A 56,596-nucleotide genomic window follows, 5' to 3' on the forward strand; every position below is an offset into this window, starting at 1 on the left:
TTGAAACCTCCCAGCATCCGCGTAGCCGCGAGGAAGAGGCAGCCAAAGCCCGCGCCAGGGCGGCAATTCGCTTTGCATGACCAGCAGTTATGTCGATCCGTGTAGTCACCACGCACGGAAGCTTTCATGAGCTTTTCCCCACGCGGTCTGGACGTGATGGTCCCCACCGTAATTTCCCCAAAAGAGGCGGCGGCCCGCTTAACAAATCTTGCCGAGGAAGATGCGCTCTGACCTGGATTCCCAGTGGCTGCCGGCATGAGCTATCAGAGAGTGCCCATAAGGTGGTCCGTCGAACAGGCGGCGCAGATTCTAGTGGATCCGCAATGGTCGAGCCACGGTCCTCGGCATAGACTGTTCGCGGGTTCCGCACCTGCCGCATGAAGAAGCCAACGGCAAGGTTCGCTTTGGGCCATGAGCGCCGATTGGCCTCACGCGAGTGACTAGACCTCGGGGATGTTCTCGCGGAATATCACCTGAAGGCGGGGCAGGTGCTGCTCTCCCGGAAGGCCTCTTATACTGTTGCTTAAAATGTTCAGCGCCTCGCGGGCTTCTACACGCGGGTTCTGGTCGATTACCGCGTCCAGCGTGCCATTGAGCAACAGGGCCTTGTTTTGTTCCGTCAGTTCGTGCCCCACAAAGACGACGCTCCCTTGGAGAGATCGGTCTTTCAGTGCTCGTGCAATTCCCTGGTTTCCGGCGCCTATGTTGTAGATCCCGGCAAGGTCGGCGTGCCGCTCGAGCAGATTGGCCGCCTCAAGGAAGGCCTTTTCTCGGTCGTCCTTCATCTCCCGTAGCTCGACCACCTCAAGATTTGGAAATTCCTCCGCCAAGATGTGGCGGAAGCCCATCTCGCGTTCCTCATGGCCGCGATAGGACAAAGAGCCAGCAAATAGCGCGACTTTCCGCCCACCGGACGCGCCGAGGAAGCGGCCAAGCAGATACCCCGCCAGGCGACCCGCCGCGCGGTTGTCGATACCGATATAGGTTACACGCGGGACGTGTAGAATGTCGGAAGCCAGAGTTACCACTTTGATGCCGGCACCGGAGAGGCCTCGTATGGCCTCGCGTACGGTCGGGTGGTCGAGCGCAATGACCCCGACGCCTTCCGCCCGCCCGTGCAGATCGTTTAGTGCACGAGCTAGGCTGTCTGGATTGAAGCCCTCGATCGTCTCAACGTGCACGTCAAGGTCCGGCCGGGTCGCCCCCTGCGCCTCGATCTGATGGTGGAGGTTTTTGATATAGGTATTAGTGCCGGCGGGCAGGACAAAGGCGAGCCTGACCTGGGCGCCCGCCGGAAACGTCACTGCGGAATCGGCAATGTAGCCAAGACGCCGCGCCGTCTCCAAGACGATCTCCTTGGTGCGGTTTCTCACGCCCGCCCGGTTGTTGAGGACGCGATCGACCGTGGCGCTGGAGACGCCTGCCTCTCGGGCTATGTCCTGCAGCGTTGAACGCATGTTCTGCAATTCCTTTCTACGCTCCGCTGCCGATGGTGAGCCTCCGATTCGGGGCGGCAGGAAGCTTTGATGTTAAATGAGGCAATCTGGTCCGCGCGTTCAAGGGCAACGTCGGAATCTTCACGCCTATCGTCGAATTCGATCGGCAGATCGCCTCAAATTCTTGCATGAACTAGATGCCTCCGCTGCAAAGTGGCCCGCTTTATCACCACATGACGATAAATGATATTTTATGAGTTAAAATGATGTTGACTCTGATGATATTTGCCGTCAATATCGATCATGCCAAAGTCGCAGATGAGGTGTGGCTTTGCAGGGGAGGAGTTTCCAATGGCAGAACATATCCGCATGTCGCGGCGGCGCCTCTTGGCGTCTGCGGGCCAGGCGGCGGCGGTGGTCGCCGCGGGAGGAATTGCGCCGCACTTCATTCGTCCGGGTCGTGCCCTGGCAGCCGACGCATTGGCGCCGGGCATGATCGGCGGACCCACGGGCTTCGAGGGTGCCGAGCGCTATCAATATGGGCCCGACACGCCGGAGGGCAGGGCCATCGAGGCCGTCAAGGAGATGAAGGGTGCGGGCAGCGCGCCTGCCAGGATCGTTCTCGGCCTGTCTGACGGTTCGATCGGCCAGCTTACCCAGCCCTTCCCCGAAGGCGCGCCCTCGATCAAGGAGTTATGGGAGAGGGAGACCGGCATTCCGCTTGAAGTCGTCGGCGTGCCCAACGGCCAGGAATTCACCAAGACGATGCAGGACATCTCCACCAACGGCGGGGCCTTCGACATCTATGCGGTGGAGTGGAACCGTCTGGGCGACCTGGCCGAGACAGGTGGCATCGTCAATCTCGACGACTTCGTTGAGAAGCACGGGCCGGAATGGGACGACCCCGAGCGCGGCTATGTCAATGGCAAGAAGGGTGTGTCGCTGCTCAACCAGTATCGCGGCTCGACTTACGGCGTGTCCCTCGACGGCGATTTCCAGACCTGGGTCTACCGTACCGATCTTTTCGAAGACGATACCGAGAAGAAGGCTTTTGCTGACAGGCACGGCCGTGAGCTGACCCTGCCGACGACGTGGCAGGAGTTCGACGAGGTGGCCGCCTTCTTTCATCGCCCAGATCAGGGCCTGTTCGGCTCCACGGATCTGCGCAACCAGGGCTGGGGCTATACCAACTGGTATCAGCGCTTCGTCTCCATGGGGGCGCCCAACCAGTACCTTTTCGACGATGCCGGTGCCGCCCTTATCAATTCCGAGGCCGGCATGAAGGCAACGGAAGAGTATGTCGCTTCGCTGACCCACCATTCGCCGGACGCGATCTCCTGGGGTTGGCCGGAGCAGTACGGCAATTTCGCCTCCGGCGGTGCCGCCATGACATGCGCCTTCTCCAACCTGCCCAAGTTCCTCGACAATCCCAGCAATCAGGGCTCCGAGGTCACGGGCAAGGTCGGTTCGATGCTGCCGCCGGGACGCGCGATCGACGGGAACCTCGTGCGTCGTTCGGTGCTCTGGCTCAATCTTTCCGCCTCCGTCTCTTCCCAGAGCGCGCATCCGGAGGCCTGCTATCTGTTCCTGCAGTGGCTTGGTTCAAGCCGGATCTACGCATGGATGACGGCCAATCCCGGCGGCTATTTCGATCCGTTCCGGCTGTCGGATTTCTCCGACCCGCTGGTGCGCCAGACATACCACGCCTACCACATGGACGTGGTGCGCCAGACGGTGCAGCGCACGGTTCCCACGATTAACTATCCGGGCGCTACCGCCTTCCACAACGCGCTCGACGAGAATCTCATGGCCGCGCTGACGAAGTCGAAGACGCCGGAACAGGCCATGGCCGACACCGAGCGGCAATGGCAGCGGATCGCCCGCCGCGTGGGCGAGGAGAAGCTGCTCGAGGCGATCAAGACCAACAAGGAAGCCTGGCCGACCGTGCTCGATCCCGTCGGCACGTGAGTTTCCCAAGGCTCAACGGGCCCGCCTTGCGGGAGGGGCGTCATGCTCCTCCCGCCTCTCAACAAGAGTTGCATTAGCGTTTGACGATGACACGTTCGCCCGCCTTTGAAATCTTTCGCTACACTGTAATCCTGCTGGCGCTGTCCGTCACGCTCATCCCCACGCTGTGGATGACGTCCATGGCCTTCAAGCCGATCCCTGAATGGTCGGCCTCCGGTGCGGATCTGACGTGGTGGCCCAACGAGCCGACGCTCGACAATTTCCGCTTCATTTTTGGTGAATCCAGCAGCGAGCTCATCGTGGCGCTCGACCGCACTGCGGGCAAGCCAATCCTGGCCTCACTGCTTTCCGCCGTCTTCGGGACGCTCATCGCAATGATCAGCGGCACGTCGGCTGCCTACGGCCTGTCGCGCTTCGGCGCCGGTCAGAGCCTGCCGCTGGCGCTGACGCAGCTTCGTCTTTTCCCGCCGCTGGCGGTCATGATCCCGGTCATGATCATGTGGGCCTTCCTGGGTCTGACGGACACCTGGTGGGGGCTGGCGCTGGTCTATGGAATCGTCACGCTGCCCTTCGCCTTCTGGCTCATGAAGACGTTCTTCGACGACATGCCCTACGAAATCGAGGAGGCCGCACTGGTCGAAGGCTGTTCGCGCTTTCGCGTCTTCATGCGGGTCACGCTGCCGATGATGCGGGCGCCGCTGGCAAGCTCCGCGCTCTTCGTGTTCATTCTCAACTGGTCCGACTATCTGATCGCCCTTCTGTTGACGACGCGCGAGTGGGTGACGATCCCGGTCTACATGGCTTCGCTCTCCTCCTCCATGACGGGCCAGCTCTACGGCGCCAAGGCCGCCCTCGGGCTAATCGCGGCCGTGCCACCGGTAATCCTCGGGATCGCCATCCAGCGCCATCTTGTGCGCGGGCTTACCTTCGGGGCTCTGAAGCAATGAGCCTATCCGTCAGCACGAAGGAGGAGGCCGAGATGGTTGTCGTCGATGCCGCAGGCGGGGGAGGCCGGCAGGATGAGGAAAGCCGCCGCCTCGGTTTCGCGCTTACCGTTCCGGCTCAGATGCTGGTGCTCTTCATCGCCGCCTTTCCGCTTCTCATGCAGGCTTATATCAGCCTCACCGATTGGTCACCGCTCGACGGCATCGGCTGGTGGCGCGCCTGGGAGCTGTGGAACGGCTTTGCCAACTATTCCGATCTTGCAACCGACAACCGCTTCTGGGGGGCGTTGGGGCGCACGATCATCGTCATGGCGATCTGCGTACCCGCCGAGTTCTTGCTCGGCTTCGGCCTGGCGATCCTCTTCACCGGCAACTTCGTCGGCCGCCGTTTCTTCTACTCCGTACTCTTGATGCCCATGATGGTGGTGCCCGCCGTCGCCGGCTACATGTTCTTCATGCTCTTCCAATCGGGCGGGCCGGTAAACGACATCCTTTCCGCGATTATCGGTTCCCCGGTCCAGATCGCCTGGCTGTCGGACCCGGACCTGGCGCTCTTCGCGGTCATCGCTTCCGACATCTGGCAGTGGACGCCGCTGATGTTCTTGATCCTTCTGGCGGGCCTGCTGGGCGTGCCCGAAGACCAGCTCAAGGCCGCCACGCTGCTTGGCGCATCCTGGTGGCAGCGCTTCGTGACCATCGTCCTGCCGCGCATGAAGACCATCATCGTCATCGCACTTGCCATCCGCGTGATCGAGAATTTCAAGGTCTTCGACACCTTCTACATCATGACGGGCGGCGGCCCGGGCGTGGCGACCGAAACCATCTCGATCTTCATCTACAAGGTGACGACGCAGGAACTGGTGTGGGGTTATGTCGCCGCGATCGGCCTGACGATCCTCATCGTTCTCTCCGTCGTGGCAGGCGTCGCCATCAAGTATATGTCCGCGCAGCGGCGGGAGGCATGAGGCGATGACGGCGATCCACCTCGAAGGCCTGGTCAAGAGATTTGGCGATTTCACCGCGCTGAGGGCTATGGACCTGGAAATCAGGGACGGCGAGTTCATGGCGCTGCTGGGACCGTCCGGCTGCGGCAAGTCGACGACTATGAACATGATTGCCGGCATGGAAGCGCCGACGCAGGGGCGCATCCTGTTCGACGACCGCGACATGGCCAGCGTACCGATGGGACAGCGCGGCGTCGGCTTCGTATTCCAGAACTACGCCATCTTCACGCACATGACCGTGCGGCAGAACCTCGCCTACGGGCTCAAGATGCGCGGCATGCCGCGGGCGGAGATCGACAAGCGCGTCGGCGCCGTCGCCGAACTCCTACAACTCACGTCGCTTCTCGACAGGCCGTCGGCGAAGCTTTCGGTCAACATTCTCCAGCGTCTTGCGATCGGCCGTTCGGCCATCATCGAACCGGCGATATTCCTGCTCGATGAACCGCTGTCGAATGTCGATGCGGCCTTCCGCGCCGTCATGCGCACCGAATTGAGGCACCTTCAGCACGCCTTCCGCCAGACGATGGTCTATGTCACGCACGACCAGCTCGAGGCGATGACCATGGCCGACCGCATCGCGGTGATGGACCACGGCGTGCTGCAGCAGGTGGGCACTCCGCTCGAGGTCTACAACAATCCTGCCAACGTCTTCGTTGCCCGGTTCATCGGCTCGCCCGGCATGAACCTGCTCAAAGGCCGCCTGGCCGACAGCGACCGCGGGCCAGTGGTCGACCTAGGGCAGCTTGGTGCGACACCGCCGCTGCCCGACGCGCTGGCAGCTGCCGCGCGAACGGCTGGTGCGGAGGAAGTTTTTTATTGCTTCCGCCCGGAGGAGATATCCATTGCGCGAGAGGGAAGGGGGCTGGCGATGCCGGTCACTTTCGTGGAGCGCATCGGCGCGCGCACCATCGTGCACCTGGGCGAGGGCGAAGAAACGGCAAAGGCGGTTTTCGACAATGATGTCGGCCTTTCGGCCGGCGAGACCGCAGTGATCAGCGCCAACGAAGAAACCGTCCGGCTCTTCGACGCTGCGAGCGGCCAGGCAATCGGGAGCGCTTGAGCCATGGCCGATATCACCTTTCGCAACGTCACCAAGCGCTACGGCGAGACGATTGCAGTCAGGAACACTTCCTTCACCATCGAGAACAACGAGTTCTTCTGCTTCTTCGGGCCGCCGCTCTCCGGAAAATCGACGATCCTACGTCTCATCCTTGGTCTGGAGACGCCGGATGAAGGCGAGATCCTCATTGGCGGGCAGCCGGTGAACGGCGTTTCACCGGCCGCCCGAAACGTGGCGATGGTGTTCCAGAAGCTGGCGCTGTTTCCGCACATGACGGCGCGCGACAACGTGCGTTTCCCGCTCGTGGAGCGCAAGCAACCGGAAGCACAGATCGTGGCTCGCGTGGCGGAGGTGGCAGAGAAGCTTCATATCGGACACATCCTGCACAAGCCGCCGGCACAGCTTTCCGGCGGTGAGCGTCAGCGCGTGGCCATCGCGCGCGCCCTGGTGCGCGATCCCGCCGCCTATTTGATGGACGATCCTATCTCCGCACTCGACGCGCGGCTGCGTGAAGAGACGCGCGTCGAGCTCAAGCGCATCCAGCGCGAGCTCGGCAAGACGCTGATCTATGTAACGCACGACCAGGAGGAGGCGATGTCGATCGCCGACAGGATGGCGATCCTGGAGGAGGGCGCGGTCAGCCAGGTGGGCACCCCGGTCGAAATCTACGACGGCCCGGCCAACGAATATGTCGCCCGGCTCCTGGGCTCGCCGATGATGAACATCGTGCCGGCGCTTCTCGATGCAAGCCGCAATTCGTTTGAGGCGGCGGGCGGCGCCATCCGCCTGCCCGCCGGGGTTGTCCCGGAGGAGACGTCCAATCTGGGCATCCGGCCAGAGAACCTGAAGGTCGCGCCGTGGACCGACCGGGGAGAGGGCCAGCCAGTGACGGTCTTCGAGGTCGAGCCGCTCGGCGGCCATACGGTCGTGACGCTGGAAGCAGGCGGGCAGATGCTGAAGGCGCTGATGCGGGGCCAACCGCAGATTGCGGCGGATTCGCTTGTCGCGCTGACCTGCAGCCCCGAGCAGATGCACTTTTTTGGAACGTCGGGCGAGACGCTTGCCCGCTGAAGACGGAATCGGAGGAGGACATGGCACAAGCCCAAAGTTTCAAGCCGGATGTAGAGGTGCGCTGCCGCGATTTCACCATCGGCTGCATCGGCGCCGGCATGATCATGGCCGAATGCCATCTGGCAGCCTATCAGGAAGCGGACTTCAAGGTGGGGGCGATCGCATCGCGCACCAGGGCGAATGCACAGAAGGTGGCGGAGCGCTACGGCATTCCATCGGTACACGACACACCGGAGGCGCTGATCGAAGATCCGTCCGTCGAGATCATCGATCTCGCTTTTCCGCCGGACCAGCAGCCCGCCCTCATCCGCCACGCGCTCACGCAGCCGCACATCAAGGCGATCCTGGCGCAAAAGCCACTGGCGTTGTCGCTGGATGAGGCGATCAAGCTTCGCGACGAGGCGAAGGCGGCGGGCAAGATCCTCTCTGTCAACCAGAACATGCGCTACGACCAGTCGATACGCGTGCTCAAGCAGATTCTCGACAACCGCGAACTCGGCGAGCTCATCTTTGCGCAGATCGACATGCACGCGATTCCGCACTGGCAGACCTTCCTTGAGGACTACGACCGGCTGACGCTCTCCAACATGAGCGTTCATCACCTGGACGCGCTGCGTTTCCTGTTCGGCGACCCCGATGAGATCACCACTCTCACCCGCAAGGATCCGCGCACCAAGTTCGATCACTCCGACGGGATCACGGTCTCCACGCTGAAGTTCCCCTCCGGCGTGATGGCGCTTTCGCTGGAGGACGTCTGGTCGGGGCCGCGCGAGGAAGGCTACGAGGACGACCAGCATATTCGCTGGCGCGTGGAAGGCACGGCCGGCGTGGCGCGCGGCACCATCGGCTGGCCGACAGGCGCGCCGTCGACCCTTGGCTATGCGTCGACCAGGACGACGGGCGGCAGTTGGGTTGAGCCGAAATGGGAGACGATGTGGTTTCCCCACGCCTTCGTCGGCGTGATGGAACAGCTCCAATACGCAGTCAAATCCGGCGAGCCGCCGGCGCTTTCGGTGGCCGACAACGTCAAGACGATGGCGCTTGTCGAGGCCGGCTACAAATCAATCGCCGAGGGCCGCGCAGTCAGGCTTTCGGAAATTCCCACCAACTAGCTTCCAAGGGAGGACACGCACCATGATGCAGGTAGGCATTTTCACGGGATACTTTCCCTACACGCTGGAGGAGACGGCTAAGAAGATCCGCGCCCTCGACTTCAACACGGTCCAGCTCGACATGCATTTCAAGGATATGGACCTGTCGGCCGGGCAGATCACCAAGGACAAGTGCATCAAGATCCGCGAGACCTTCCGTGATCACAACCTGCCGATCTCCTGTATTTCGGGCTACACGAACATCATCCACCCCGACAAGGCGGAGCGCGAGCGGCGCGTCGGCTACCTGAAAGAGATCATCCGCCACGCACAGTATCTCGGCAGCCCCTACGTCATATCCGAGACGGGCACCTTCAACACCGAGAGCGATTGGGTGCACCATCCCAAGAACAAGACGGAAGAAGGCTTCGAGGAATGCCGCAAGGTCATCGCTGACCTCGCCCAGCACGCCTATGACCATGGCGCGATGTTCCTGCTCGAGACCTACGTCAATAATGTCGTCGGCTCGGTGGAGGAGACGGTCAGGATGTTCGCCCAGGTGGATCATCCCGGCCTCGGCCTTCTCATGGACCCGACCAACTATTTCGAGACGCACAACATCGACCAGATGGACGCAATCCTCACTCAGGTCTTCGACACGCTGTCGGACAAGATCAGGATCGGCCATGCGAAGGATGTGAAGCGCTCGGGCGACGACAAGTCCGAAAAGCATGCCGACATCGGCGACGAGGAGGCGCTGGAGAGCCATACTTTCCGCGGCGTAGGCGAGATCGAACTGCCGGCGCCGGGTCTGGGCGAACTCAACTACGACCTATATTTCCAGCGGCTTGCCAGGAAGCACCCGAACATTCCGATGATTATCGAGCATCTGGACGAGGCGGATGTGCCGCGCGCCAAGAAGTTCATCGACGGAAAGTTGAGGGCGAACGGGTTCTGATCCGGCGGCGTGGCGGTGTTGGCGCCGCCGCGCCGCTCGCAGGGCGAGGGATAAAGCAGACGAAAGGGTCGGCCGCTACCGGGCAGACAAGAGGAAGATCGACTATGGTCCAACTATACGGGGAGGCGAGGTCGCGCCGCGACATCGCAGCCAGGGCGGGTTCTTTGTCTCAATTCGCCGGCGTCCGGCTGATGACGCTGGGCGACGGGCTGGAGCGCGGCATCCGCATGCTGGAATTCCGCACAGGCACGGGCCTGCGGTTCACGGTGCTCGTCGACCGCGCGCTCGACATCGCCGACTGCGAATATCGCGGTATGGCGATCGGGTGGCATTCGCCCGCAGGCTTCCGCCATCCCGGCCTGCACGAATATGAGGGCGAGGGGGGACTGGCCTGGCTGCGCTCCTTCTCCGGCCTCATGGTCACCTGCGGCCTCGACCACATCCTTTTCATGTATGACGAGCCGGCCGACCACTACGTCTACGGTCCCCGCAAGACAGTCAGCCATTCCATCCACGGCCGGGTCGGTACGATCCCGGCCCGATTGACGGGCTATGGCGAGCGCTGGGAAGGTGACGAATGTTTCCTTTGGTGCGAAGGCGTGGTCAGCCAGGGCACGGTTTTCGGCGAGGATCTGCAACTCGTCCGCCGCATCGAGGCGAAGGTTGGCACCGACGAGATCAAGCTTTCCGACAGGGTGGTCAATCGCGGCTTCTACCGAACACCGCACATGTACTGCTACCACATCAATGTCGGCCATCCCGTGGTGGCCGAAGGCGCCCGCTATCTCGCGCCGATCAAGGACGTGGTGTGGGCCGCGCACGCAGGCGAAGACTATTGCAAGCAGAATGTCGGCTACCGCACTCTGGCCGGACCGCAGCGGAATTTTCACGAGCAGGTGTGGCAGCACGAACTGGCGGCATCCGATGAAGGCGAAGTGCCCGTCGCGGTCGTCAACGATGCACTCGGCATCGGCTTCGAGGTCGTCACCCGCAAGGAGCAGTTTCCATGCATGTATGAGTGGCAGAACCTTCAGGCCGGGCAGTATGCACTCGGCATCGAACCGTCGACCAACTACGTGCTGGGTCACGCCGCTGCCCGCGAGAGGGGTGAACTGATCTGGCTCGAGCACGGCGACGAGCGTGCCTACGACACGACATTCCGAATTCTCACCAGTGGCGACCAGATCGCGGCATCCGAGAAGCGTATCACGTCGCTCGCGGTGCAACCGGCTGAGGAGTACCCCGAACCCTCCGGACGGCATCTGCCCATTGGAGGGCGTTCATGAATCTTCAGACAAAGAAAGAGAAGGCAGGCGTGATGTCGGTCGCCGACAAGACCATTCTCTACACGGGGGCGGCCGGCGGTCTGGGTGCCGAAACAACTCTTCATTTCCTGCGTGCCGGCGCCCGTGTCGTCGCCATCGATAACGATCGCAAGAAGGTCGAGGCGCTTCTTGGAAGGGTAAAAAGCGAGGGTTTGCAGGACCTGACCATGTGCGAGGCGGATTTAGCCGACCACGCGGACCTGCGCCGGCGACTGGATGAGAAGGCAAGGGAGCTCGGCGGCTTGGACGTCGTCATCAACAACGCCGCCATCTATCCCTCGAAGCCTTTCGAGCAATATACTATCGAGGAGCACCAGGCGGTCCAGCGTGTCAATGTCGATGCCGCCATTGTGTGCGTGCAGGCGGCGCTGCCCGGCATGCGGGAAAAGGGCTGGGGCCGCATCATCAACATCGCCTCCGTCACAGCCTATGGCGGCTGGGCGAACCTTTCACCCTATGTCCAGTCGAAGGGCGCGCTGATCGGCCTGACGCGGGCGTGGGCGCGCGAGTTCGGCCAGTACGGTATCACCGTCAATGCGATCGCTCCGGGCGCCTTTCCGACCGATGCCGAGAAGATTCACCCCGACCCTAAGGGCTACACCAGGTTCGTCCTCGACCATCAGGCGGTCAAGCGGCGCGGCCATCCGCACGATATCGCCAACGCGCTGATGTTCTTCGCCTCCGAGGAGTCGGGCTTCATCACCGGACAGACGGTCAATGTCGACGGCGGCTGGGTGATGCACTGACATGAAGGACCAATCCATGGGAATTCTGAGCGGTATTCGCGTGCTCGATTGCTCAATCGCAATGGCGGGGCCTTTTGCGGCCCAGCGCCTCGGCGATCTCGGGGCAGACGTGATCAAGGTCGAGCCGGTCAAGGGGGAATGGCAGCGCCACGTCTCGGCCGGCGGCGCCAAAGGCAACCGGGTGAACGTCTCTTTCCTTTCGCTCAATCGCAACAAACGCTCGCTTGCGATCGACCTTAAGTCGGAGGAGGGGCGTAAGATCCTGCTCGACCTGGTGAAGACGGCTGATGTCTTCCTCCAGAACTACCGTCCGGGCGTCGCCAAGCGGCTTGGCGTCGACTACGAGACCCTCTTAAAACTCAATCCGCGCCTCGTCTATGTATCGATGTCGGGCTATGGCGAGAGCGGGCCTTATGTGGACCGGCCGGGACAGGACCTGGTTCTGCAGGCCATGTCCGGTGCCATGCTTTCGGCGGGGCGAAAGGGCGAAGCGCCGACGCCTGCCGGGCAATATCTGGTCGATGCTGTAACGGCCTATACCGCCTTCGAGGGCGCATTAGCGGCGCTCTTTCACCGCGAGCGGACGGGCGAGGGGCAACGCGTCGACGTCAATATGCTCGACGCCATTACGACGATTCAGATGCAGGAGCTGTCGGTCTTCACCGTCGGCGGTAAGAAGCAAGAGCGTTCTGCCGAGCCGCACGCCCACGTCTATATCCGCGCGCCCTACGGCACTTTCGCCACGAAGGACGGCTACATCGTTATCGCTTTCCCGCCCCTGAAGACGCTGGGCGAGATAATCGGCGAGGAAAGCTTCCTCACGATGGACGACGAGGTCGACAGCTGGTCGCGCCGGGATGAAATCTTCGCCAAGACACGCGAGAAGCTGACTGGGAAGACGTCTGCCGGGTGGCTTGCGCTCTTCGCCGAAGCCGATATCTGGGCGGGACCGGTCTATGGCTACGAGGATCTCGTCAATGATCCGCAGATCTCCCACAATCGAACTTTTGTCGAGTACGAGCATCCCACCGAGGGGCGGGTGAAGACGCCCGGCTTTGCCATCAAGTTCTCGAAGACGCCTTCGCGTGTCGAACGCGGTGCGCCGCTTGCCGGCGAACATACGCGCGAGGTGCTCAAGGATCTCGGCTACCCGGATGAGGAGATCGATCGCCTCGAGAGCGAAGGCATTGTCGCGACGGAACGGGCCGACTGATGCAGAGCTACCGTGGCCTCACCTGGGATCATCCGCGCGGCTACAATGCTCTGGCCGCGGCCGCCGCGCAGCTTGATCCCGGACGCGACGGGCTCGAGATCGCATGGGACAAGCAGCCACTGGAAGGCTTCGAATCTCATCCGATCGAGGACTTGTGCAGCCGCTACGACCTTGTGGTGCTTGATCACCCTCACGTCGGTGAAGCGGTGGCTGCGCAGTGCCTCATGCCACTCGAAGAGGTGTTCGACGGCGGCTTTATCCGGGAGCTCGAGAAGGCGACGATCGGCCCCTGCCTAGCCAGCTACCGTTTTGCCGGCAGACATTGGGCCCTGCCGCTGGATGCGGCAACGCAGGTCATGGCAGTGCGCACCGACCTCCTGGACGGGGACCTGCCGGCCACCTGGGAAGATGTCCGCGCGCTCTCGAAGTCGTGCGGCAAGGTCGTGCTCTCGCTGGCAGGCCCGCACGCTATTCTTTGCTACCTTTCCATCGTGACCGCGCTTGGCGAAGCACCAGCCGAGCGCGACCCGGACGTGCTTGTCTCGCGAGCAACCGGCGAGGCGGCCTTCGAACTCATGCGCGAGCTTGCAACCGGCAGCCCGCCGAGTGTCGGTGCGAAAAACCCGATCGGCATCCTCAGCCATATGGCCGAGAATGAGGACGTCATCCTCTGTCCTCTAATTTACGGCTATGTGAACTACGCAGCGCCCGAGAGGGGCCACCCGATCCGTTTCGCGAATGCGCCGCGCATTTCGCCGGAAAGCCGGCCGGGATCGACGCTCGGCGGTACCGGAATTGGAATCTCCGGCCGGTGCGCCGTGTCATCGGAGCTGAAAAAGCATCTGCAATGGCTGTTGGGTGATCACGCTCAGAGGGAATTCATTCCCTCGCATGAAGGACAGCCAAGCAGCCATTCTGCTTGGCAGGATGAGGAGGTCAACAGGCGTTGGGACAATTTCTACCGCGATACCGCCGCGACGCTTGAGGCGGCCTATGTTCGTCCGCGCCACGCCGGCTACATCGCCTTTCAAACCAAAACTTCAGCCTACCTACGCGAGGCACTCTCGCGCGGCGAAAAGTCCGCGCGGGCCGTCGATGCCATTCAGGCACTTTACGAGGAAAGCCGTCCCGTGAAGGGCGGGGAGAGATAGATGAGCGAAGACGTTCTTTTCGAGATTGACGGTCACGTCGCCACCATCACGCTCAATCGGCCGCAGAAGCTGAACGCCGTTACACCGGAAATGGCGGACGCGATCGTGGCGGCGGTGAGGGAATGCAACGATAGCGATACGATCCGTTGTGTCGTGGTGACAGGCGCAGGCGAGAAATCCTTCTGTGCCGGCTCCGATATCCGCGAGTTGGATACATACGAGACGCCCTGGCAGTTCCGTAATCGGCCGGACTATTGCGATGCCATCCGCGCACTGCTCAAGCCGTCTATCGCCGCCGTCAATGGCTATTGCTTCGGCGGCGGACTGGAGACGGCCATGTCTTGCGACATCCGCATTGCGTCGGATAACGCGCAGTTCGCGGCGCCAGAGATCAAGCTCGGCTGGATCGGGGGCGGGGGGATGGCGACCTATCTCGCGCACTCGATCGGCGCTTCCAACGCTGCATTGATGATCATGACCGGCGATCCTGTGCCGGCCGAACGCGCTCTTGCATGGAACCTTGTGAGCGAGGTCGTGCCGCAGGCTAAGCTTCTGCAACGCGCGAAAGAGATTGCCACGACCATCGCCAGTCGCGCGCCGATCGCGGCCGAGACTGCGAAGCTCAACTTGAAGGCTGCATTTACGATGCCTCTTGAGAAAGCGATCGAATACGAGCGCGACCTTCAGACGATCTGCTTTGCCACCGAGGATGCCCGTGAGGGCAGGGTGGCCTTCAAGGAAAAGCGCGCGCCGACGTTCAGGCGCCGGTGACGGGATTTGGTGCCGGGGCAGGGTCCCCGATGAGGAGTGGAGGAGAAAAGACATGAGACGATTTTTTATAGCAGCAGCCGCTGCGTTTCTGACAGCGGGCGCTTCCGGCGCCTATGCGCAGGAGCAGAGAACCTTCTATCTACTATCCCACGGCGGCGAATCCGATCCGTTCTGGATCGACTGGAACGCGGGTGCGCAATCTGCCTGCGAGCAGCTCAATGTCACCTGCAACATCTCCTTTTCCGGCGGCGATTTCGCCGTGCAGAAGGAGGCACTGAATGCGGCGATCGCGTCGGCGCCCGATGGCATCGGAACGACATCGGCCCAGCCGGGCCTGTGGACCGAAGAGGTGAAGCTCGCCCACGAAAAGGGCGTACCGATCGTTTTCTTCAACACCGATGACCCCGACACTGGCCGCGACGCCTATGTCGGCGCCAATCTCAGGCTCGCGGGGCAGATCTGGGCCAATTATCTGGTCGACAACGGACTGGTGGAGGAGGGTGATAGCGTCTTCATGCCGGTCGAGGTGCCCGGCGCCAGCTATCAGCAGCTCGAGACTGAAGGGATTGCCAGCGTCTTCGATCCGCTGGGCATCAAATACGATGTCGTCGATGCCGGCACCGACCCCGCCGGCGTCATCCAGAAAATGTCGGAGTATCTGATCGCTAACGATGTCGACGCCGTCATCGCGCTCGGCGACCTGGTCGCTGCCAGCGTGCAGCGGGTCTTCGACAATGTTGGCATGGCACCAGGCGCCGTTCCGGTAGTCGGATGGGGCAACTCCAAAGAGACGGCCAATGCGGTCAAGGATGGATACGTGAACGCGGCGCTCTGGCAGTATCCCGCACATCAGGGCTTCATGCCGGTCGCGCTACTGAAGATGGCCGCTGACGGCCAACCTATCGGCTACGATATCTTCACGCTGCAGACCTATGACAAGAACAGCGTCCAACCGATTCTCGATCTCTATGGCGAATAACACTCTTTCCGGCCCGGACAGCGATGTCCGGGCTCCAAACCGCTCTGTTAACCGCGATGGGGATGCAGGGGGGCCGTCGATGAAACACTCCCGCTGGCGCGCGCTCTTGCGCAAGCCGGAGACATCATCCTTTCTCATTCTGTGTCTGGCCGTGGTTTTCTTCACGGTTGCGAATGACAGATTCCTGTCGCCACTCAACGTGTCCAATCTGCTGGCCTTCCTGCCCGAGCTCGGTATCATCGCGCTCGGCATGACGCTGCTCCTGACCGCGGGCGAGTTCGACCTCTCGGTCGGTGCGGTCTTCGCATTCTGCCCCGTTATCTCGATGCTTCTTGTTCAGCACGCCGGCATTGATCTCGGGACGGCGCTGATCGTCGGCTTCGCGTTGACGGCAACCATCGGCGCAGCCAATGGCCTGTTCGTGACGAAGGCCGGCATTTCGTCGTTCCTCGTCACCTTGTCGATGCTGCTGCTGGTGCGCGGCTGTACGCTTTTTGCCACTCAGGGCTTTCCGCTGGCGAGCTGGAGCGGCGAGTCGATTCTGCAAATCCTGCTCGCAGGCAGCTTCTATGTCGGCGAGGTGCGGCTGCATGCATCCATCATCTGGTTCGCCGCCTTGGCTGCCCTGATGTTCTACGTGCTCAACTACTCCAAGGTGGGCAACTGGATCTCGGCCATAGGCAGCAATCGCAGCGCCGCGGTTGCTCGCGGTGTGCCTGCCGACGCCGTCAAGATCGGTCTTTTCATCGTCACCTCGCTCCTTGCGGGGCTTGCCGGCATCATCAGCTCGCTGCGAATCTCATCGGCGTCTCCGGTCGCCGGAGATCAGTACGAGCTGGAAGTCATAGCTATGGTCGTTGTCGGCGGGACAGCGCTCACCGGCGGTCGCGGCACGATCATCGGCACGATCATCGGCGTGTTCCTGTTGCGCATCATCCGCAACGGCATCGTTCTGGTCGGCGTGCCGGGTCTTGCCTTCAACATCTTTGTCGGCGGCATCATTCTCATCATGCTGATGGTGCACTCCATCGTACATAAACGGTCGATTCGGAGCTGAGATCATGGTGCGGCAGACGACACAGGAAGTGCTCAGGCTCGAAAACGTCACTAAGTCCTTCGGCAATGTGCAAGCCCTCAACGGGGTCAGCCTCGCCGTAGGCGACGGTGAGGTGGTCGCGCTCCTGGGTGACAACGGCGCAGGCAAGTCGACGCTGATCAAGGCGATCTCCGGCCTGCACGGCGTCGACAGCGGGGATATCTACATCGGCGGCAAGAAGGCGGAGATTCGCAGCGCACGGGATGCCATGAATCTGGGCATAGAGACCATCCACCAGGACAGTTCTCTGGCGGTCGATCTCAGCATAGCCCGCAACCTGTTTCTGGGGCGGGAACCGGTGCGCGCCAGCTTTCTCGGTCCGCTGGCACCGCTCGACCTTGCCCAGCTCAAACGCCAGGCATCGGAATTGCTGAAGCGGGTCGGTATCAAGAAGAACCTTGACGCCGACGCGCCGATCAGGGCGCTGTCGGGCGGCGAGCGCCAGTCGATCGCGATTTCACGCGCGATGCATTTCTTCGCCAAAATCATCATCCTTGACGAGCCGACGAACAATCTCGGTGTCGAGGAAACGCACGGCGTTCTGAACTTTATCAGGGAGGTGCGTGATGCCGGCCATACGGTCATCTATATCACTCACAATATCCATCACGTTTTCCAGGTGGCCGACCGCATCGTTATCATGCGTCAGGGCACAATCGTGGCGGATATAGACGCCGCCGACACGGACATCCTCGAGGTCGAGGCGATTATCACCGGGGCCGATCGACGCGAGCTGGCAGCCGAGGTGCGGCGAAAGTGAAAGGACTGCGGATCGCTGGCGCGACTTCCCCACTGCTAATTTCAGAGCCACCCGGACCTGTTCGCTCGCAATGCCTCGCGCAGCACATCGAAGATGCGGTCGTCGAGGGTTTGCGACACGTTGAACCGCAGGAAGCTCGTCGCGGACTGCGAGAGGCTGAACACGTTCCCCGGTGCCAGTACGACGTTCTTCGCGAGCGCGGCGCGTGCGATCTTTGCGGCGTCCAATCCGTCCGGGAGTCGGCTCCACAGAAACATGCCGGCCTGTGGTTCAATCCAGGGCTCGATGCCAATGGCTTTCAAGTTGGCCGTGACATCGAACATGGCGCGGGAGAGGCGACTGCGCAGACTATCCATGTGTTTCCGGTAGCCGCCATCGCTCAGAACGCTCAGGACCACCTCTGCGGTGAGCCGACCGCCACCGAAAGATGTGGCGATTTTCAAATCGGTCAGACCCTCGATCCATTCCGGTCGCGTCGCCACGAATCCGCAGCGTGCCGAGGCGGACAAGGTCTTGGAAAAGCTGCCGATGTGGATGACGCGGTCGAGCCCGTCGAGCGCCGCCAGACGCGGTGCCGGGGTGGGCTCGAAGTCGGCGAAGATATCGTCCTCGATGATGGTGAGAGCGAATTCATCGGCGAGCTTCAACATCCGATGAGCGATAGCCGGGGACAAAATGGCGCCAGTCGGATTGTGAATCCCGGAGTTCGTGATGTAGAGCCGGGGCCGATTTTCCGCGAGCACTTTCGCGCATCGCTCGATATCCGGACCGGACGGAGTGTAAGGGACGCCGACGATCTTGGCGCGGTGGGCGCGCAGCAGCGCATGGAAGTTGAAGTAGCATGGGTCATCGACCAGCACGGTGTCGCCAGGTTCGATCAGGAATCGGCACAGAAGGTCGATCGACTGGGTTCCGGATTCGGTCAGCATGATCTGATCGGGGGAGGCCTCGATACCGCGCTCCGCCATGCGCCGGGCGATGAGCTGGCGCAAGGGCGGCAGACCCAGCGGAGAACCGTAATCGGCCAAAGCGGCGTCGTCGGCGCGAGACAGCGACCGAAGCGCCCGTCGCAGACCGTCTTCGGGGAGCCATGAAGGCGGGAGCCATCCGCAACCCGGCTTGAGATCGTCGTCGCCCGCCTCCAGGGACTGCCGCGATACCCAAAAAGGATCTACGGCGCGGTCGAGCTTCGGGCCGATCCCCGAAAGGGACAGCGGCGCAGTCTGGCTGGCGACATAGAAACCGGAACCGGGCCGGGAGTGGATCGCACCCTCCGCCGCCAGGCGCTCATAGGCTTCGACGACTGTCGAGGTCGATACCTTCAACGTCCCGGCTAGCCCGCGGATCGATGGCAGCTTTGCACCCGGCGTCAAGCTGCGTCCCGCGATGCGCTGCCGGATCGTGGCCATCACCATCGCCACCCGGGTGCCTCCCGCCGCCTTTCGGTCCATCCGTACTGATCCTCTCACCATAACAGTTCGGCGAAACCGTATCGGACTGTTGCTGGCGATGCCAGCGGCAGCAACGGATAAGGGACGCGCAATTAACGGAGTGCGGCGTGGAACGGACGGCTAGCGGATGGATCAATGGTCTCGTTGGTGTGGTGATCTTCAGCGGGTCCCTACCTGCCACGCGCGTGGCAGTGATGCAGTTCGATCCCGTTTTCCTGACGGTTGCCCGCGCGGCCATCGCCGGCATCCTGGCGGCTTTCCTGCTGCTGGCTTTCAAGGAAAAACGCCCCACGCGCCGGGACATCACATCTCTGATGGTCGTCGCCTTGGGCGTCGTGGTCGGCTTTCCCTTGCTGACCGCGCTGGCGCTCCGGCATGTGACGTCGGCGCACTCGATCGTTTTCATTGGTCTCCTGCCACTGGCAACGGCGATCTTCGGCGGCGTTCGCGGCGGCGAGCGGCCAAAGCCGGCGTTCTGGCTCTTTTCGGTGCTGGGCAGTGCAGTGGTGGCGGGTTTCGCCTTGTCGCAGGGATTCGCGGCTTCTCCCATCGGGGATGCGCTGATGCTTGCCGCGATCATCACCTGCGGGCTGGGCTACGCCGAGGGCGCAACGCTGTCCCGGACGCTGGGCGGATGGCAGGTGATCTCTTGGGCCCTGGTGCTGTCGCTGCCGCTCATGATCGCGTTGACCATCGTCCACGTGCCGCCGACGTTCTCCAGTATCGAGGTGCCCGCCTGGATCAGCCTGGCCTACGTCTCGCTCTTCAGCATGTTGATCGGCTTCGTTTTCTGGTATCGGGGCCTGGCGCAAGGTGGCATTGCCGCGGTGGGGCAGCTTCAGCTCCTGCAGCCGTTCTTCGGACTGGCGCTGGCCGCGACCCTGCTGGACGAATCCGTGACCTGGGGGATGCTCGCCGTTACTGTCGCCGTCATTCTGTGCGTGATCGGAGCGCGAAAGTTCGCCAGATAAGATCGAGACGACAGGCGATGCACGTGCCGCCTGTTATTCCGAGATGATCCCGAAACACTCCGCACGATCATGCGACGCTGAAACCGCGCCACCGTTGCCACAGGTCAATAGGCGCACGGCTCCAGAGGAGTATGGCTCCGCCCGCTTTCCACCCAAGCGCGTCGTAGAACGCTCCGTGGCTGTACTCAAGAGTCGATCCTTTGGCCGTCTCGGTCGCGCCATAAGCTGCCCTTCATATCGATCATCCACAGCGGACCTTCATGCGAACAGCGCCGTACGGTTGGGAGGTTTGCGGCACGAGCACTCTGAACGAGCGGCTGAACATTCTGCACGACCGGCTTGTCTACTCGTCCGCACGAAGTGCGAGCACGCGACATAGCATCGAGGTCGAAATCAGCAAGGGGCTCGATGCTTTCGGCAGCACGAGCAACGCCAGTCCGCTTGCATCAAGGCCCGGCGCGGGCGCAGCGTTCGTCAAGGCTTCCTTGACGGCAAGCATAACCGTCCTGCCGACCGGTACCCTCGGTTTCAAGAACATTACGGCGTGATGCGAGATCTCGGCGACACTTCGCGACCTTCGCCGACTGGGCGGTGGTCCAGTGTGTTGGCCGGAATCCGCTTCGGCACGACACGCTTGATTTCCGAAATATCGGTCAGCCACACCCTCAGAGCCCCGCAGGGACGGCCGGAGCAGCCCACCACAAGGGCTTGGCTTCGCTCGGCAATCCGCTTCTGAGACCAGAGAGATTCATAAGCACTATGGACTCTTGCCTGAACGCGCTATCCATGGGCGAGGGCGCTTCCGCCCCTACCGTGAAGAGGCTCATGCTCCGCATTCATAAAATCAGGATCGACGACATCTATGTGCCAACCGCGCGGCGGAGGACACTGCATCCAGAGACGGCGAGGCTGCTCGCTGAAGATATCCTGGAGAACGGAATGAAAATGCCGATCCAGGTGCGTAGCGACGGCAAACGCTATGTGCTGGTCGAGGGATTGCATCGGCTCGAAGCCGTGAAGTGGCTCGGCGAAGCCGAGATCGAAGCTTATCTGGTGCAGGCGCGGAAGCATTGAGCCTTCGCGCGCGGAAGTCAGCGCCCGAACTGACGATTAGACAGAAATCAGCAGAAACCGGGACCCTGACATCGTTCGGCCAAGAGGCTGCCCAGGCAGGCATCGAGAATATCGTTTGCCAGCTTGTTCATGGCGGTAATGTTTGCATCTGCTCCGGGCTGCGGCCATCATCGGCAGTCTAGGCCAAATAGCCTGCGGCGAAGCCGTTCTCGTAAGCCGTTTGTGGCCGTCAACCTCCAAGGAGTCGGCACGCTCGGCGCCGGCGGCCAGCATTCGAGATCCGGTGTGGCCCGCGCTCACAGCCGACGCCTAGTCCGTCTCTTCAGCTTGCCTCTGGTCCGCTGCAACTGAACGCTCTTTTGCGGCCGCCTTGGTTGCCAGCTTCTCGGCTTTCTTCGCCGCCTTGATGCGGTCGCGTTCCTTGCGCTCGTGATTGTAATTCGGTGCTCGTGCCATGCTGACTCCTTCCTCTGTTCGGGCAATGAATACGGAGACAAGGTTTGAAATACAATGGCGAGCGAGACAAATCGCTGGCACGCAGGGTTTCAGCCTATGCTCGTGCGGCGAGAGATATCTCCTTCTTCAAGGCGAATGGATTCCGAAATATTTTTCTGAGAAACTTTCGATCGAAATCCTGTTGAAATGCTTGAAATATTTCTCCGCCGAAAAGATTGTTCTTGGCACTCCTGTTACCCGACTGCCAAAGAGCCTATATAAAGGTGTGGCCTCCTACACCCGGCCTCAGAAAGAACCCTCATGAAATTTCGGCCCCTCCACGACCGCGTCGTCATACGGCGCACTGAAGGCGATGACATATCCAAGGGCGGGATCATCATTCCCGACAATGCGAAGGAAAAGCCGCAGGAGGGCGAGGTGGTCGCTGTCGGCCCGGGCCTTCGCGACGAAGGCGGCAAGCTGGTTCCGCTCGATGTGAGGACAGGCGATGCCGTTCTCTTCGGCAAATGGTCGGGCACCGAGGTCAGGATCGACGGCGAGGATCTCCTGATCATGAAGGAAGCGGACGTCATGGGTATCGTCGAAATGGCCGCGGCAGCCAAAAACGCCGTCTGACCAGGCGACGTCCCCGCAATCAATTTTTCAAGAACGAACGGATCGAAAACTCATGTCTTCCAAGGAAATCAAATTCGGTGCCGATGCGCGCGACCGGATGCTGCGCGGCGTCGAACTGCTGAACAACGCCGTCAAGGTGACGCTCGGCCCCAAGGGCCGCAATGTCGTCATCGACAAGGCCTATGGCGCGCCGCGCATCACCAAGGACGGTGTCACCGTCGCCAAGGAAATCGAGCTTGAGGACAAGTTCGAGAACATGGGCGCGCAGATGGTGCGTGCCGTGGCTTCCAAGACTAACGACCTTGCCGGCGACGGCACCACCACCGCAACCGTGCTCGCCGCCTCCATCCTGCGCGAGGGCGCCAAGCTTGTCGCGGCCGGCATGAACCCGATGGACCTGAAGCGCGGCATCGACCTTGCGGTCGCTGCCGTCGTCAAGGACATCCAGGCCCGCGCCAAGAAGGTCAAATCCTCCGGCGAGATTGCCCAGGTCGGCACCATCGCCGCCAATGGCGATGCCACGGTAGGCAAGATGATCGCCAAGGCGATGGAGAAGGTCGGCAATGAGGGCGTGATCACGGTCGAGGAGGCCAAGACCGCCGAGACCGAACTGGATGTCGTCGAAGGCATGCAGTTCGAACGCGGCTACCTCTCTCCCTATTTCGTCACCAACGCGGAGAAGATGCGGGCAGAGCTCGAGGATCCTTACATCCTCATCCACGAGAAGAAGCTCGGCAATCTGCAGGCGATGCTGCCGATCCTAGAAGCCGTCGTGCAGACCAGCCAGCCGCTCCTCATAATCTCCGAGGACGTGGAGGGCGAGGCACTCGCCACGCTGGTCGTCAACAAGCTGCGTGGCGGCCTGAAGGTTGCCGCTGTCAAGGCGCCCGGTTTCGGCGAGCGCCGCAAGGCGATGCTGGAGGATATCGCGGTGCTGACCTCCGGCCAGATGATCTCCGAGGATCTCGGCATCAAGCTCGAGAATGTCACCCTCGACATGCTCGGCCGCGCCAAGCGTGTCCTGATCGAGAAGGACACGACCACGATCGTCGACGGTGCCGGGGCGAAGGCCGATATTTCGGCCCGCGTCCAGCAGATCAAGGGACAGATCGAGGAAACCACGTCGGACTACGACAAGGAGAAGCTGCAGGAGCGGCTGGCCAAGCTGGCAGGCGGCGTGGCGGTCATCCGTGTAGGTGGCGTGACCGAAACCGAGGTCAAGGAGAGGAAGGACCGCATCGACGATGCGCTGAACGCCACCCGCGCAGCGGTCGAGGAAGGCATCGTTCCTGGCGGCGGTGTGGCGCTTCTGCGTGCCAAAGCGGCCCTGGCCGGCCTAACCGGACCAAACGCCGACGTAACCGCGGGCATCTCCGTCGTGCTGAGGGCACTCGAAGCACCGATCCGGCAGATAGCCGACAATTCCGGCGTCGAAGGCTCCATCGTCGTCGGCAAGCTCATGGACGCGAAGGACCCCAATATGGGCTTCAACGCGCAGACCGAACTTTATGTCGACATGATCAAGGCCGGCATCGTCGACCCCGCCAAGGTCGTTCGCACGGCCCTGCAGGATGCAGGCTCCATCGCAGCACTTCTGGTCACGACGGAGGCGATGGTCGCCGACCTTCCGCAGAAGGAGGCACCAGTCATGGCTGGCGGGGGCAATATGGGTGGAATGGGTTACTGAGCAGCACGGTATCGGCCGGAAATGGCCGGATCGCCATGAAACAGCAATATGCACCCGCCCGTTTGGGACAGTTTATCTACGGACAGGGGGCATGTCAGGTGAAAAACATGTCAAGCCATCGCTTCGCCATCGGACAATATGTCCGCATGAGAAACAGGTTCGGCCATTCGCCTGACACGGCCAAAATCTATCGCATCACCGCAACCCTGCCGTCGAGGGACAATTCGCCTCAATACCGCATCCGCAACGACGACGAGCGTCACGAACGCATGACCACAGAAGACAATCTCGAAGAGATAAAAGTACAGCAAGCCTCCGGCGGCGCTGCACACGATTAGAAGGAATTTACACAATGGCCAAAGGACAACAGCGCAGCAATCGCGAAGCGAGAAAGCCGAAGAAGGAAAAGGCTGCCGTGAAGGTGGATGCACCTCTTGGTTCTCAGGTCAAGCAGGCGACCAGCAGCGCATTGCGCGGTAAGGCGAAGAAATAAGGCTTACGCTGTGCCCGCCTTGTTCCACCACACGCACCTGGATGAAGGCCTTCGGGTCGGCGGGTTACGGCGCCAGGCCCCCGGTGTGAAGCGCCGAGACGTTATGCTGTGGCGCCATATCCAACCCGCTCACAGGGCATGCCACGGACCTGCGAGCCGTCGGCGTCCAACTGCCTACGCGATGGAGATACACAATCATGACACTCACTTTTCCCAATAGAAGCCGCAGCTATGACGAAGCCGGGCAGCGCGTTCGCTTCATCGGCCATGATGGCATGTTCGAGGTGCCATTCTTCGTTGAGACTGACGCGCTCTCGACGGCAGCCGCCAGCGAAGCGCATTATCTGGCCGCGTTCGATGCAGCGCGCGCCATGATCCACGATGTCGCGCGCGAAATCTACGGGAGCGCCCGCAGGACCGTGTATGTGTTAACGGCAGCGGATTTCCGGTAAGCCGGTGGCTCCCCAGACCACCCCGACGGGAACGCGAAAGAAGCAATGGATTCTGCCATGACCGTTCGCACCACCGATACAGAGGTCACATTCAGGCAACCGTTCAGGCTGAGCGCCTTTGACGCTCGGCAGGCTGCAGGAACCTATCGCCTCGTAATTGAGGAGGAGGAGATCTTGGGTCTTTCCTTTCTTGCCTACCGGCGCACGGCTACGATGCTGCACACTCCTGCGATTTCCGTCCAAAGCGGCCGGCATCAGGTCGTCGAAGTCGACCCGGAGGAACTGACCGTGGCTCTGGACGCGGATGCACTCACGTACCGATCGCTCAAGGAATAGGCGTTCATGCAGTATCTTGGTGGAATTCACGGAGCCGGCGCCCTGAAATGCGGGAGCAAAACACTTGCCCGTGCGGACTATGATTTTGACTGTTTCCTGAGGGAGCCGGGGGAAGTGATTAGCAGCGGCGAAATCTGCATGCCTCCCGACATCCTGCGACAGATATTCGGGCGCGAGGATCTCCATCTCCTGACCGATGACGGGCGGTTTCTCCGCCTTCGCTTCTCGGAAAAGCATCTGCCTGCGGCCAGTGACGCTGCTCACGTCGATGTCGCAGGCGACCTGCTGCCGCAATCCGAGTGGCGCCATTGACGGTCCGCTCTCCACGGCGCGTGATCGTCGTGCGCGGCCGACCAAGGGGCGCGCCGCAAGAAGCCGAACGGACTCCTTCCCGCCGTGCAGCCCGAGCACCGCATACGTGCCTGATTGTTAACACGCGTCCTGCTGGGGCGCATATCTAACCTTGGAGATCTTGTGAAAAGTAAAGTTGCCAATGGCGCCTCCATTGACAGGAAGGGGCGCTCCTGGACTGCGGTTCTCGCACAGTACAGACAACCGAGCCCGGCCCGGAGCACCGTCGAAATAGCCGCCACGGCATTCCCTTTTGTCGCCTTATGGGCTTTGACGGTGGTAGCTGTCGTGCACGGCTACTGGTGGGGCCTCCTGCTGACGGTCCCGGCGGCCGGCTTTCTGGTTCGTCTTTTCATTCTGCAGCACGATTGCGGCCACGGCACTTTATTCGCCCAACGCAGCATCAACGACTGGATCGGTCGCGTCATCGGCGTTTTCACGCTCACGCCCTACGACTACTGGCGCCGCACTCATGCCGTCCATCATGCAACGGCAGGCAATCTCGACAAGCGGGGGATCGGCGATGTCAACACCCTCACGGTCCGGGAGTATCGTGCCTTGCCCTGGTGGGGCCGCGCACGCTACCGGCTCTATCGCCATCCCCTCGTGATGTTCGGTCTCGGCCCCGCCTGGCTGTTCATCTGTCAGTACCGATTGCCCTTCGGTCTCATGCGTGCCGGAGTACAGCCGTGGATGTCGACGATCGCCACCAACCTCGGCGTCGCTCTCCCGGTCGCGAGCCTGATGTGGCTTGTTGGGGTCGGCACCTTTCTCTTGGTGCAAGTGCCGATCACGCTGATGGCGGCCACCGCGGGCGTCTGGCTGTTTTACGTTCAGCATCAGTTCGAGGAAACGCACTGGTCCGAGGGCGACGATTGGAACTTCCAGCACGCAGCGCTGCACGGCAGCTCGCACTACGATCTTCCCTTCCCGCTGCGCTGGCTCACCGGGAATATAGGCATCCACCATGTGCACCACTTGTCGGCCAAGGTGCCGTTTTATCGTCTGCCGGAGGTACTGCGGGACCATCCCGATCTGCGCGACATGGGCCGCCTCACCCTTCTCCAGAGCCTGAGCTGCGTCAAACTGGTGCTGTGGGATGAAAGTGCCAAACGCCTTGTCTCGTTTCGGGAAGCGCGGGCGACAGGCTAGTCGGAAAAGGAGAGCATAACATCACTCATTATGGAGAAGGGCTCACCTCCGAACACTGCCCTGATTTACGGTTGCCCGCTTTGCGCCGACATCGGCTGCGGTGCAGTTCAAGTGCAGGTAAGGCGCGAACGCTCACCACTGCTGCTGGAGCACATGGCCGGGGCTGCCACATGGACAATAGTGTGGACCAGGTCCACTGCCACTGCCACTGACGCGCTGGCGCTAGCCGGTGTAGGCGGGGTGTGGAGGTGCCAGCTTCCACGCCTTCGCCTATAAGGCGTTTCTGCGGCGCTCCTTCGACATACTTGGCGATCAGTTCATCGACGAAGTGGCGCTGTTGTCGGTCAGAGCCATGTGTGGTCTCTTCCGATGCTCATCAGAAGGAAACAGATATGCAGTGCCCAATCGACGGATCTGAGTTGGTTTCGAGTGAGCGTCAGGGCATCGAGATTGACTACTGCCCGAAATGTCGCGGCGTCTGGCTCGACCGCGGAGAGCTTGACAAGATCATTGAGCGCTCTGCCAATGAAGCATTACCTGCGCAATTTGACGAGCGCTCACGTGATCGCGACGAGGGACGGTATCGCGACGAGCGCCAATATGGATCGCAACGTCCCCGCAAGAAGAAGAAATCGCTGCTTGGCGAGATCTTTGATTTTGATGGAACTGAGGGGCGGAGGTAAAGACAGCTTTCGCGCAAGCTGTGCACTGCGGAGGCTCCATGTATGCTGCTGCAGCACACGAACCCAGGATCGAGTTTATGCGAAACCGACTATCATTCGCCTGTGGCGCTGTCGGATTGGCAGCTGTTGTTGCTGGTGCATTTCCGGCGCTGGCGGATTCGCGGATGTGGGTCGCAGTTGAAGACCTGAGACGGTTCACATGCCCTTCAACAGAGTGCGGCGTCGTTGGCCGCTTCTTCTTTCGGGAGACCCTACCAGTCCTCGAAACATCCAACGGCTGGTCGCGGGTCTCAGGCCAAAAGGCGGCAGCGTGTTTCGACGGAAAGTCCCTGTATGTCGAATCAGGCCCCAGTGACTGCACCGCTAAGAATGGCATCAAGCAGGGCAAGTTCTCGGAATGGGTAAGATCGAGGTTCCTCGTTGAGGATCGTCCGAGCGAGCCTATGAAGGGACCACAGAAAGATCATCTCGGGGAAAGCTAGCGAGCCTGGAGATGATACCAGCACCGCGCAGTCGGATGGTCTGAAATGCGAAGAGAGCGCCGGAATTCTCCGCGCTCTCCTTTGGCTGGAAATGGTTTCCACGAGGGCACGCGTCTATCCATTCGTGCACGGGTCATGCGCAAATCGTCATATATCTGCACACTGTGGGCGAAGAACCTCTTCAGGAACGGTCATCGCACCTTCTCCCATTGCCTGGGCGCAGGCGCCACATCACCGCCAGGTCGTCGAGCGCGATGACCGGCAGGCGTACCCGGCGTGAAGGTGGCAGCCGGACCGCGTTGCCTTCGACCGTGCAAATTCCGTGCAGGCAGGAACCAGTCTCACACCGGCTCGCGGGTAGACCGTCCCGCGTGCGTCTTCGTTCGGACAGACGGGCAACCGTGGTAGTGCAGGTTCGCCGGCACATCACGGTTCTCCGACTGCCTTTCGGGGCTGCAGGTGGGAGCGCCGGATCACCGGCGACACCACCTTTGTCGAAACAGGAAAATCGAGGACGCAGGTTCGCCTCTCCTCCTCCGAAAGTTCGGCGACAAGGCGCGGCAGATCGCCGAGGTCGGCAATGCGGACACCGCGGAGGCCGAAGCCGCGGGCTACCGCCGCGAAGTCGGTACGTCCGAACACCGCGCCTGAGTCGGAAAGTCCATCGGCCTGGAGCTTGTGGATCTCGGAGCCGTAAGCGCCGTCATTCATCACGCAGATGACGATATTCATGCCATGGCGCCGGATCGTCTCCAGTTCCTGCACATGCATCATCAGGCTGCCGTCGCCGTCGAACAGTACGACTGTGCTGTCAGGCCTTGCCGCCGCGACCCCCATGGCGAAGGAGATGCCGTTGCCGATCGCACCGAATTCGCGGATCGTGAGAAAGTGCTCGATCGGGCGGGACGGCATGTGCGTGAAATAGTAGGAACAGTGACCGGAGGAGTTCACCATTTCCCAGTCGCGGGGCAGCGCAGCCTCAAGGGCAGAGACGACGTCCCGGGGGTCGTGCAGGCCCGGCTCCACGGGAACCCGTGCGCCGTCGGGGGGCGTATCGCGGATGCGACGGGACAGTGCCTCGCTCCGCCAGCGTGCGGGTCGCGCGGCCACCGCTGAGAGCAGGGCCTCCATTCCCAAACGCGCATCCGCGCGCAGATGTGCGTGGGCGGCGATCCGGCCCTGGCTGACTCCGCGGGGCTCGATATCGATCTGCAGCACGCGCGCCTTGTCGAACAGCTTGCCGCCATCCGCGTTGTGATGGGCCAGGATCGTGCCCACAGCGATGATGAGATCGGCCTCGCCGAAGCACTCCCGCGCAACATCCGTAGAAAAGCCACCCGCGACCCCAAGGCAGAACGGATCGTCGTGGAAGAGTCCGCGCGCCAGGAGCGTCGTGGCGAGCAGCCCATCGCATCTGGCGGCGAGCGCTCGGCATGCCTCGCCCGCCCCCGCGACATGGGCGCCGCGCCCCGCCATGACGATGATGCGATCTGCGTCGGCTACCATTTCAGCAGCACGCGCGACGTCGTGGGGATGCGGCGGGATCGGGTTGAGGCGCGGTATGATCTCGTATGAGGGCGAGGGGAGGTCCGTCGGCCCGTCCCACTCGGCCTCCTGCAGGTCAAAGGGGACGCCGAGCACCACCGGCCGCTGTTCCTGCCGGCTCTGCAGGAATGCATCGCGCACCTGTACCGGCATGCGCGACCTCAGATGGAGTTGGTGATAAGCGGCTCCCGTTGCCTTGACGAAGGGCGCCTGGTCGATCTCTTGGTTGTACCAATTCGCCTTGAGCGGTGCTTCTCCCGCAAAGATGACCAGCGGAATGCGTGCCCGCACCGCAGCGGGCAGGGCTGTTGTTATCTGCGTCAGCCCGGGACCGCAGGTGACAGTCGCCACCCCGACGTCCCCCGTGGCGCGTGCAAAGGCCATGGCCGCGGCCACCGCACAATGCTCATGCCTGACATAGACCATTTTCGTGCCTCGCTCGGCGAGGCGGGTCGCCCAGTGCATATTGGCATCCCCGAGGAGCGCGAAGCATGTGGATACCTTCTCCCGCAGAAAGGCGTTCACTAGGATGTCATAGGTCTTGCGCACTCTCATCAGGCACTCCTTTGTCCGACCGAGAAATCCCGCAAATGCATTGGCCGTATTGGGGCGGACCAGACACATCTGGGCGAACATGCGTGGGGCCGAGACGGCCGCCCGTTCTTGACGAGCGGCCGGTGCCGGGGAAAGGCGAACTGCTTAGCTTCCCGAGGTCCTCAGCTTCCCGAGATCAATGTCTTGATCCGATCGACAATGGCCGGTGGTGTACCCATCAGTTCCTCGGCCATCTCCTGGAGTTCCTCCCCGGTCGTGTATTCAGCCTCGGCCCCGCTGCGCTCCATCTCGGCGATGAAGCCGGGATCCTCGGCGGCCTTGACGAAAGCCTCGCGCAATGCAGCAAGGCGGTCTTCCGGAATGTCTCCGGGAGCGGAGAAGATGCGGCCGAGGCCCTGGGGGATCAGCATGAAACGGAAGATCCTCCGCGTTTCATCGTCCTTGATGGCATCGAAGATATTCGGCACCCCGGCGAGGTCGGGGTGGTCCTCCAAGGCGAACTGGAGGACGTAGTGCAGCTTTCCGTCCTCTTGCCACTGCTTCAGCTGGCCACGCTGGGTCATGCTGTAGGTACCGGCGCGCCCGTCGGCTTCGCCCCGCTCGATCGCCAGGGCCTGTTCCTCGTTGCCGGAATAGCCCGGGACGAGCTTGAACTTGCCGCCAAGAAGTTCGTTCACCAGCAGCGGGTAAGTGTAGTTGGCGCTGCCTGATCCGGTTGCAGCCAGGATCATCTCGTGATTTAGGGCCTCTTCGACCGTGGTTGTTCCCGGTTCGTCCGGATATTGAAAGATGACGTAGATTTCCTTGCCGACGCTGCCGATATGCTTGACCTCACGCGCGTCGAAATCCACTCGTTCATCGCTGAGCAGCGGGTCGGTGAAGTTGTTGCGCTGAAGGGTGGCAATATAGGAACCGTTGCTCGGCATCGTGGTCTGAAGCTCTGCCGCAGTGATAAGCCCGCCTGCGCCGGGCTTGTTCTGGACGATGATATCCGGGTTACCCGGGATGTATTTTGATAGGTACGGCGCCATCGTCCGGGCGAAGAAATCGGTGGAGCCGCCCGCAGCGGTTCCGACCACCATGGTGATGTCGTTCTGGCTGTAGAACTCTTCAACGCTTTGCGCCTGTGTGCTCGTGGCCCCGGCCATGACGACCGAGGCGACGGCAAGCGCCTTCCAGATTGCATTGATTTTCATTTCTTTTCCTCCCTCTGCTGGTCCGCCTGATCGGGGTCGGACTAACACCTGTCCTGGATTTCGTTCCGGCAGGTGATCGAGCTTCCCTAGAAATCGGACCATTCGAGGATTCAAAGAAATAGATTTTGGCTCGCCCGATATAGATTTCCTCTAAGGCATGCAGGACGGTCGGCTAGTCCGTCGAGGTCGCGATACCCGCGAGAGCATGGCTTCTGCGGCCCGAAAGCCGCCTCCGAGAACTTCTTCGGGCGCGGGTTGTCGCAAAAACGGGGTATTGTCCCGGCGCCTGGGAACGCGCTCTATGCACGCCACCACAGGCTACGCAGACTCTGCACGTTGGCAACAGACTCGATCGACAGCACCATGTCGACAAGTTCGCTAGCGCGCGTTTCGCCGAGCACGAGGCTGAACAGATCGCGCGCCTTCTCGGCCACTTCCGCCGAGGTCATTGGATTGCCCGGCTGGCCGCGCACATGTTCCGGCGCACGAAAGAAGCGGCGGCCGTCCCGTGTCCGCAGAGTAAAGTGCGCTTGTTCGCCCCGCTTCGCACCAGGGCGCGGCTCCACCCGAATGCGTTGGGCAACGCGGCGTACCTCGGGATCGGCCATGCGGGCGTGATCGTGCAGGCTGGCGAAACCGACCGAGCCGTCAACCAGGTAGAGCGCAAGAGCGTGCGGGAGGTTCACGTCGGGCATGTCGCTCTGTGCAACTTGGCTGCGCTGTTCGGGCAGCGACACGACGATCGATTCGACTTCGGGTTCGGCGAGTTTCAGTTCGCGCACCGCTTCTTCGATACAGTCCAGCGCCGCCTGGAGGGGAGAGCCCACGCACCACTTCTTGATGGAGGTTCGCATGACTTCGAACCGGCTGCCCAGCCCGTCCATGAGGCGCGCGGGATCCGCCGTCAGCGGGAATGCGGCCAGGAGGCCGGGCGTACCCTCGATTGCGTCGCTCACGCCGGTAAATCCCGCGGCGGCGAAGCTCGCAGCTTCAACACCCGTACGGGCGGGCATGCCGCCGAAGATGAAGGCCTTCTGCACGTGATCCGGGTCCCTCAGCCAGCTGCGGTTGCCCGACGCGCTTTGCACTGCGTACGAGAGCGCATACACAACCTGCTCGGGGGACAGGCGCGCCAACGCACTTGCAGCGGCTGTGGCGCCGAAGGCCCCGCCCCAGGCGTGGGAGCTCATGTGATAGGTGTCGGCGAATCTGCTCCCGCCCAGAGCCATCGACATCCGCGTGCCAACGTCATAGCCGAGCACGACTGAGCGGACGAGTGCGGCACCGTCCCGCACCAGCCACTCGGCAGCGGCGAGCGCGGCAGGGACGATAGCGCATCCGGGATGGGTCAGCGAGGGTGCGTGGGAATCGTCCGTTTCGTCCGCATGGGCAAGCATCCCGTTCGCCATTGCTGCTTGTGCCGGGCCGGTCAGAATATCTGTCGCAAGCACCGATGCCTTCTGCGGCCCGCCGGCGCCGCGCGTGAAGGGGATGATCGCCCGGCCCGCGGGCAGCGTTCTGCCCGAGACCATGGCCGCCAGCGTGTCGAGCAGATGCAACCGTCCCTGTTCGGCTACCTCGGCGGGTAGCGGCTCGTGTGCGGCTTTCCGAATATATTCGGCAAGTCCCGCAGAAATGGCTTGGTTGTCGGCCATGGCACCTCCCTATCGCTCTTTGCTGATCGCCGGCGCCAAAAATGTAATTGCCCCTACCGGTGCGAGACCTATTGGATTTGACGGCTGCTCCATTCAATCATTGCCAGAAATCCCAGCCTTTGCCGATCTGGCGAGAGCGCGATCTGCTCTAGACTGTTATCTTCCGTGGGGAAGATTGCCCTGGGCGCAGTAATGTTTCTTATGGGGCGATATCTTCTTTCAATTGGGCATCTCCGGACGAATATCGAATGCTGGTGTGACTGGGAGGGCCATCTGGCGATTGCTGCATGGGACCGCCCGATGGGAGGAAGAACTTGCTGAATACCTTCGACGAGGGCAACGACTCGGCCACGCCCATTCGCAAGCTTGCGCGATGGACCCTCTCCGACGACCCGCTGTGGTCGGACCCGCTCGTTGCCCGTCAGGCACGACTCCTGATCGCCGATTCCATTGCCTGTGCGGTCGCCGCGCTCGATGTGAGCACGCCGGGCCATGTCGCTGCGATGCTTGAGGAGATGGGAGGCACTCCCCAGTGCACGCTCATCGGTCGGGCGCGGAGATCGTCGATACTGTCGGCCGTCTTGCTGAATGGCGCACTTGTGCGGTCGCTGGATTACAACGACGTGCAGTTCTTCCTGAAGGAGGGGGAACTCAGCGTTGCCGGTCATTGCAGCGACAACATCCCGGTCGCGTTGGCGGCTGCAGAGCGGTTCGGCGCGACCGGAGCGGACATGATTGCGTCCCTTGCGATGGGTTATGAGCTTTTCCGCCGGCTGCGACAGCTGATGCCGTTCCGCTCGGCCTGGGACGGCACCTCGGTCTCGGGTCTTGTCGCCGCGGCGGTCTACGGCCGCCTCGCCGGGCTCGATCCGGCGCGGCAGGCAAACGCGCTGGCCCTGGGCGCCGCCCGCTGCGCCACGCCCTCCGTGGTTCGCTGGGGCAAGCTGTCGGGAATGAAGAATCTGGCCAATTCAATGATAGCGCAGAGCGGCGTGCAGGGCGCACTGCTGGCCGAGCGTGGCGTCACGGGTCCGCTGGAAGTTCTCGATCACCGAGGCGGGCTGCATCAGGTGTTTGAACCTTCGCTGGGTCTCGAGAGGCTATGGGGGCCGATCGAACAGCCGCCCTTCATCATGACGTCGAACATCAAACCCTATGCCTGCATCGGAACTGCGCAGACCGTCATCAAGGCCGCGCTGGATCTGCACCCTAGGGTCAGTTCCCGCATCGACGCGATCAGCCGGATCGAAGTCATCATGGCCGACCTGCCGATGATCCGGAAACAGCAGGGCGAAATCGAGCGCAGGTTCCCGAAGACCCGCGAAGCGGCCGATCACAGCTTCACCTTCTTGCCCGCGGTCGCGATGGTCGAAGGCGCAATGACCGATCGCCAGTTCCGCGACCGGCGCTGGGAGGCGCCGGATATGAGGCGACTGATCGATCTTACTGAACTGCGAGTCGAACCCGGTCTTGCCGAACGGGCGCCCGGCAGCATGCCCAGCCGGGTACGCGTCACCTTCGAAGACGGCAGCACAGAACTGCAGGAATGTCTTTATGATCCCGGCCATTCCTTTCCCGAGCGAGGGCTCAACGAGGCTGTGGTGGTCGAGAAGTTCATGGCTATTGCGATCCGCCGGATGCCCGAGGAAAGGGCCCGCAGCTTCGTCGAAAGCATCCTCTGCCTTGAGACCGGGCCGGTTGAGGCGATCATGGCTCCGCTGCGGGAGATGGAAGTTGCGAACGGGGACAAGCCGCGATGAGCCGCGTCAAGACGGTGTCTTCCCAGCAGAACAAATGGGGTTCCAACTAGAATGGACGGGCTAGGCGACATCTATGTGCTACAGGCCGCAATGGATGCGTTTCAGACGATCCTGCAGCCGGAGCGCCTCCTTTACATCTGCATCGGTGTCCTTGTCGGCCTGGCTATCGGGCTGCTTCCTGGCATTGGCGGCCACACCGGGTTCGCCTTGCTTATTCCGTTCACCTACACGATGGAGCCGATAGCAGCCTTTGGAATGCTTCTAGGCATGGCCTCGGTCACGGCAACATCGGACACGATTCCGGCGGTGTTGTTCGGCGTGCCTGGTACGGCATCATCGCAGGCCACAGTTCTGGACGGCCTGCCGATGACTCGAAGAGGCGAGGCGGGGCGAGCGCTGAGCGCGGCTTATGTCGCTTCGCTCACCGGCGGCCTGTTCGGTGCGCTGATCCTCGGCCTCACGATCCCCATCGTCCGACCATTCGTATTGGCCATCGGCTCGCCGGAGCTGCTTGCCATGTCTGTCTTCGGTATCGCCATGGTCGCGGCGCTATCGGGAAACACACCATTGCGCGGCATGGTCGCAGCCTGCTTCGGCATCATGGTCGGGATGATCGGAACGGAACAGCAAACTGGGACTCTCCGCTGGGCGGGCGAGGTTCTGTACCTGTGGGACGGCGTGCCCTTGCTGCCGATCCTACTGGGGATCTTCGCGCTGCCGGAACTGGCTGACCTCGCAGTGCGCCGTGGCGCGCTGAGCGACAAAGTCGCCTTCAACCCCCGCGACGGGATGCTTCAGGGTGTCCGAGACTGCGTCAAGAACTGGTTTCTGATTCTGCGCTGCAGCGGGCTCGGCGCCCTGCTCGGGGCAATTCCGGGGATCAGCGGCTCAGTGACGGACTGGCTGGTATACGGCCATGCGATCCGTACCGAGAAGGGCGCTTCGGAGACGTTCTCGAAGGGTGATGTCCGCGGAGTGATCGCACCGGAATCCGCCAACAATGCCCGCGACGGCGGCGCGCTGATCCCGACGCTCGCCTTCGGGGTCCCCGGCAGCGCGAGCATGGCGATTTTGCTGGGCGCCCTCATGGTCCACGGCTTCGTTCCAGGACCGGACATGCTGACGCGTAATCTCGAGGTCACCTATTCCATGGCCTGGAGCATCGCAGTCGCAAACATAGTGGGCGCTGGCCTGTGCTTCGGGCTGAGCGGGCAGTTCGCCAAGATCTCGACGCTGCGCTACACCTTGGTGCTGCCGGCGATCATGGCGATCGTCTATGTCGGGGCCTTCCAGGGATCGCGCAACTGGGGCGACCTCTACACGCTCTTGATCTTCGGTGTCATCGGCTGGACGATGAAGCGTCTGCGCTGGCCGCGCCCGCCGGTCATCCTCGGCCTGGTCCTCGGCGGTCTCATCGAGCGCTACATGAAGATCTCGATCCTGCGCTTCGAATGGGAGTGGCTGCTGCGGCCGCTGGTCATGATCCTGCTCATACTGGCCCTGCTGGCTCTGTTCAGGCCGATGATCGCCGAAATCCGACGGATCGGCGTAGGCAATCTCGTCCCGCGGGGGCGTCCGTCCTTCCGACTCGAGGACCTGGTCTATGCCTTCTTCCTCGTCTTGGCCGGTGTGCTCGTATACAAGGCGCTCGACTGGCCTTTCGGGGCGCGGATCGGACCGGTTGTCATCGGCACGGCGATGATGCTTTTTGCCGCCATCAGCCTGTTCTTCGTGATCTTCGCCCGCAGCGACGCGGCGGTTGAGGCGAGATCAACCCGAAAAAGCGGCATCCACATGGATCTGGCCTCCGAGGTTGGCGATCTGCCGCCCCGGGCGGTCGCTCTGCGCGGCGCACAGTTCTTCGGCTGGCTTTTGGTTTTCATGGCTTCCATGGCCGTGATTGGCCTGATCCCCACGACGCCACTCTTTATCGTTGCCTTCATGCGCCTCGAGGGGCGGGAGCGCTGGCCGGTGTGCCTGGGCTATGCGGTCCTCGTCATGGCCTTCGTCTACCTGGTCTTCGACAGGATCATCTCTGTACCTTGGCCGAGCACCATTCTGGGCGAGATGTTCCCGGTGCTCGCCAATTGGGTACCGTCATTGTAGGGTATCGGGCGGCAGGACGCAGTTTCACCAAGAGACACGAACATGAACGACCGCCTGGAAATACCCAATATACGCCATCTCCGGATGGTCCAGATGATCGGACAACTCGGCGGCGTTACCTGTGCATCGCGCACGCTCAATACATCGCAGCCTGCGGTGACCCAGGCGATCTCGAACCTGGAAACCGAGCTGGGCGCGGAGCTTTTCGAAAGACGGGCCACGGGAACCTACCCGACAAAGGTGGGGCGGCTGTTCCTGCGGCGTATCGACCGGTTCTTCGACATCCTGGAACACACGATGGCGATAATTCGCGGCGCCTCGGAACGTCCGGCGCCGCCGGTGGAGCGCCTGATCACCGCGACGCAGGTCAGGGCGCTGATCGTTACCTCGGAACCGTCGACCGTCAATGAGGTCGCCTCGCGGCTTGGGGTTTCTGCGTCTACGCTGTATCGCTCGGTCAGGGAGCTGGAACGTCACATCGGCCACCGCCTGTTCATCAGCACGGCGAACGGTCAGGTCTGCAACAAGACAGGCGAATACCTCGCGCGCCGAATGCGGCGTGCCGTGCGCGAAATAGAGTTCGCGCGCAGCGAGGTTCGGAGCGCCACTGGCACCGGCAACGTAAAGATCATGGTCGGCGCCCTGCCTATGGCAGGTTCTTCAGAACTTGCGACCGCTACATGCGCGTTGCTGGCCCGAAGGCCTAAGGCGCGAGTGCAGATCCTGACAAGGGATTATCACAGCCTGCTGGACGATCTGGAGAATTGCCGGATCGACATGATCTTCGGACTTTTGCGCCGCCCTGAATGGGCCACGGATGTCGAGGAGGAAATCTTCTTCCGCGATTCCTACTGCATTGCCGCCCGCCACGGCCATCCCCTGACCTGCGCGCCGGAAATAACGCCGGAGGTACTGACGCAGTACGACTGGATCGTGCCGGCTGCCGGCACGCCGCGTCGCAAACAGATCGACGGGCTGTTCGAGGATTTTGGCCAGAAGCCGCATTTCGGGATCGAGACGAGCTCGCTGGCGACCCTGCGCGCCCTGCTGTCCAAAAGCGATATGATTACCGTGATGGCGCGCAGCGAGATGACGCTCGACGTCAACGTGGGGATGCTGGCAAGCTTGCCCTGCCGGTATCTCAGTCCGATGCCGCCGAAGGGGCTCACCACCCGGTCGGGCTGGTTGCCGACGGAGGCGCATCTTGATTTCATCGACTGTCTACGCACGGCCACCTCGCCCGCCATGCGCGAAAGGGGGCAGCGCCGGCCCGCCGAGCTGGCCATTGCGTCCTGAAAAGGCGCATCAATTCACGCCCAGGACCGTCCGCGCGCTGTCGTAGGCGGCATAGCTGCGCTGCGGCGTGGTGAAGAGGATACGGTAGCCTTCCTCGATCGCCTTCTGCGCATTGGCCGCCGTGACATGCGGATGCCCGACCGGCACATCGGCCTCGTGGGCGCGCGCCAGTATCTCGGCCATCGCCTCCCGGACAGCCGGATGCTCATAGTCGCGCGGATGTCCGAGTGCTTGGGACAGGTCGCCCTCGCCAATCATGACGGCGCCGATCCCGGGTACCTCAGCAAGTATCTCGCGCAGATTGTTCATGCCTTCGATGCTCTCGATCATGAGTATGCAGAGGATCTCGCCTGCGGGGTTGAGGGGCCACACATCGGCGCGCGCATAATATTCGGCCTGCTTGAGCCCCCAGTAACGTGCGGCCGCCTTGGGGCCGTCGCCGCGACGGCCGGGCGGATGGGAAAGCCCGTCCTCTGGCGGACGCGCATAGCGGCAGGCCGTTACAGCGTTCAATGCCTGCTCCACCGTGCTCACATGCGGCCAGACGACGCCATAGACACCGCTGTCAAGCGCCTGCTTGGCGAGCCACTGGTTCATCTCCGCCCCATTGGCCGGGATCCGCACGAAGGGCGCGACCGACGGCGCCAGGGTTCCCGACGCCGCGATCCGGCGCCGGTCCAGCATGTATTGGAGAGCGTCCCGGAGATTGGCACCGTCCCAAGGGCTGTGTTCCATTTCGAACATCACCCCGTCAAGCGGCGAGGCGGCGAGTGCAATGGCCTCTTCGCGTTCCGCCCTGGCGAAAGCCATGAAGGCATGGCCTCCCTGTTCCAGCGCGCCGATTACCTTGTTCAGCCTTCCGATTTCTATCTGCGGCATGAGGCACTTTTCCTGTCGTGTTCCGCCTAAGCGGCAAGATCCAATGGCGTGACCGGGAACGCCCTAGAGATCGACGAAGATCTCTTGGGCGGAGACCATCCGCGGGATGAGCTTCTGCCCGTGGGCATAGCGTATCAGGGCTTCGATCGAGGCCCGGTTGGCCTCCAGTCCATAGGGTATGGGGTCTTTCCCGACGATCTCCGCCATCGCACGATGCTTGTCGGCATCCTTGCCGGCGGTGGTGCCGGCGCGCAGCTCAGCGAGATAGGCGTCCTTGGCGGCCGCAAAGGCATTGAAGATGTCCCTCGCCAGCGCGGGCCGCGCCGTCAGCACATCCTCCTTGAGGACCAGTGTGCTATGCATCGGATAGATGCCCGTGCGCTCGTAATAGCTGCGTTCGGCCGCCTCGGCATCGGGGATCAGCTCGCGCAGCTCCGGCAACTCCAGCGGCACGTTCTCATTCCAGTTTTCTTTCGGGGACCCCTGGCGCCCGATCCCGGCATTGCCGAGGAACCCGGCATCGATCTCGCCGGTCGCGATCATCCCGGCCAGGGACTTTCCTTCCGGGACATGGACGACGTTTTCGGGAAGCTTGAGCGCTTCGACATGTTCCTCGTCGTCGACCATCCAGGTCACCTTGTCGAGATCGACGCCGTACTCTTCCCGCAGGATGCCGCGGGTCCAGACTCCGGTCGTCACCGAATAGGCGCGCACGCCCACCTTCTTGCCCTCCAGATCCCTGGGCTCGATGATCCCGGCATCCGGCCGCACGACGAGGCCGGCATGGTGGAACCGCCGCGAGAAGAAAACCGGGAGCGCGATGATGGGCACGCCGTAGGTGCGGGCGATGATGTAGGTGGTGGGCGCGAGCTCCGCCATGTCGAATTCCAAGTCCCGCACCATCCGGCGGAAGGCGGCGATATGCGGCTTCACGTCGACGAATTCGAGCCTGACACCGGGAACGCCTCTGGCGCCGGTCTTGAGAGCCTGGGTATGCGGATAGTTCCGCAGGCAGGTCTTGAGCGACAGATCGGTGTCGATGGTCATCGAGAGGCTCCCAGCTTGCTATTACTTGGCCCGTCCGGGGAAGGCGGGCCTCGGTCAATAGAAATCCGTGCACCCGCGATGTTCGAATAGGTTCTGCGCCGACACCCATAGATTTGTGTGCTCTCCCGGTTTGCGGCTGCCCAGGCGAGGACGAGATCAAATTTCTGATGGTGGGGGGAAGGGAATGGATTGGCGCGCAAATCGGCCCGTGCCGAAAATCTGCCGATACTGGTTTTGAGGAAACGGGCCGAAGGACGCGTGATGACAAGCCGAATAATCGACATTCACCCTCATATCATCTCCAACGATACGACGGCCTATCCCCATTCGCCCTTGGGCGGGAAGCAGTCGAACTGGTCCAAGGAACGTCCCGTCATCTTTGAGCAGTTCGTGCAGGCGATGGACGAGGCGGGGGTCGACAAGGCGGCGATCGTGCAGTCGTCCACCTGCTACGGCTACGACAACAGCTATCTCATCGATTCCATTGCCAAGCTGCCGGAGCGGGTCTGCGGGGTCGGTTGCGCCAACGTCACCGCAGCGGATGCGCCGGCGGTCATCGCCGACCTGGCCGGCCGCGGCATCCAGGGCCTGCGCCTGTTCACCGGCGGCAGCACCATGCAGGTGAATGTAGACTGGCTCGATGACCCGGTGACCTATCCCGCTTGGGAGGCCGCGGGCGAGCATGGCATGGCGATCAGCATCCAGACCCGGCCGGTCGGGCTGCCCAAGGCCGGGTCCCTGGCCAGGCGATTTCCGAAGGTCAAGGTGGTGATCGACCATCTAGCCCGCGCGCCCGTGGCGGACGGCCCGCCCTACAAGGAGGCCGAGGTGCTTTTCGTCCTGGCCGACCTGCCCAATGTCTATCTGAAAGTAACCCCGCGCACTTTCGACCAGGTGCTGGAGGGAAAGGCATCAGCGGAGACTTATTTCCCCAGGCTCGTCAGCGTCTTCGGCGCGGAGCGGATGGCTTTCGGGTCGAACTACCCGTCCTCGGAAGGCGATCTGCCCGGCATCGTCGCAAGGGCGAAGTCGGTGCTGTCGTGCCTGCCGGACGAGCAGCGCCACATGGTGTTGGCCGGAACCGCGCAGATCCTCTATCCCGCACTGGCCGACAAGGAGGTCGCTCCATGACCACCCCTATGCGACTTCACACGTTGCTGGCGGATTATCCCGTGACCCACGCGCTGCGGACAGGCGAGATCGGCTCGGATTTGATTGCGTTCGATTTTGCGCCCTACGAGGTATCGAACCACGCCTTCAAGCCGATGGTGCGCGAGCTTGCGTTCGACGCCGGGGAACTGGCCATCGCCACATTTCTGCAGGCAAAGGACTGGGGCAAGCCGCTGACCTTGCTGCCGGCCACCATCTCGGGACGGTTCCAGCATCACTGCATCGCCTACAATATCGAGTGCGGAGAGCTGCGTCCCCAGGATTTGGCCGGCAAGCGAGTTGGCGTCCGTGCTTACACGCAGACCACCGGCATGTGGGTGCGCGGCATCCTGCAGAACCAGTTCGGCGTCGATCTGAGCAAGGTGACGTGGCTCACCTTCGAGGACGCGCATGTGGCCGAATACGAGAACCCGCCGAACGTGATCATCGCGCCGCCGGAAAAGAAGCTCAAAGACATGCTGCTGGACGGCGAACTCGATGCGGCTATGCTGGGTAGCGACATGCCCGACGACCCGCGCCTGCGCACGGTGATCCCCGACCCGGAGGCGGCCGCCCGCGCATGGTACGAGAAGCATCGCGCCGTCTCGGTCAACCATATGTTCGTGGTCCGCTCGGACCTGTCGCGGAACCATCCCGGCGTGGTAGCCGAGCTTTTCCGCCTGCTGAAGAAGAGCAAGGCCCGCGCCGGGCCGAAGGGTGAGATCGACATGCGCCCCTACGGGCTCGAGGCCCTGCGCCCAGGGCTGGAACTGGCAATCAAGTACTGCCACCAGCAAGGGCTGATCCGCCGCAGGATGACCGTCGAGGAGTTGTTCGACGACACTACGATCGGGCTCGAATGAGCGCCGGTCGGGCGGAATGAGCGCCCTGCGGTCGCGGCTCGTTGTCTTCGGGAATCCGGGCTTCCCGTCCCTGGTGGCCGCCCTGTTCCTGGGCGGCTTCGCCATCCAGATTCAGACGGTCGCCGTGGGATGGCAGGTTTATGACCTGACGGGCGACCCGTTCCAACTGGGTCTTGTGGGGTTGTCGCAGTTCGCCCCCGCACTCGCGCTCGTCCTGTTTACGGGCGCAGTCTCGGACCGGCTCTCGCGTCGTCTGGTGATGAGCACCTGCCTGGCAATGATGGCATTCGTCGCCGGCGGGCTCGCCTATCTTGCCTGGATCGGCAACAGGTCCACGCTTCCCATCTTCACCCTCATCTTGATGTTCGGGGCCGTTCGGGCCTTCTACAATCCGGCGCGGCAGTCCATCGTGACCAATATCGTCGAGCCGGAGCACCTGCCGCGGGCGCTGGCTACCAATAACAGCGCGCACCAGATTGCGACTATCTGCGGTCCCGTGGCCGGCGGCCTTCTCTATGGTCTGAGCCCCGTGGCCGCCTATGGGATGGCTTTTTTGTTCCTCTTCGGCGCCGCGGTGCTGATCATTCGTTTGCCGCGCATTCGCCAGCAGATATCGCGGGCGCGGCGCGACTGGTCGGAAATGATGGCGGGCTTCCGCTTCATCCGGGAGAAGCGGATCATCCTCGGGGCGATCTCGCTCGACCTGTTCGTCGTCCTTCTAGGCGGCGCGATCGCGCTGCTTCCGGTCTATGCGCGCGACGTGCTGGATATCGGATCGGTGGGGCTGGGCTTTCTGAGAGCGGCTCCGGCGCTGGGCGCCGTCATGGTCGGTCTCTTCCTGATCGGCCATCCGATCACGCGCAACGCCGGCCGGATCATGTTCGCCGCCGTGGCGGGCTTTGCCGTGTTCACCTTCGTCTTTGCTCTCTCGAAGGTGGTCTGGCTCTCGGTCCTCTGTCTGATCCTTATCGGGGCCTTCGATGTGGTCAGCGTTCTGATCCGCAGCACCCTGATCCAGCTCCACACGCCCGACGACCTGCGCGGACGGGTCAACGCGGTCAATCAGGTGTTCATCGGGGCATCAAACGAGGTCGGCGGCTTCCGCGCCGGCACCACGGCAGCGCTGTTCGGCCCGGTCTTGGCCGTTGCGGGCGGAGCGATTGTCGCTCTGGGCATTTGCGGCGTGTGGTACCGCGCCTTTCCCGAACTGCGAGAGGTCGCGCATCTGGGTAAGCCGACTGAGGATGCGACGCCAGCAGCCGTGGCCGAACCGGCGCCTCCCCCTGCGCACATTTGAGGATGTCTGCCGTACGGCGTCAGGCCGGCGTGGCGATCTTTTCCTGTTCCCGAAGGCGCTTGTCCAACCGCGGATAAACGCGCCGAGCGTTGCCTTCGTAGATCTTCTTGCGGTCCGCTTCGCTCAAGCCCGTCAGAGCTTCGACGTAGCGCTTGGTGTCGTCGAAGTAGTGGCCTGTCTCGGGATCGACGCTGCGCACCGCGCCAACCATCTCGGATCCGAAGAGAATGTTGTCTGCCGGGATCACCTCGGACAGCAGGTCTATACCCGGCTGGTGATAGACGCAGGTGTCGAAGAAGACGTTTTCCATCAGCAGTTCGGCCAGCGGTGGACGGTTGAGATCCTGTGCGAGGCCGCGATAGCGCCCCCAGTGGTAGGGCACAGCGCCACCACCGTGCGGAATGACGAACTTCAGCGTCGGGAAATCCCTAAACAAATCTGAAAGCAGGAACTGCATGAAGGCAGTCGTGTCGCCGTTCAGGTAGTGCGCGCCGGTGTGGTGAAAGTTCGGATTGCACGAGCCGCTGACATGAATCATGGCCGGCACCTCGATCTCCGCCAGCTTCTCGAAAAGCGGGTACCACCAGCGGTCGGTGAGCGGCGGATCGGTCCAGTGGCCGCCGCTCGGGTCGGGGTTGAGGTTGCAGCCGACGAAACCGAGTTCGCGGACGCAGCGCTCGAGCTCCTCGATGCAGTTCTGCGGGGGGATTCCGGGCGATTGCGGCAGCTGGCACACCGACGCAAAGCGATCGGGGTAGAGATTGCTCACGCGGTGGAGAAGGTCGTTGCAGATACGCGACCAGTGCCTGCTGAGCGCTTCGTTGCCCTGATGATGCCCCATCAGACCTGCGATTGGCGAGAAAAGCGTCAGGTCGATGCCGCGCTCCTTCATGAGCTTGAGCTGGGCGCTTTCGAGACGTTCGCGTAGCTCATCATCGGAAAAGTCCGGTGGCGGTGCGAAGTCCCCGGTTTGCCCGGCCTCGCAGGCAACCACTTGCGCCTTGCGGTATTCGCGCAGCGTAGTGGGGACGGTTGTAAAATGTCCATGGCAGTCGATGATCATATATGCGGAGCCTTCCTCTTGCGTACCAACCGTCCCCGTGCCACCGCGGGAGCAATGACCGGTTCCAGATCGAGGGATCTCAGGGCGATCTACTCCGAAGACTACGTCTCGCACCGCGACCCAATGAAATTGGGAACACCGTTCCGGCCATAGAATTTGCTGAGAGGTGGCCCTGAATGCTGCGCAAAAGGTTGAGCGATAGCGACATGACCGCCGGCTATCTTCCAGTCCGACGAAGGAGGTGCCGAACCCCGGCATCGGCAAAAAAATGCCGGGATCTAGAACTGTAACGGAACGAGCGTGGACGGGCGCGATGGATGGACATGACACGGCTGGCCTTGAGATCGACGTTCTGCGGCGATGGATTGGCCGTAGCGAAACGGCGGTGGATACCATTTCCGAACGATTGGCGGCGAGCTTCCAGGCGACATTCGACTTCGACCCGTCTCCCCGGGGCAAGCCTGCACCGCTGGCCATCCACTGGTGCCTTGCGCCGGCCATCGCCAAGGCCGGCGAGACAGAAGTCGACGGCCACCCCGCGCGCGGAGGATTTCTCCCACCCGTTCCGTTGCCACGGCGTATGTGGGCCGGTGGGGAGATCCGCTTCCATGACGCGCTGCTGGTCGGAGACGAAGTCACGCGCACATCGCGTATTGCCGATATCGCTGCCAAAGCGGGGCGCACGGGACCATTGTGCTTCGTCAAGGTCGAGCACCGGCTTTCGACCGCCAGGGGGCTGGCAATCGTCGAGCATCAGGACGTCGTTTACCGGCAGGCAGCGACGGGGCAGGCGGCTGTCGGTGGAGTGCCAGCTGCGGGCGACGCGGAGGAACGACCGCAGCCGCAGTGGCGTGAGTCCGTGGTGGCCGACACGCTGCTTCTTTTCCGGTACTCGGCGCTCACCTTCAACGGCCATCGCATCCATTACGACCGCGATTACGCCACGGAAGCCGAAGGCTATCCCGGGCTGGTCATTCACGGGCCGCTCCAGGCCACGCTGCTGCTTCACATGGCGGCGCGACTGCGCGACGGCGCACCTCCGCGGCTGTTCCGCTACCGAAGCCTAAGGCCGCTCTTCGAAGGTGAGCCGCTCTTCCTCAATGCGATGGATGTCGAAGGAGGACTGGATCTCTGGACATCTGACGGTCCGGGAGCCAGGGCCATGTCGGCCACGGCCGCCTAGTCCGCTGCCTTCAGCGTCGACATGAAGCGGTGCTTCGAGCGCTCGACGTGGCGGAAGAAGGCCTCCTGCGCGCGGTAGCGGTCGCCCGAGGCCAGCGAATCCACCATTTCGCGGTGCTCGCGGTTGGAGACAGACAGGCCGCCGGCCTGCACGAGGCCCCTGGCGCGGCACAGATGCAGCTTGTTGACGAAGCTCTTGTATTCCTGGAGCAGCGTCTTGTTGCCGGTCGAGGTGACGAGGTAGTCGTGGAAGGCGAGGTTGACGGGATAGTATTCGTCGAAATTTTGGCTGCTCGCGATCCGGTCCATCCGGTCGAGATAGTCGTTAAGCTCCGTCAGCATGGCGTCTGTGACGACATCGGTGAGAAGCCTGCCGACCAGCCCGAAGATCGCCGCCCGCACATCGTAGATCTCGAGCGCTTCGTCCGGCGAGACGGAGCGGACAAAGACACCACGGTTGCGGATGATGTCGACCAGCCCTTTCGCCTGGAGGCTGCGGGTCGCTTCCCTGAGCGGGCCCCGGCTCGTACCGAAGCGGGTGGAGAGCTGGATCTCGTTCAGCCGTTCCCCGGGCTTCAATTCGCCGGTCAGGATGAGATGTTCGAGCTCGCGTTCGAGGGCGCCGGTGAGCGACGACGTTCTCAAGATCAGGAGATCGCTTTTCAGGTCTTGTTCCTGGCCTGCCGACATGATGCCCACCATCCTTTTGATTGTAGGCAATAAACAACAGCTGAGCCAACCGCAACAAGCCTTTTAGCCAGGCCCGGCCCTTATGCCGTCGATCACCGCCCGTGTTACCGCTGCCGTATCGGCTTGCCCTCCGAGATCGGGCGTGAAAGGGCCGGCGCGGCTGACATCGGCGATTGCCGCCATCAGCCGTTCAGCCGCGTTTTTCTCGCCGAGATGATCGAGCATCATAGCGCTGGTCCAGAAGGCGCCGATCGGATTGGCGATACCCTTTCCCATTATGTCGAAAGCCGAGCCGTGGATCGGCTCGAACATCGACGGATTCTCCCCTGTCGGGTCGATATTGGCGGTCGCGCCGTTGCCGAGACTCCCCGTCAGCGCGGAAGCAAGGTCCGACAGGATGTCGGCGTGGAGATTGGTGGCGAGAATCGTGTCGAACTGGCCGGGCCGCGTCACCATCATCGCCGCCATCGCGTCGACGAGCTTCCAATCGACCTCCAGTTCGGGGAAGTCGGTAACGACCTCTCGGCAGACTTCGTCCCACAACACCATGCCGTGGCGCTGGGCATTGGACTTGGTGACGATGGTGAGCCGCCGGCGCGGCCGCGCCATCGCCGTCTGGCAGGCGAAGCGCGCGATGCGCTCGATTCCGGCGCGGGTGAAAACGGCGACGTCCATCGCCACCTCGATCGGAAGCGCCCGGTGAGCGCGGCCGCCGACCCCGGCATATTCGCCTTCCGAGTTCTCGCGCACGATGACCCAGTCGATTTTCTGGCCGAGCTCCGGCCGCAAGGGGCCGGTCATGCCGCCCAGAAGCTTCGTTGGACGGACATTGGCGAACTGGTCGAGGCCCTGGCAAATAGCAAGCCGCAGATCCCAGAGCGTGGTGTGGTCGGGGATGTCCGGATCGCCCACGGCGCCGAAGTAGATGGCGTCGAAGGAGCGAAGCTGCTCGACGCCGCCCTCCGGCATCATGCGGCCGGTGCGGCGGTAGTGGTCGGAGCCCCAGTCGAAGCGCGTCGCCTTCACCCGGAAGCCGCCGTCTCTCCCGGCTAGCGCATCGATGACGGAAATGCCCGCCTCTATAACCTCCGGCCCGACCCCATCCCCGCCGATTGCGGCGATCCTATGCGTGCGCAACGGCCTTCTCCATGCCCTTCAGGATGCCCTCGACCATATCGGCCTGCGTTCCGGTTCCGCGGATGTCCGGTGTGCGGGTGACAGGATCGGCAAGAGCGGCATCTATGCCGGACTTCATGATGCGCGACATCTCAAGTGCTGCATCCATCTTGCGGTTGTGCCCCATCCAGTCGAACAGCATGCGCGTGGATTCGATCATCGCGTAGGGATTGGCAATCCCCTTGCCGGCAATATCCGGTGCAGAACCGTGGGTAGCCTGCGCCATGGCGATGGAGCCGCGGCCGATGCACAGCCCCGGCGCCATGCCGAGCCCGCCGACGAGGCCGGCGGCTTCATCCGTCAGGATGTCGCCGAACATGTTGGTGGTGACCACCGTGTCGAAACGCTGCGGCTCGCGCACGAGGCGCAGCGCCATGGTGTCGACGATCACCTCGTCCACCTCGACGTCGGGAAAATCCTTCGCCACCGCGTAGCAAGCTTCGACGAACATGCCGCAGCCGAGCTTATAGACGGTGTTCTTGTGAACAAGCGTCAGGCGCTTCTTGCGCGAGCGCGCTATCTCGAAGGCTGCGCGCGCCACCTTGCTCGAGCCCTCCACGGTGATGACGCGCACCGAGATCGTGACGTCGTGCGTCGGCCGGAACTCGCCGGAGCCCGCCACCACGTTGCGGTCGGGCTGAAAGCCTTCGTTGTTCTCGCGCACGATGACCATGTCGATGCCGTCGTGCAGGCAGCCGATGCCCGGGAAGGAGCGAGTGGGCCGCACATTGGCGAAGAGGTCGAAGCGCTTCCGGAAGATCGGGTGCGGATTGATGGCTTCCGGCACTTTCGGGTATTCGCGGTGGCCGATGGGGCCCAGGATCCAGCCGTCCAGGGCGCCGAGTGTCTCGAGCGTGCCCTCCGGCATTGTGGAGCCGTGGGTATCGAGCGCGCGCCGGCCGATCGGCACGTCGACCCAATCGATGGCCATGCCGGCGGCGTCGGCAGCTGCCTTCGCGATCCTCACCGAGGCCGGCACCACTTCGTGGCCGATGTCATCGCCCTCGAGGATGCCGATCTTGAGTGCGGCTTTTTTCTGTGTCTCGTTCATTCGGCAGCTGCTTTCTCCTCGTTGTCGGGGACGCTCGCGCGTGCGACCTCGGCCGCATCGGCAAGCTGTTCCAGGTTCCAGACGGTCTTCAGGAGCCCTTCCGTCACCGCCTTGCCGACCACCGGGACCGATTGGTTGACGAACTTGCGGTCGATCTGCGCATCGGTCAGCGGCACATCGCGGCTGCCGATCGCGCGTTCGACATGCTTGGTCGCCGTCGAACCATCCTCGAAGGTGATGTGGATATCGACCGACGCTTCATGGCAGGCCGGATCGGCCATCACCGTGATGGTGTTGCGGAGCGCGATGATGTCGGCTTCGTTGACCAACTCGTCGGTGAAGGCCAATGGCCCGCCATCACCGCGCAGAAGCGCGGCGGCGGCGGCGTGGTAGACGCTGAATTTGCCTTCGAGCCCCGTCTTCGGCGTCCTTTTGCCGGTCAGCTCGAGGACCAGCGGATGGGTCTTGAGCGTGACCGACCGGATCGCCTTTATCCTGCCGCCGAGTTCCTCGCGCAGCTGAATGCAGCCGTCGATGGTCGGATGGATGACGATGCCGCAGGCAAATGGCTTGTAGCTGTTGAGCGCCGCTTCCCAGCGCGTGCCGAGATCGTCTACGATCTCGGCATAGTTCTGCTCGTCCGACATGACGTTGGCGAAGCCGCGTGGCGCCTCGATGGCGCGCTCGGAGCTGTCGTAGTCCGCCTCCGCCAGAAGTGCGGCGAACATGCCGTTCTGCGCCGCGCGGCCGGGATGGAAACTTTTCGTCATCGTGCCGAACATCTCGCGCAGGCCGGACGACTGGGTGGCCGCGATGCCGAACGCCCAGCGCATCTGCCGGCTGGAAAGGCCGATGACCTTGCCGACGGCCGCGGCTGCGCCGAACACACCGACGGTGCCCGTGATGTGCCAGCCGCGGTCGTAATGGTGCGGGTATACGCAGTTGCCGATACGGCACTCCGCCTCAATGCCGACGATCAATGCCGTCAAGAGGTCGCGGCCGGAGATCGGCCGCATCTCGGCAAGCGCCAGCAGTGCCGAGGCGACGGGGCCTGCCGGATGGATGATCGTCTTCAGATGCGTGTCGTCATAGTCGAGCACGTGCGAGGAGATGCCGTTGAGGAGCGCAGCGTGCAGGGGGTCGAGCCTGTCCGACCGGCCGAGCACGGTCGACGTCGCCTTGCCGGAGAAGGGCCTCACGGCGGCGAGCGCGCGGTCGATGGTCTCATGGCGCGCGCCGCCGACGGCGCAGCCGGTCCAATTGACGAAGGTGCGAAGCCCTTCGCGCCGCACCTCGTCGGGGATGTCGGCCCCTTTGATATTCACCGCCCAGTCAGCAAGGATCTGGGTGACTTGGGGAACCCCGGGGGCGGTTTCCTGGTGAAGGCTCATTGTTTTCTCTCCTCAGAGCAATCCGCGGGCGATGCCGCCGTCCACATTGACCGCCTGGCCGGTGACGTAGCTTGCAAGCGGGCTGGCAAGCCACACGACCATGACCGCCACTTCCTCCGGCGTGCCGAAGCGGGCGAGCGGTATATCATTCGAGAATTCTTCCAGAATCGCTTGGCGGCTGCGGTTCTGTTCCGTAGCCATCCTGTTGGCTCGCTTCTGCCAGAGCAGCGTCAGTGTACGGCCGGGGGCCACGCAGTTGATGCGGATGTTGCGGTCGGCGAGTTCGCAGGCCAGCGTCTTTGTCAGGCCGAGCAGGCCCGCCTTGTGGACGTTGGAGACGATTTGGTGCTGATAGGGCATCTTCGAAGCCGCTGCACCAAGTGTGACGATGGCGGGGTTCCGCCCCTTCTCCAGAACGGGAAGCAAAGCCCGGATCGCCCGCACCGTCGAGAGCACGTTGAAGGTGTAGTTGGCGAGCCAGTCGTCGTCCGTCAGGTCGGTGAAGGCGGAGCGGATGCTCCCGCCGACAGCGGCGACCAGCACGTCGAGCGCGCCCCAACGCTCCTCGACGGCCGTGGACAGGATTTGGCCGGCGCCAGTTTCGGTCACGTCGCAGACGAGGGTTGCCGGATGCCTGCCTGCTTCCGCGGCGATGGCTTTAGCCGCGGTTTCGAGGTTCTCGGCACTGCGCGAGGCGATGACGACATCGGCGCCTTCTCCCGCCATGAGCGCGGCCGAAGCCTTGCCAATGCCGTAGCTGCCGCCCACGACGAGGGCGCGGCGATCATTATAGCGAAGGTCCAACGCGGCCTCCCTTGAGTGTCGAATAGAGCCTGAAGACGAGGAGCACGGTCGAGGACACGACGGCGATCCGCATCACGTGGAAGGCGGTGACGATCTCCGCCTCCAGATGCATCACCTGCGCCGTCAGTACCATCTCGGTCACGGCCGCCGGCGCCAGTGACAGGAAGCTGGTCGTGAACGGCAGGCCCGTCGCCGCCGTGAGCACCAGCGCACCGAGCGCGGCGCAGCCGATCATGAAGAGCGAGATGACAATGGCCGCCGACGTCACCCGGGGGAGGGCGGCCAGGAGGTCGCGGCGGAACTGGCATCCGAGCCAGGTGCCGAGCATGATCTGCGCGATGACGATCAGCGACGAGGGAACCCTGACCTCGAAAAGGCCGCTCACGCCGATGACGATGCCCATGAAGATCGGCCCGACGAGCCATGGATTGGGCAGCGGCGTCGGCTTCAGGAGCCGCGCCGTGAGGAAGCCGAGCACGAGGGCCAGAAGGACGAGCGGCAGGTTCGACGAGCCGCCGGCGGCCATCTCCGGGGCACTGCCCGGCTGGCCGAACAGCACCACGAGAAACGGAACCAGGGCGACCACGCCCGAGACCCGCATGGCGTGCACAACGGCGACGGAGCCGGGCGCGCCACCATGTTCCTTCGCTACCGTCGCCATGTCGGCCACCCCGCCGGCCGCCGTGGCGAAGAACGCCGTCACATCGTCCACCCGCGCCAGCGGCTTGAAGAGGAAGGCCGCCAGCATCGTAAAGGCGATCACATAGAGTGTGGCGCCGATCATCGCCGGGAGCAGACTTGCCGTGGCAGCAAGGACGGCCGGCGTGAAACGCAGGCCCACCGCCAGGCCGATCGCCACCTGGCCAAGCTCCCGCCCCAGGGGAACAAGCGCAAATTCGAAGCCGGCGACCGAGAAAGCGGCGAGCACGAAAAACGGCCCGAGCATCCAGGGTAGCGGCATGTTGACGAAGGACGCCGCGACACCTGCAAGCACGGCGGCCGCATAGGTGAGGACGACCAGCCCCCACCATCGTGGCGAACGGAACCGCCCGGACTTGTCCGGAGGACCAGGGCGCCTTGCGCGCGAATCGGCGAATGTCTTGGCGTCCATGGCGCTTCAGTTGCTGACAAGTGCCATCAGCTTGCGGATGTCCGGGAGCGTTTCGAACGCCGCTACCATGTCGACGACGCCCTTCGCCTTGGCCATGTCCCAGCGAGCGAATTCCGCGCATTCCAGGAACTTGTCAGCGACCTCGTCGTAGCTCATGGGATTTACCGGGCTGCCCTTGCCGAAATCCGCCTTGCCCGAGATAGTGCGCCCGTCCTTCAGCGCGATGTCGATATAGGTCGTCATCAGGTGGTAGCCGGCCGCCTCGGCGCGCTCGTCAACGACGAAATCGACCTTCTCGATCATCTTCTGAACGTCTTCACGCAGCACCGTCTCGTCGGTGAACTCGTTCAAGCCCGCGCGGCCTTCGAGCAAGAGGATCGCCATGCAGAACTCCATGGAGAATTTCGCCTGGAGCTCGTTCTGCGGGCGGTGGTGGATGAGGGCGTTCGGCATGTTGGAGTTGGTGCCGACGCGCACCGAGGCGACGTCCTCGGCCTTGATGCCGTTTTCCCGGATGAGGCACAGCATCTCGGTCATGCCGGGATGGGTGAGGGAGCCGGAAGGGTGCGGCTTGATGGAGACGCCGGGGCTGTCGAAGGTCCAGGGATTGCCGAGCTTGCCGTGAATGGCGTTCGGATCGTAACCGCCGCCGGCCGCCGAGAAGAAGCCGCGCGGCGCCTCCAGGATCTTGTCCGTCGACGTCCAGCCATAGGAGGCGAACTGCACGGCAACGATTCCGCTTTCCGACGACCGTCCGGCGTGGAAAGGCTTGGTCATCGTGCCGAAGTTCTCTCTGAGGCCGGCCGACTGGCTGCCGGCGATCGACAGCGCGCGCTGCAACGCGTCGACGTCGAAGCCCACGAGCCGCCCGGCGGCTGCGGCGGAAGCGAAGGTGCCGCAGGTGGCGGTGGCGTGGAAGCCGGTCTGGTAGTGGCGCGGGTTGATGGCCTCTGCGATCTTGCACTCCACCTCGACGCCGAGGTGATAGGCGAGTATCACGTCGGCGCCCGAGGCGCCGAGCGTTTCACCCATGGCGAGCGCGGCCGGCAGGGCAGGGGCGGTGGGATGCGTCAGAAGCCCGTAGACGCGGTCCTTGGCGACGGCAAGCTGCGTGTCGTCATAGTCGTCGGCGTGAATGCCGACGCCGTTGGCGAAAGCGGCAAAGCGTGGCGCCACCTTGCGGTTCCAGCCGATGACGGTCGCCGTGCCGCCGACCGCGCCGAGGTCGTCCAGATGGCGGCGCACATAGTCCCCGGAGCGCGCGACGGAGCCGGAAAGGGCAAGCCCGAGACCGTCGAGGATCGACTTCTTGCCGTTCGCCAACACGACCTCCGGCAGATCGCGGAGCGTCGCGTCGTGGACGAAGGCGGCCACCTCGCGGGTAAGCCCCGTCGTCTCGGTCGCGGTTGTTCCTGCGGTGACGGCAGTCATTACTCTCTCCCTCTCGTGACGGCATTGGACAGGTGCACCATCTCAGCGGGGCCGGCGATAGTGCCTCATCGCTTGCAGGAACAAACGTGAATAGGTGTCGATTGTCAACAAAATTGCAGATGATGGAGAGAATCTCTCCCGATTGCCGGGCGAAACCTCGCGATGTAGTTCCCCTTTCCGCGCGGCTTCTATAGACAGTATCCCCAGTTTCCCTGACGTTCCGAGAGATTATGGGTGAAGCGCGCTCGCACGAAAACCTGGAACATAACTGTTGACAGTTTACCAAAGGGTTCGTAGCGTTACAATGCTCAGTCAAAGGAGTGGCCGGCCTTTCGGCCGAAACAGCAAACAACAGCAAACACAAGTCCAGCCAGGACAATCGGAGGAGACAATGAAAAAGGGCGTTACGCGCCGCCGGATGCTGCAGCTGACCTCGGGCGGCGTCGCCGCGGCCTCGCTCGGCATGCCATCCATCCTGAGAGCGCAGGAGAGCTATCCGGATCGGCCGATCAACATCGTCGTTCCTTTCGACACCGGCGGCTACAACGACCGTTTGGCACGTGCCTTCGCGCCGTTTCTGCAGGAAAAACTCGGGCAGCCGCTCACGGTAATCAATCGCGGCGGCGCGGGGGCGATGCTCGGCCATACCTACTTTCTTCAGCAGCCCGACGACGGCTACACCATCCTGTGCACGTCGGCCGCGCCCTACATTCCGCTCAATATCCTGACGCAGGACGCGACCTTCACCGTCGAAGACTTCCACATGATCAACCTGCCGTCGCGCGACTACACGCTGATGGCGACGAGCGCCGATTCCGACCTGAAGTCCGCTGACGATGTGATCGCCCGCCTCAAGGAGGACAACAGCAGCCTGTCGATCGGCATCCAGCCCGCCTCGGCCGATCTCGTGAACCTGATGCTGTTCTGCGACGCCAATGACATTTCCCGCGAGGGCCTGCGGCTGGTGACCTATGATGGCGGCGGGCCGACTCGCAACGCGACGGCCGGCGGCGTGGTCGATACCGGCCTTGTCGGTGGCGAAGGCTTCCTTCCGCTGGCCGAGCAGATCACGCCTCTCATCGTCTTCGATACCCGCCAGCGGGACGACTGGGACGCAGCCCTCATAACCGACGTCGCGGGGGAGGGCGCGGAGTTCGTTGTGGGATCGCAGCGCGGCTGGGGCGTGCACGCTTCGATGCTCGAGAACCACCCGGACCGCTACGAGATCCTCGCCGCGGCTGTCGAGGAAGCCTCGAAGGATCCCGCCGCCATCGAGGCGCTGAAGAACCAGCAACTCGCCACCGACTGGTATGGGCCCGAGGATTCGAACAAATCCCTCGCCGACACGGCGAGGGTGATGCAGCAGCACGTCGATCTCCTTCAGGGGACCTGAGGCAGCGCATAGCGATGAGGGGTCGCTCGCGCGTTGGCCCCTCTCCCTTTCCGAACGGGAGAACCGACCATGCAACCCGGTCAAGGCAGGCTGGTCGTGATGTGGGGACATATGGCGCTGCTTGCGGTCATCGTCGGCGTCGTCGTCGCCTACTGGATGGATGCGCGCGCCGCCTCGCTGAAGATCAACAACCTGCTCCTGGTGCAGCCGGCCTCGGTCCTTGCGCTCATCCTCGTCGCCCTGGTCGTCCCGCAATGCTTCAAGCGGACCATGCCTGGCGCCGGGAAGGAGGTGCCCACCGAGAGCCTCAGCGACCTCGGCAAGGTGGCGGCCCTCGCAGCCTGCTTCGGCGCCTTCACCACGACGCTCGAAATCGTCGGCTTCGACGTCGCGACCTTCCTCTTCATGATTGCGGCCCTCTTCATCTGCGGCGAGCGCCGCTGGTGGCTCAACTTGCCGTTCTCGGCGGCCTTCACCGTGCTTCTGATCTACGGCTACGGCGCGCTGATCCCGTTTCCGTTCCCGCTGACCGTGCTGTGAGGCCGTGCAATGATTGACTTCAACTCGGTCGGCGGCGCCTTCAGCCTGCTCACATCGGACTGGTCGGCGTGGATCTACCTCATCCCCGGGCTGATCATCGGCCTCTTCTTCGGCGCCATGCCGGGAATCTCCATCACGATGGCCATGGCCATCTTCCTGCCGATGACGCTCTACATGGATTTCCTGCCGGCGATCATCTTCCTGACCTCGATCTACACCGGCGCCGGCTTCGGCGGCTCGGTGCCGGCCGTCCTGATGAACATTCCCGGCACCTCGTCGGCCGTCGCCACCACCTTCGACGGCTACCCGATGGCCCGCAGCGGACAGCACAACAAGGCACTCGGCATCGCGCTCGCCTCTTCGGTGATCGGCACGCTGTCGAGTTACATCCTGCTCTTCGTGCTGATCGCACCTATCTCCAGGGTGGTGCTGAAGATGGGGCCGCTCGAACTCTTCTTCGTCGCCGCATGGGGCCTCATGCTGCTCGGCTCGCTCGCCGGCCGATCGCTGGCCCGCGGCCTGCTGGCCGGTGTCTTCGGTGTGCTGCTCGGCACCGTCGGCATGAACACGGCAGGCTTCATCCGCGGCACGATGGGCGTTCCCTGGCTGCTTGACGGCGTTCCCACGATCCCCGCCATGATGGGGCTGCTCGCCGCCAGCCAGCTTCTCGGCCTGATCAACACGACCTATCTTGTCGAGGACGAGGCCTCGCGCAAGATCAGCTTCCGGCAGATCATCTCGGGTATCCGCCAAGCGATCTCCTATCCGGCCATCGTCTTACGCGGTGCCGTCATCGGTATCCTCGTCGGCGCCATCCCCGGCGTCGGCTCGTCGATCTCCAACCTGCTTTCCTATTCGGAGACGAAGCGAAATGCGCCGGACGGCGATACCTTCGGGCAGGGCAATCCGAAGGGCGTCATCGCCGCGGAGGCGGCGAACTCCTCCTCCGAAGGCGGCGCCATGGCGACCATGCTTGCCCTCGGCATTCCCGGCGGCGGCGCCACCGCGATCCTGCTCGCCGCCTTCGCCATGCACAACATCGTCGGCGGACCAAGCTTTATCGGCCACAACAAGGACATCGTCTACGCCATCATCTTCTCGAATTTCGCCCAGGCAGTCCTCCTGCTCATCGTCGGCCTCGGCTTCGTCTATATCGCCGGCTACGTGGTGCGCGTGCCATTGCGCTATCTGATCCCGACGATCCTGGTCGTCTCCACTTTCGGTTCCTACGCGATCGACGGCACGTCGTCAGGACCGATCACGCTCTTTGTCTTCTCACTGCTCGGCTGGGCGATGGTGCGCTACGGCTATCCGGTGGCGGCAACAGTGGTGGGCCTGCTTCTCGGCGGCCTGCTCGAATCCAACCTCCTGCGCACGTATCAGGTCAGCGGCGGCGATCCGGCCTATGCGCTGGAGCGGCCGGGCGCCTTGCTGATCCTCGCCATCATGGTGGCGTCGGTGACGCTGACTGCCGTGTCGAAGGCGCGGCGCCGGCGTCGCACGGTCCGCGAGATGACGGTACGAGAGCAGACGCCGGCGCCCAAGATCTAGGGCGGGTCAAGCGCCGTTGGCGTTTCCGATCCTTCCCAAGGTTTGAAGAGGCCGAACTCGGCGCGCTCAATCGCGTCCAACTGGTCGAC

54 protein-coding genes (1 of these 54 cut by a window edge) are annotated in these 56,596 nt (G+C 62.8%); 36 read left to right on the forward strand and 18 right to left on the reverse strand.

Annotation, left to right across the window (positions count from 1 at the left end):
• Window positions 1-440 precede the first annotated feature (440 nt).
• A complete protein-coding gene (locus GM910_RS13905; RefSeq protein ID WP_159588167.1) occupies window positions 441-1,457 on the reverse strand; it encodes a LacI family DNA-binding transcriptional regulator in 1,017 nt (338 codons plus the stop codon).
• A 330-nt stretch (window positions 1,458-1,787) separates the two neighbouring features.
• On the opposite strand from GM910_RS13905, the gene GM910_RS13910 reads away from it, so the two are divergent.
• From GM910_RS13910 to GM910_RS13980, 15 genes are all read left to right on the forward strand, one after another.
• Window positions 1,788-3,404 carry an extracellular solute-binding protein gene (locus GM910_RS13910; protein WP_159588169.1) on the forward strand — a complete coding sequence of 539 codons (1,617 nt, stop codon included), beginning with the start codon at window positions 1,788-1,790 and terminating at the stop codon, window positions 3,402-3,404.
• A gap of 86 nt (window positions 3,405-3,490) precedes the next feature.
• Window positions 3,491-4,351, forward strand: a complete 861-nt coding sequence (locus GM910_RS13915; protein ID WP_159588171.1) for a carbohydrate ABC transporter permease — start codon at window positions 3,491-3,493, stop codon at window positions 4,349-4,351.
• Window positions 4,348-5,313 (forward strand): carbohydrate ABC transporter permease, encoded by a 966-nt coding sequence (locus GM910_RS13920; protein WP_159588173.1) that lies wholly within the window; start codon window positions 4,348-4,350, stop codon window positions 5,311-5,313. Before GM910_RS13915 ends, GM910_RS13920 begins: the two co-directional genes overlap by 4 nt.
• A 4-nt stretch (window positions 5,314-5,317) precedes the next feature.
• Window positions 5,318-6,412 (forward strand): ABC transporter ATP-binding protein, encoded by a 1,095-nt coding sequence (locus GM910_RS13925; protein ID WP_159588175.1) that lies wholly within the window; start codon window positions 5,318-5,320, stop codon window positions 6,410-6,412.
• A 3-nt stretch (window positions 6,413-6,415) separates the two neighbouring features.
• Window positions 6,416-7,483, forward strand: a complete 1,068-nt coding sequence (locus tag GM910_RS13930; RefSeq protein ID WP_159588177.1) for an ABC transporter ATP-binding protein — start codon at window positions 6,416-6,418, stop codon at window positions 7,481-7,483.
• A 20-nt stretch (window positions 7,484-7,503) separates the two neighbouring features.
• Complete coding sequence (locus tag GM910_RS13935; protein WP_159588179.1) at window positions 7,504-8,595, forward strand: Gfo/Idh/MocA family protein; 1,092 nt, start codon at window positions 7,504-7,506, stop codon at window positions 8,593-8,595.
• Window positions 8,596-8,617: 22 nt separating this feature from the next.
• Window positions 8,618-9,532 carry a sugar phosphate isomerase/epimerase family protein gene (locus GM910_RS13940; RefSeq protein ID WP_159588181.1) on the forward strand — a complete coding sequence of 305 codons (915 nt, stop codon included), beginning with the start codon at window positions 8,618-8,620 and terminating at the stop codon, window positions 9,530-9,532.
• Between the two features lie 104 nt (window positions 9,533-9,636).
• The gene (locus tag GM910_RS13945; protein ID WP_159588183.1) at window positions 9,637-10,818 is read left to right on the forward strand and encodes an aldose 1-epimerase family protein; all 1,182 of its coding nucleotides are present in this window, start codon (window positions 9,637-9,639) and stop codon (window positions 10,816-10,818) included.
• Window positions 10,815-11,603, forward strand: a complete 789-nt coding sequence (locus tag GM910_RS13950; RefSeq protein ID WP_159588185.1) for an SDR family NAD(P)-dependent oxidoreductase — start codon at window positions 10,815-10,817, stop codon at window positions 11,601-11,603. The genes GM910_RS13945 and GM910_RS13950 overlap by 4 nt, the downstream gene beginning before the upstream one ends.
• A gap of 16 nt (window positions 11,604-11,619) precedes the next feature.
• Window positions 11,620-12,816 (forward strand): CaiB/BaiF CoA transferase family protein, encoded by a 1,197-nt coding sequence (locus tag GM910_RS13955; RefSeq protein WP_159588187.1) that lies wholly within the window; start codon window positions 11,620-11,622, stop codon window positions 12,814-12,816.
• On the forward strand, window positions 12,816-13,967 hold the full coding sequence (locus tag GM910_RS13960; RefSeq protein ID WP_159588189.1) for an ABC transporter substrate-binding protein: 1,152 nt from the start codon (window positions 12,816-12,818) through the stop codon (window positions 13,965-13,967). Before GM910_RS13955 ends, GM910_RS13960 begins: the two co-directional genes overlap by 1 nt.
• Window positions 13,968-14,738, forward strand: coding sequence for an enoyl-CoA hydratase/isomerase family protein (locus GM910_RS13965; RefSeq protein ID WP_159588191.1), 771 nt, complete (start codon window positions 13,968-13,970; stop codon window positions 14,736-14,738). It abuts the gene before it with no gap.
• A 52-nt stretch (window positions 14,739-14,790) separates the two neighbouring features.
• Window positions 14,791-15,717 (forward strand): sugar ABC transporter substrate-binding protein, encoded by a 927-nt coding sequence (locus GM910_RS13970; RefSeq protein ID WP_159588193.1) that lies wholly within the window; start codon window positions 14,791-14,793, stop codon window positions 15,715-15,717.
• A gap of 79 nt (window positions 15,718-15,796) precedes the next feature.
• On the forward strand, window positions 15,797-16,774 hold the full coding sequence (locus tag GM910_RS13975; RefSeq protein ID WP_159588295.1) for an ABC transporter permease: 978 nt from the start codon (window positions 15,797-15,799) through the stop codon (window positions 16,772-16,774).
• A gap of 4 nt (window positions 16,775-16,778) precedes the next feature.
• Complete coding sequence (locus tag GM910_RS13980) at window positions 16,779-17,573, forward strand: ATP-binding cassette domain-containing protein (protein WP_159588195.1); 795 nt, start codon at window positions 16,779-16,781, stop codon at window positions 17,571-17,573.
• A gap of 41 nt (window positions 17,574-17,614) precedes the next feature.
• Here the strand turns inward: GM910_RS13980 and GM910_RS13985 are convergent, their stop codons facing one another.
• Window positions 17,615-19,024, reverse strand: coding sequence for an aminotransferase-like domain-containing protein (locus tag GM910_RS13985; RefSeq protein ID WP_159588197.1), 1,410 nt, complete (start codon window positions 19,022-19,024; stop codon window positions 17,615-17,617).
• Window positions 19,025-19,131: 107 nt separating this feature from the next.
• Between GM910_RS13985 and GM910_RS13990 the strand changes: the two genes are divergently transcribed.
• Window positions 19,132-19,995 (forward strand): DMT family transporter, encoded by an 864-nt coding sequence (locus GM910_RS13990; RefSeq protein WP_159588199.1) that lies wholly within the window; start codon window positions 19,132-19,134, stop codon window positions 19,993-19,995.
• A 343-nt stretch (window positions 19,996-20,338) separates the two neighbouring features.
• Here the strand turns inward: GM910_RS13990 and GM910_RS13995 are convergent, their stop codons facing one another.
• Window positions 20,339-20,494, reverse strand: coding sequence for a hypothetical protein (locus GM910_RS13995; protein ID WP_159588201.1), 156 nt, complete (start codon window positions 20,492-20,494; stop codon window positions 20,339-20,341).
• Window positions 20,495-20,820: 326 nt separating this feature from the next.
• Here GM910_RS13995 and GM910_RS14000 point away from each other — a divergent pair, with 326 nt between their 5' ends.
• A complete protein-coding gene (locus GM910_RS14000) occupies window positions 20,821-21,069 on the forward strand; it encodes a ParB N-terminal domain-containing protein (protein ID WP_159588203.1) in 249 nt (82 codons plus the stop codon).
• A gap of 309 nt (window positions 21,070-21,378) precedes the next feature.
• Here GM910_RS14000 and GM910_RS26950 read toward each other — a convergent pair whose 3' ends face one another.
• Window positions 21,379-21,525 (reverse strand): hypothetical protein, encoded by a 147-nt coding sequence (locus GM910_RS26950; RefSeq protein ID WP_201285502.1) that lies wholly within the window; start codon window positions 21,523-21,525, stop codon window positions 21,379-21,381.
• Window positions 21,526-21,825: 300 nt separating this feature from the next.
• On the opposite strand from GM910_RS26950, the gene GM910_RS14005 reads away from it, so the two are divergent.
• The 9 genes from GM910_RS14005 to GM910_RS14040 all read left to right on the forward strand — a co-directional run bounded on the left by GM910_RS14005 (window position 21,826) and on the right by GM910_RS14040 (window position 27,294).
• A complete protein-coding gene (locus GM910_RS14005) occupies window positions 21,826-22,140 on the forward strand; it encodes a co-chaperone GroES (protein WP_159588205.1) in 315 nt (104 codons plus the stop codon).
• Window positions 22,141-22,192: 52 nt separating this feature from the next.
• Complete coding sequence (gene groL, locus GM910_RS14010; RefSeq protein WP_159588207.1) at window positions 22,193-23,827, forward strand: chaperonin GroEL; 1,635 nt, start codon at window positions 22,193-22,195, stop codon at window positions 23,825-23,827.
• Between the two features lie 35 nt (window positions 23,828-23,862).
• On the forward strand, window positions 23,863-24,165 hold the full coding sequence (locus GM910_RS14015; protein ID WP_246226130.1) for a hypothetical protein: 303 nt from the start codon (window positions 23,863-23,865) through the stop codon (window positions 24,163-24,165).
• Between the two features lie 14 nt (window positions 24,166-24,179).
• Complete coding sequence (locus GM910_RS26955) at window positions 24,180-24,320, forward strand: hypothetical protein (RefSeq protein WP_201285503.1); 141 nt, start codon at window positions 24,180-24,182, stop codon at window positions 24,318-24,320.
• 197 nt (window positions 24,321-24,517) lie between these two features.
• A complete protein-coding gene (locus GM910_RS14020) occupies window positions 24,518-24,772 on the forward strand; it encodes a DUF1488 family protein (protein ID WP_159588209.1) in 255 nt (84 codons plus the stop codon).
• A gap of 57 nt (window positions 24,773-24,829) precedes the next feature.
• On the forward strand, window positions 24,830-25,108 hold the full coding sequence (locus GM910_RS14025) for a hypothetical protein (RefSeq protein ID WP_159588211.1): 279 nt from the start codon (window positions 24,830-24,832) through the stop codon (window positions 25,106-25,108).
• Between the two features lie 6 nt (window positions 25,109-25,114).
• On the forward strand, window positions 25,115-25,420 hold the full coding sequence (locus GM910_RS14030; protein ID WP_159588213.1) for a hypothetical protein: 306 nt from the start codon (window positions 25,115-25,117) through the stop codon (window positions 25,418-25,420).
• A 162-nt stretch (window positions 25,421-25,582) separates the two neighbouring features.
• Window positions 25,583-26,611 carry a fatty acid desaturase gene (locus GM910_RS14035; RefSeq protein WP_159588215.1) on the forward strand — a complete coding sequence of 343 codons (1,029 nt, stop codon included), beginning with the start codon at window positions 25,583-25,585 and terminating at the stop codon, window positions 26,609-26,611.
• Between the two features lie 392 nt (window positions 26,612-27,003).
• On the forward strand, window positions 27,004-27,294 hold the full coding sequence (locus tag GM910_RS14040; RefSeq protein WP_159588217.1) for a TFIIB-type zinc ribbon-containing protein: 291 nt from the start codon (window positions 27,004-27,006) through the stop codon (window positions 27,292-27,294).
• 908 nt (window positions 27,295-28,202) lie between these two features.
• Here GM910_RS14040 and GM910_RS14045 read toward each other — a convergent pair.
• From GM910_RS14045 to GM910_RS14055, 3 genes are all read right to left on the reverse strand, one after another.
• Window positions 28,203-29,876 carry a thiamine pyrophosphate-binding protein gene (locus GM910_RS14045; RefSeq protein ID WP_159588219.1) on the reverse strand — a complete coding sequence of 558 codons (1,674 nt, stop codon included), beginning with the start codon at window positions 29,874-29,876 and terminating at the stop codon, window positions 28,203-28,205.
• Between the two features lie 161 nt (window positions 29,877-30,037).
• A complete protein-coding gene (locus GM910_RS14050; protein WP_159588221.1) occupies window positions 30,038-31,072 on the reverse strand; it encodes a Bug family tripartite tricarboxylate transporter substrate binding protein in 1,035 nt (344 codons plus the stop codon).
• 299 nt (window positions 31,073-31,371) lie between these two features.
• The gene (locus GM910_RS14055) at window positions 31,372-32,727 is read right to left on the reverse strand and encodes an MmgE/PrpD family protein (RefSeq protein ID WP_159588223.1); all 1,356 of its coding nucleotides are present in this window, start codon (window positions 32,725-32,727) and stop codon (window positions 31,372-31,374) included.
• 314 nt (window positions 32,728-33,041) lie between these two features.
• Here GM910_RS14055 and GM910_RS14060 point away from each other — a divergent pair, with 314 nt between their 5' ends.
• The 3 genes from GM910_RS14060 to GM910_RS14070 are packed head-to-tail and all read left to right on the forward strand — an operon-like array spanning window position 33,042 to window position 37,889.
• A complete protein-coding gene (locus tag GM910_RS14060; protein WP_159588225.1) occupies window positions 33,042-34,487 on the forward strand; it encodes an MmgE/PrpD family protein in 1,446 nt (481 codons plus the stop codon).
• Window positions 34,488-34,538: 51 nt separating this feature from the next.
• Window positions 34,539-36,593, forward strand: coding sequence for a tripartite tricarboxylate transporter permease (locus tag GM910_RS14065; protein ID WP_159588227.1), 2,055 nt, complete (start codon window positions 34,539-34,541; stop codon window positions 36,591-36,593).
• A 42-nt stretch (window positions 36,594-36,635) separates the two neighbouring features.
• The gene (locus tag GM910_RS14070) at window positions 36,636-37,889 is read left to right on the forward strand and encodes a LysR substrate-binding domain-containing protein (RefSeq protein WP_159588229.1); all 1,254 of its coding nucleotides are present in this window, start codon (window positions 36,636-36,638) and stop codon (window positions 37,887-37,889) included.
• A gap of 9 nt (window positions 37,890-37,898) precedes the next feature.
• On the opposite strand, the gene GM910_RS14075 is transcribed toward GM910_RS14070, so the two are convergent.
• Complete coding sequence (locus tag GM910_RS14075) at window positions 37,899-38,768, reverse strand: HpcH/HpaI aldolase family protein (RefSeq protein WP_201285504.1); 870 nt, start codon at window positions 38,766-38,768, stop codon at window positions 37,899-37,901.
• A gap of 63 nt (window positions 38,769-38,831) precedes the next feature.
• Complete coding sequence (locus GM910_RS14080) at window positions 38,832-39,815, reverse strand: ABC transporter substrate-binding protein (protein ID WP_159588231.1); 984 nt, start codon at window positions 39,813-39,815, stop codon at window positions 38,832-38,834.
• Between the two features lie 261 nt (window positions 39,816-40,076).
• Between GM910_RS14080 and GM910_RS14085 the strand changes: the two genes are divergently transcribed.
• From GM910_RS14085 to GM910_RS14095, 3 genes are read left to right on the forward strand one after another with little or no spacing between them, the layout of a single operon-like run.
• On the forward strand, window positions 40,077-40,946 hold the full coding sequence (locus GM910_RS14085) for an amidohydrolase family protein (RefSeq protein ID WP_159588233.1): 870 nt from the start codon (window positions 40,077-40,079) through the stop codon (window positions 40,944-40,946).
• Window positions 40,943-41,827 carry a substrate-binding domain-containing protein gene (locus GM910_RS14090; protein ID WP_159588235.1) on the forward strand — a complete coding sequence of 295 codons (885 nt, stop codon included), beginning with the start codon at window positions 40,943-40,945 and terminating at the stop codon, window positions 41,825-41,827. The genes GM910_RS14085 and GM910_RS14090 overlap by 4 nt, the downstream gene beginning before the upstream one ends.
• A 16-nt stretch (window positions 41,828-41,843) precedes the next feature.
• Entirely contained in the window at window positions 41,844-43,124 is a 1,281-nt protein-coding gene (locus GM910_RS14095; protein ID WP_159588237.1) for an MFS transporter, read from the forward strand.
• Window positions 43,125-43,143: 19 nt separating this feature from the next.
• Here GM910_RS14095 and GM910_RS14100 read toward each other — a convergent pair whose 3' ends face one another.
• Window positions 43,144-44,187 (reverse strand): amidohydrolase family protein, encoded by a 1,044-nt coding sequence (locus GM910_RS14100; protein WP_159588239.1) that lies wholly within the window; start codon window positions 44,185-44,187, stop codon window positions 43,144-43,146.
• Window positions 44,188-44,500: 313 nt separating this feature from the next.
• Here GM910_RS14100 and GM910_RS14105 point away from each other — a divergent pair, with 313 nt between their 5' ends.
• Window positions 44,501-45,370 (forward strand): HTD2 family dehydratase, encoded by an 870-nt coding sequence (locus GM910_RS14105; RefSeq protein WP_159588241.1) that lies wholly within the window; start codon window positions 44,501-44,503, stop codon window positions 45,368-45,370.
• Here GM910_RS14105 and GM910_RS14110 read toward each other — a convergent pair.
• The 7 genes from GM910_RS14110 to GM910_RS14140 form a co-directional block, all read right to left on the reverse strand.
• Window positions 45,367-46,059: an FCD domain-containing protein gene (locus GM910_RS14110; RefSeq protein ID WP_159588243.1), complete on the reverse strand. Its 693-nt coding sequence runs from the start codon at window positions 46,057-46,059 to the stop codon at window positions 45,367-45,369. The genes GM910_RS14105 and GM910_RS14110 overlap by 4 nt on opposite strands.
• 63 nt (window positions 46,060-46,122) lie before the next feature.
• Window positions 46,123-47,196 carry a tartrate dehydrogenase gene (locus GM910_RS14115; protein ID WP_159588245.1) on the reverse strand — a complete coding sequence of 358 codons (1,074 nt, stop codon included), beginning with the start codon at window positions 47,194-47,196 and terminating at the stop codon, window positions 46,123-46,125.
• The gene (locus GM910_RS14120; protein ID WP_159588247.1) at window positions 47,183-48,286 is read right to left on the reverse strand and encodes an isocitrate/isopropylmalate dehydrogenase family protein; all 1,104 of its coding nucleotides are present in this window, start codon (window positions 48,284-48,286) and stop codon (window positions 47,183-47,185) included. Before GM910_RS14120 ends, GM910_RS14115 begins: the two co-directional genes overlap by 14 nt.
• A complete protein-coding gene (locus tag GM910_RS14125) occupies window positions 48,283-49,677 on the reverse strand; it encodes an MmgE/PrpD family protein (RefSeq protein ID WP_159588249.1) in 1,395 nt (464 codons plus the stop codon). Before GM910_RS14125 ends, GM910_RS14120 begins: the two co-directional genes overlap by 4 nt.
• Window positions 49,678-49,689: 12 nt before the next feature.
• Window positions 49,690-50,481 carry an SDR family oxidoreductase gene (locus GM910_RS14130; protein ID WP_159588251.1) on the reverse strand — a complete coding sequence of 264 codons (792 nt, stop codon included), beginning with the start codon at window positions 50,479-50,481 and terminating at the stop codon, window positions 49,690-49,692.
• A complete protein-coding gene (locus GM910_RS14135; RefSeq protein ID WP_159588253.1) occupies window positions 50,465-51,592 on the reverse strand; it encodes an AbrB family transcriptional regulator in 1,128 nt (375 codons plus the stop codon). The genes GM910_RS14130 and GM910_RS14135 overlap by 17 nt, the downstream gene beginning before the upstream one ends.
• A gap of 6 nt (window positions 51,593-51,598) precedes the next feature.
• On the reverse strand, window positions 51,599-53,023 hold the full coding sequence (locus GM910_RS14140) for an MmgE/PrpD family protein (protein ID WP_159588255.1): 1,425 nt from the start codon (window positions 53,021-53,023) through the stop codon (window positions 51,599-51,601).
• A gap of 391 nt (window positions 53,024-53,414) precedes the next feature.
• On the opposite strand from GM910_RS14140, the gene GM910_RS14145 reads away from it, so the two are divergent.
• The 3 genes from GM910_RS14145 to GM910_RS14155 all read left to right on the forward strand — a co-directional run bounded on the left by GM910_RS14145 (window position 53,415) and on the right by GM910_RS14155 (window position 56,507).
• The gene (locus GM910_RS14145) at window positions 53,415-54,416 is read left to right on the forward strand and encodes a Bug family tripartite tricarboxylate transporter substrate binding protein (protein WP_159588257.1); all 1,002 of its coding nucleotides are present in this window, start codon (window positions 53,415-53,417) and stop codon (window positions 54,414-54,416) included.
• Between the two features lie 69 nt (window positions 54,417-54,485).
• A complete protein-coding gene (locus GM910_RS14150; protein WP_159588259.1) occupies window positions 54,486-54,956 on the forward strand; it encodes a tripartite tricarboxylate transporter TctB family protein in 471 nt (156 codons plus the stop codon).
• A gap of 9 nt (window positions 54,957-54,965) precedes the next feature.
• Complete coding sequence (locus GM910_RS14155) at window positions 54,966-56,507, forward strand: tripartite tricarboxylate transporter permease (RefSeq protein WP_159588261.1); 1,542 nt, start codon at window positions 54,966-54,968, stop codon at window positions 56,505-56,507.
• Here GM910_RS14155 and GM910_RS14160 read toward each other — a convergent pair.
• Window positions 56,504-56,596, reverse strand: the end of a protein-coding gene (locus GM910_RS14160; RefSeq protein WP_159588263.1) for a rhodanese-like domain-containing protein. It continues 1,530 nt past the right edge of the window; only the last 93 of its 1,623 coding nucleotides appear in the window; its start codon lies off the right edge, out of view; its stop codon occupies window positions 56,504-56,506. The two genes, GM910_RS14155 and GM910_RS14160, sit on opposite strands and share 4 nt — an antisense overlap.

Origin of the sequence: Chelativorans xinjiangensis, assembly GCF_009812055.1 — a bacterium.
Classification (GTDB): domain Bacteria; phylum Pseudomonadota; class Alphaproteobacteria; order Rhizobiales; family Rhizobiaceae; genus Chelativorans; species Chelativorans xinjiangense.

Coding starts and splice junctions, on each gene's coding strand:
- GM910_RS26950 (WP_201285502.1), bottom strand. CDS start 21,525: ATGGCACGAGCACCGAATTACAATCACGAGCGCAAGGAACGCGACCGC.
- GM910_RS14120 (WP_159588247.1), bottom strand. CDS start 48,286: ATGAACGAGACACAGAAAAAAGCCGCACTCAAGATCGGCATCCTCGAG.
- GM910_RS14140 (WP_159588255.1), bottom strand. CDS start 53,023: ATGACTGCCGTCACCGCAGGAACAACCGCGACCGAGACGACGGGGCTT.
- GM910_RS13995 (WP_159588201.1), bottom strand. CDS start 20,494: ATGCTTGCCGTCAAGGAAGCCTTGACGAACGCTGCGCCCGCGCCGGGC.
- GM910_RS14155 (WP_159588261.1), top strand. CDS start 54,966: ATGATTGACTTCAACTCGGTCGGCGGCGCCTTCAGCCTGCTCACATCG.
- GM910_RS13950 (WP_159588185.1), top strand. CDS start 10,815: ATGAATCTTCAGACAAAGAAAGAGAAGGCAGGCGTGATGTCGGTCGCC.
- GM910_RS14055 (WP_159588223.1), bottom strand. CDS start 32,727: ATGGCCGACAACCAAGCCATTTCTGCGGGACTTGCCGAATATATTCGG.
- GM910_RS14005 (WP_159588205.1), top strand. CDS start 21,826: ATGAAATTTCGGCCCCTCCACGACCGCGTCGTCATACGGCGCACTGAA.
- GM910_RS14150 (WP_159588259.1), top strand. CDS start 54,486: ATGCAACCCGGTCAAGGCAGGCTGGTCGTGATGTGGGGACATATGGCG.
- GM910_RS14080 (WP_159588231.1), bottom strand. CDS start 39,815: ATGACCATCGACACCGATCTGTCGCTCAAGACCTGCCTGCGGAACTAT.
- GM910_RS14145 (WP_159588257.1), top strand. CDS start 53,415: ATGAAAAAGGGCGTTACGCGCCGCCGGATGCTGCAGCTGACCTCGGGC.
- GM910_RS13915 (WP_159588171.1), top strand. CDS start 3,491: ATGACACGTTCGCCCGCCTTTGAAATCTTTCGCTACACTGTAATCCTG.
- GM910_RS14105 (WP_159588241.1), top strand. CDS start 44,501: ATGGATGGACATGACACGGCTGGCCTTGAGATCGACGTTCTGCGGCGA.
- GM910_RS13920 (WP_159588173.1), top strand. CDS start 4,348: ATGAGCCTATCCGTCAGCACGAAGGAGGAGGCCGAGATGGTTGTCGTC.
- GM910_RS14025 (WP_159588211.1), top strand. CDS start 24,830: ATGACCGTTCGCACCACCGATACAGAGGTCACATTCAGGCAACCGTTC.
- GM910_RS13945 (WP_159588183.1), top strand. CDS start 9,637: ATGGTCCAACTATACGGGGAGGCGAGGTCGCGCCGCGACATCGCAGCC.
- GM910_RS14095 (WP_159588237.1), top strand. CDS start 41,844: ATGAGCGCCCTGCGGTCGCGGCTCGTTGTCTTCGGGAATCCGGGCTTC.
- GM910_RS13975 (WP_159588295.1), top strand. CDS start 15,797: ATGAAACACTCCCGCTGGCGCGCGCTCTTGCGCAAGCCGGAGACATCA.
- GM910_RS14135 (WP_159588253.1), bottom strand. CDS start 51,592: ATGGACGCCAAGACATTCGCCGATTCGCGCGCAAGGCGCCCTGGTCCT.
- GM910_RS13955 (WP_159588187.1), top strand. CDS start 11,620: ATGGGAATTCTGAGCGGTATTCGCGTGCTCGATTGCTCAATCGCAATG.
- GM910_RS14090 (WP_159588235.1), top strand. CDS start 40,943: ATGACCACCCCTATGCGACTTCACACGTTGCTGGCGGATTATCCCGTG.
- GM910_RS14065 (WP_159588227.1), top strand. CDS start 34,539: ATGGACGGGCTAGGCGACATCTATGTGCTACAGGCCGCAATGGATGCG.
- GM910_RS14040 (WP_159588217.1), top strand. CDS start 27,004: ATGCAGTGCCCAATCGACGGATCTGAGTTGGTTTCGAGTGAGCGTCAG.
- GM910_RS14085 (WP_159588233.1), top strand. CDS start 40,077: ATGACAAGCCGAATAATCGACATTCACCCTCATATCATCTCCAACGAT.
- GM910_RS26955 (WP_201285503.1), top strand. CDS start 24,180: ATGGCCAAAGGACAACAGCGCAGCAATCGCGAAGCGAGAAAGCCGAAG.
- GM910_RS14110 (WP_159588243.1), bottom strand. CDS start 46,059: ATGTCGGCAGGCCAGGAACAAGACCTGAAAAGCGATCTCCTGATCTTG.
- GM910_RS14070 (WP_159588229.1), top strand. CDS start 36,636: ATGAACGACCGCCTGGAAATACCCAATATACGCCATCTCCGGATGGTC.
- GM910_RS14045 (WP_159588219.1), bottom strand. CDS start 29,876: ATGAGAGTGCGCAAGACCTATGACATCCTAGTGAACGCCTTTCTGCGG.
- GM910_RS13960 (WP_159588189.1), top strand. CDS start 12,816: ATGCAGAGCTACCGTGGCCTCACCTGGGATCATCCGCGCGGCTACAAT.
- GM910_RS13985 (WP_159588197.1), bottom strand. CDS start 19,024: ATGGACCGAAAGGCGGCGGGAGGCACCCGGGTGGCGATGGTGATGGCC.
- GM910_RS13980 (WP_159588195.1), top strand. CDS start 16,779: ATGGTGCGGCAGACGACACAGGAAGTGCTCAGGCTCGAAAACGTCACT.
- GM910_RS13935 (WP_159588179.1), top strand. CDS start 7,504: ATGGCACAAGCCCAAAGTTTCAAGCCGGATGTAGAGGTGCGCTGCCGC.
- GM910_RS14000 (WP_159588203.1), top strand. CDS start 20,821: ATGCTCCGCATTCATAAAATCAGGATCGACGACATCTATGTGCCAACC.
- groL (WP_159588207.1), top strand. CDS start 22,193: ATGTCTTCCAAGGAAATCAAATTCGGTGCCGATGCGCGCGACCGGATG.
- GM910_RS14125 (WP_159588249.1), bottom strand. CDS start 49,677: ATGAGCCTTCACCAGGAAACCGCCCCCGGGGTTCCCCAAGTCACCCAG.
- GM910_RS14015 (WP_246226130.1), top strand. CDS start 23,863: ATGAAACAGCAATATGCACCCGCCCGTTTGGGACAGTTTATCTACGGA.
- GM910_RS13970 (WP_159588193.1), top strand. CDS start 14,791: ATGAGACGATTTTTTATAGCAGCAGCCGCTGCGTTTCTGACAGCGGGC.
- GM910_RS13965 (WP_159588191.1), top strand. CDS start 13,968: ATGAGCGAAGACGTTCTTTTCGAGATTGACGGTCACGTCGCCACCATC.
- GM910_RS14020 (WP_159588209.1), top strand. CDS start 24,518: ATGACACTCACTTTTCCCAATAGAAGCCGCAGCTATGACGAAGCCGGG.
- GM910_RS14100 (WP_159588239.1), bottom strand. CDS start 44,187: ATGATCATCGACTGCCATGGACATTTTACAACCGTCCCCACTACGCTG.
- GM910_RS14075 (WP_201285504.1), bottom strand. CDS start 38,768: ATGCCGCAGATAGAAATCGGAAGGCTGAACAAGGTAATCGGCGCGCTG.
- GM910_RS13930 (WP_159588177.1), top strand. CDS start 6,416: ATGGCCGATATCACCTTTCGCAACGTCACCAAGCGCTACGGCGAGACG.
- GM910_RS14030 (WP_159588213.1), top strand. CDS start 25,115: ATGCAGTATCTTGGTGGAATTCACGGAGCCGGCGCCCTGAAATGCGGG.
- GM910_RS13940 (WP_159588181.1), top strand. CDS start 8,618: ATGATGCAGGTAGGCATTTTCACGGGATACTTTCCCTACACGCTGGAG.
- GM910_RS13910 (WP_159588169.1), top strand. CDS start 1,788: ATGGCAGAACATATCCGCATGTCGCGGCGGCGCCTCTTGGCGTCTGCG.
- GM910_RS13905 (WP_159588167.1), bottom strand. CDS start 1,457: ATGCGTTCAACGCTGCAGGACATAGCCCGAGAGGCAGGCGTCTCCAGC.
- GM910_RS14050 (WP_159588221.1), bottom strand. CDS start 31,072: ATGAAAATCAATGCAATCTGGAAGGCGCTTGCCGTCGCCTCGGTCGTC.
- GM910_RS13925 (WP_159588175.1), top strand. CDS start 5,318: ATGACGGCGATCCACCTCGAAGGCCTGGTCAAGAGATTTGGCGATTTC.